This is a genomic window from Streptacidiphilus jiangxiensis, assembly GCF_900109465.1.
Classification (GTDB): domain Bacteria; phylum Actinomycetota; class Actinomycetes; order Streptomycetales; family Streptomycetaceae; genus Streptacidiphilus; species Streptacidiphilus jiangxiensis.
The window spans coordinates 161247-217600 of record NZ_FOAZ01000013.1; the positions used below are offsets into that span (position 1 = coordinate 161247).

Here is a 56354-nt window from a genome sequence, read left to right on the forward strand (position 1 = left end):
AGCCCCTCGGGTACCACGGTGACGTTCGATCGTGACAACACGTTGACGGCCGCAGGACTCGAGCACTCACCGCTCGCCGGTCCCGGCCAAGGTTGCCCCGCAGGAGGGAGCGGTCGTTGGGTCTTCCTGGTCAGCGGAGGCCCGAACACTCTGGTGGACTCCCCGACGGGAGCAGATGGGCACTATCTCTCCGTACAAATCGGCCAGGACCCCATGGGCCCCTGCGGGAACGAGAGCGTGATCGTGCAGCGCGATGCTGCCGCCTTCACCCTCTGTCTGACGCCAGATCTGGACGAAGGTTGCGATTCAAGCCATCTGCTCAGGCTGCAGCGGGCCAAGTGAGGTACTCGCGGCCTCCACGCACTGCACTGAAGCCCACGGCGGTCGAACGAGCTCAGGGTCTCATCCACAAGTCTTGACTATTGCTCCTCGGGATCCGTTGTCCCGTTCGAAGAACGCGGTAGCGTCCTCGCCATGCTGGAAGGCCCTGACGTGTCGGAAGCGCTGCGAGGCGGAGTGCGTACGCGTGCTCAGGCCTGGGACTTCGCGCGCTGGTTCGCTGACACGTGGATGGGGCGACCGTTGGAACCGGAAGACGGTCATGGCGAGGACGAGCTGGCGGCTGCGGAAGCTGATCTGGGCTTCGAGCTCCCGGCTGCACTCCGTGAGGGGTACGCCCTCTTGGGGCGTCGGGACGACCTGACCCGGCAGCAGGACCCTCTGGTTCCGCCGGCAGGGCTCTACGTTGACAACGCTCTGGGCGGCGTCCTGGCCTTCCGCCATGAGAATCAGGGCTGTGCAACCTGGGCAATCCCTCTGGCGGAGATCGAACAGGACGATCCACCCGTGGTGGTGGAGTCCAGCGAGGGTTGGATCCCCTTCCTCGATCGCATGTCCCTGGCCTGGGTCGAACTCGTTCTGGGCGAATCGTTGTTCGGGGCGGACCGCCTCAGCCTCTATGACGCGTGCGAGCTGCCGGACACGCTACTGCCGAACCTCCGAACCGGATATGCCCGGGTCGATCTGCCTGACCATCCCATGTGGGCCAGCAAGGATGACTCGCCAGTGCGCTGGTATGCGGCACCCGGTCGCCTGGTGCGACGAGACGGCGTCCAGGACCAGTCCTGGATCCACGCCCACGGTCGCACGCTTGCCGATCTCGACTCCATCCGCGAAGAGCTTCCCGGACCGTGGGTCGGCTGAGCCGTGCAGGCCTTGGTGGCACTTGTGCTGTCAAGGCCTGAGTATCGGCGAACCTTCCTCGGCATTGGTCTCAGCTGCAGCGGTCAACGTGTGCTCGGGCACTGGCTGTCCCTCACAACCGGCACTGAGATACGGTCCGGGGTCGACGGCGACCGCGTTGCCCCAACGAGTCGTCAGGCGTGCTGCCAGGTTCTCGAGTCAAGCCTGCAGGTCAGCTTCGGGCCCGGCGCGCCGTGCAGTGCCTCGCGGGTGACGGCGCGGGCGAAGGGCAGGCCGGCGGCGTACCGGGCGAGTTCGTCGATCGCGGCGTTGCCCAGGCGGGCGGCTCGCCACCGAAGGAGCCCGCGACCTGCGGGGCGAGGTAGACGCCCGACGGGATCGGGCTCGACGTGACGGCCCTGGTCGCCGGCAGCAGCCACCATGCTGAACAGCCGCGAGTCGACGGGCCGCAACGCAGCCGTCCTGGAGGCGGTCACCCGCTGGTCCCACCACCCGGCAACGGGGCCAGGGGCGGTATTGACATGGACGTGCTGTTTCAGAATCCTCTGTCGCACTGTCAGATCATCTGACTCTCACACCAGTCCGCGACAGAGGGAGCATCCGTGCGCCGTACCGTCACCGTCCTGGCCGCCGTCGCCGCACTCGCGCCGATCGCCGCCGCTCTCAGCGCGCCCGCCGCGGCGGCGTCCCCGCGCCTGGACCACCGGATCGTCCGGCACGCCGGCGGGAACGACAACTGGGGTGGCTACGCGGTCACCGGCGGCACCTTCCACTCCGTCACCGGGAACTGGATCGTCCCGGCCCTGAACTGCACGCCCACCACCGGCGACATATCCTTCTGGTCCGGCCTCGACGGATGGACCAGCTCGAGCGTCGAGCAGATCGGCCTCGACGCGGTCTGCACCCGCAACCACACCGTCCAGTACAACCCGTGGGTCGAGATGTACCCGGCCAACTCGATCTACTTCACCGAGACGGTCGCCGCAGGCGACACGATGACCTCGTCCGTCACGACGGACGGCAGCGGCACCTTCACCCTCACCCTCGCCGACCCGACCCAGGGCTGGACGAAGACCTACACCAAGACGGCCACCGGCGTGGCCCTCAACTCCGCCGAGGTGATCGTCGAGGCGATCGGGTCGAAGACCATCCCGAACTGCCCCGACTTCGGCCAGGTCCAGTTCACCGACGTCACCGCGAACGGCCAGGCCTTCGCCACCGCCGGCACGGTCAGCACCACCAACCTGGAGCGCAGCGGTGTCCAGCTCACCCAGGACGGCCCCCTCTCCGGCACCGGCTTCCCGGTGAGCTGGCTGCACGCCTGACGTCCCGCTCGGCCCGGGCCCATGCCCAGCTGGATCGGCCGGAGCAGGCATGTGCGGGGGCGTCAGTCCGTGGACGGCGCGAGGTGGAGGCCGCCGAGGAGGGTGGCCAGATAGCGGTGCGCAGTGTCGAGTCGGTCGGCGGGTGTGGCGCCGTGGACGTCGACGGCGTGGGCGATGCCGCACATGAGAGGGACGAGGTCGTCGGCGGAAAGGCTGGGGCGGACCACGCCGGCATGGTGGGCCCGCTCCAGGAGGGTGGTTCCCGTCGTGGTGAGCGACCGTCTGAGTTCCGTGGTGCGGGCCAGGGCATCGGTGGGTGCGGCGGCGACCTGGGAGAGGGAGGCGTCCGTGATCTGGGCTTCGAGGGTGCGGGTGAGGAAGGCTTCCAGGGCGCGCCAGGGTTCGGGATCGGCGAGCGCCCGCTCGCCGTGGGCCGCGAGGGCTTCCAGGCAGGGGGTGGCGACGGTCTCCAGGAGGGCTTCCGGGGTGGCGAAGTGCCGGTAGACGGTGCCGACTCCGAGGCCGGCCCGGCGGGCCACGTCGTTGAGCTGGAGCGGGGTGCCCTGGTCGACCAGGTCGCGGGCGACGGAGACGATCCGGTCCCAGTTGCGGGCGGCGTCTTTTCGCAGTTGTGGGGTCACCATGTGGCCAGTCCGTGTCACGTGTCGGTGCGTGCGTCCGGTGTTCGATCATACGCATGACGCCCGGCCAGGAGGCCGGGCGGTAGCAGGCGACCGGTCCGGCGCAGACCGCGCCTACCGGGTCACGAGGGGTGCGTGGGCTTCGCTGAGCCGACGCACGGCAGCGGCGATCCGAGGGTCGGCCGCCGCCCGGGGCGGCGGGACCGGGCGGGCTCGGGGTCCGACGACGATACCGGTCCGGCCGGTGAGCGTCGCGTCGGTGGCGGCAGTGATCGACGGCCTGGCGGCGACGGAAGCCGGTCCCGAGGTCGAGCGGGCGAACCTGCGGCGCACCAGCGGCCACAGCAGTCGCAGGGCGGGCGAGACGATCTTCGGGTCGGTCAGAGTGCCGTTGGTCATGTCGGTCGCCGCGCCGCCGGGGTCGGCGGCGAAGACCGAGACCCCCGTGCCGTCCAGGCGGGTGGCGAGGTCGAGGGTGTAGGCCAGGTTGGCGAGCTTGGCGCGGCCGTACCAGTGGAATCCGTAGTAGCCGCCGGGGGGCTCTACGGCGTCGAACACGCGCTTGGCGAGTCCGACCGCCCCCGAGGTGACGTTGACGATCCTGCTCGGCGCGCCGGCCCGAAGGGTCGGCAGCAGCAGTTCCGTCAGCAGGTAGGGCGAGAGGTGGTTGACGACGAACGACGCCTCGACGCCGCCTGCCCGCCGGGGTTCGGGGAACATCGCGCCGACGTTGTTCACCAGGATCGACAGGGGCTCGCCCGAGGCGGCCTGCTCGCCGGCGATCCGTGCGGCGAGCGTGCGCACCTGGTCGAGCGAGGAGAGATCCGCGGCCAGGAAACGTCCGCGGTGCGTCGGGCTGGTGGCGTTGATCCGCTCCACCGCTGCGGTGCCCCGGTCGGGGTCGCGGCCGACCACCGTCACCGCGAGACCCGCGGCGGCGAGCCCCAGGGCCGTCTCCAGGCCTATACCGCCCGTCCCGGCTGTGACCACAGCTGTTCTCACGTGTCCCCTCCATCCAAACCGACAAAGCGGATAGGTCATCCGCTTGCCCCGCCGAGGCTAGCAGAAAAACGGATGACCTATCCGGATATCCCTCCGAGCTTCGCTCAGCCCGTGCCGGTGGCCGCCTTGACGAGCGTGGCTGTCGGGTCGTCGGATTCGAGGGAGTACAACATGACGCCCGCGAGGCCCTTGTCGCTGATGTACTGACGCTTGAACGCCAGCGACTGCGGCGTCTCGACGCTCCAGAAGTTGGTTCCGTCATAGATCCACGCGCTGTCCGTGGTCTGGTCGAAGAACGTGTGGGCGGTGGTGAGCTTGCCTGCCGCCTTCAGTTCCTTGTAGTCCGCCACCCCTGGCTGGGCGGAGTACTTGAACGCCGCCGTGGGCCCGGTCACGCTCCGGTACAGCCCGTGGGTCGTGCCGCCGGGCACCCCCGTCCAGCCCCGGCCGTACAGCGGCACTCCGAGGATCATCTTGCTTGCGGGGAATCCGTTCTGCAGCAGGGTGTTGACGGAGGCGTCCACGGTGAACCCCGTTCCCGCGGCCGGGCTGACCGGTGAGTCGTACAGGGGCGCCTGGGCGTTCGTCGGACCGTGGGTGTCGAACGCGCCGTGGTAGTCGTAGGCCTCGACGGTGCCGAAGTCGAGGTACTGGCTCATGGCCGCGGGCTGCAGTTGTGCGATGTCGGCAGGGCCGGCGGGCAGGACGGCCGTGGTCAGGTAGTGCCTGCCGCCGCCCACGGCGTTCAACTGGGTGCGGAACTCCTTGAGCAGGGAGACGTAGTCGGCGCCGTCCTGCGGGGAGTGAAAGTTGCCGACGTGCCCGAGGTCGGTGCCGGGGAACTCCCAGTCCAGGTCGAAGCCGTCGAAGATGCCCGCGGCCGCACCCGTGCCGCCGGCCGGGTCGGGGGCGAGCTTGGGCAGGTTGCCCTTGATGTACAGGTTGATGCACGAGCTGACGAACTTCTGCCGGGACGCCGCCGTCGCCGCGACCTTGGAGAAGTACTTCGAGTAGGTCCAGCCACCGAGCGAGACCAGGATCTTCAGCTTCGGGTACTTGGCCTTCAGCTCCCTGAGTTGCTGGAAGTTGCCGCGCAGGGGCTGGCTGTAGGTGTCCGCCTTGCCGTTGACGCTGGTGACGGCGGAGTACTCCTTCTGGTAATCGGCGTACGCGTCGGAGGATCCGTCGTTCCCGGAGACGCTGTTCGGGTCGCTCACCGACGGCTTGTTGGCGGCGAAGCAGGTCAGCTTGACCGGGTCGATGTTCTCGAACGCGTAGTTCAGCACCGTCAGCCGGCCGGCGATACCCTCGGTGGCCAGGTTCTTCGGGTAGAAGGCGTTGGCGTACGTCGACCAGCTCGTGTAGTAGGCGATCCGCTGGGCGGGCGTGCCGGGGTTCGGCGGTCGCACCGTCAGGTTCTCGAAGGTGTCTCCCCCGACACCCGAGTCGTCGGGCCCGTCCTGGTCGGCGGTGGGTGCGCCGTCGGGGTCGAACGGAGTGTAGAACCAGGCCTGGTTGGGCTGGGAGTTGCAGGTGTAGACGTCCAGGTGGCCCAGGTCCGGGTTCTGGGGGTTGCCCGCGATGTCCAGACAGAGGGTGTGGTCGAGGGCGCTGACGAACTCGGTCGTGCCGTTGTCCTGCGGTTCGGGTTCCCAACGCTGGCTCTGCTGCCCCGTGCAGTTGTAGATCACCAACTCCCGTCCGCTGACGGCCGAGGTGCTGTTGTGGATGTCCAGGCACCTGCCGCTGCCCACGCCCCGGAAGGACACCGACTCATCGGTGTTGGGCACGACGTTCCAGCCCTGGTTGGCCAGGAGGTCACGGTGGTAGGAGATCACGGCCGAGTCGTTCGCCGTCGCGCCTCCCGACACGTCAATGATCCCGCCGTCGCTGATGGCCTCCAGGGCGATCGGGTCGCTGGGCGGGGTCTGGACCGGGACGTTCGAGGTCGCCCGGGTGTAGGTCGGGGTGAAGACGAACCGCTCGTTCGGTGTGTTGTCACACGGGTAGAGGATCGCGGTCGTCTTGTTGTTCGAGTCGGTCTGGCCGCCGCTGAGGTTCATGCACAGGTCGGGCAGGAAGACGCTCTGGAACTCGTACTCGCTGTTGCCCAGGTAGAGCGGGACCCAGCGTTGGCTCGGCTGGCCGGTGCAGTCGTAGAGCGAGAGCGTCGTGCCGGACCCGGCATTGCGAGCGCTGTTGGTGATGTCGATGCAGCGGCCGCTCTGCGTCCCCTGGAAGGTGATCTCCTGCTTGGGGGTGTCGGTGTAGAAGTTCACGTTCCAGCTCTGGTTGGCACCGCCGTTGCGGTCGTAGCTGACGATCGGAGTCAGGTTCGCGGTGCCCTGCTTGTCGACGTCCAGCACTCCACCGGCCTGCATGTTCTCGATCGCCTCCGGTACCGGGTCCCCGGACGGCGAGGTGAACAGCTGCGTCGGCTCGGCCGCCGCGCGGATGGGCCCGAACCCGACCGCGTAGTGGTCGGCCGAGGCGCCTGCGAGCCGCTCGGTCACGGCCGGGGCTGCGCCGGTGGTGTAGACGGCGTAGTCGAGTTCGCCGCCGGACTGCTGGGTCGGCAGACCGGTGGCGGCGCGCGCCGCCCCTGCGGGAGGTGCCAGGGTGCCGGGGTCCCGGTTGAAGTCGCCGATGGCGGCCCAGGCCTCGCCCAGGTTCCGCCCGTTCACGAACGTGCGGATCGCGTTGATCAAGGCGGGCGCATCGCTGCCGTGGGTACCGGCCCGGGCGTGGATGTCGAAGTACCAGGTGGTGCCGAACAGCAGACCCAGCGTCGCCCGGCCGCCGGCCGGATTGGGAATCGCCGCAACGGCTGCGGCCGCCTGGTGCGTGACGACGGCCAGGTTGTTCCGGCCGCCCCGGTAGGTCTGCTGCCCGGTGGCGCCGTTGGTGTTGGGGTCGGTCTGGAGGAAGTAGACGTCCAGGTTGGCCAGGCCGCTGCGCCACTGCGTGTGCGTCACCTGGTTCGCGACCCCGATGTTCGGGAGGTTCCCGGCGTTCGCGTTGGCCAGTTGTGCCGCCGGGATGACCATCGGTGCCGTGCCGGGGGCCGACGGCGGTGGCGCGGCCCCCGCCTCCTGGAGCACGACGATGTCGGCCCGCCTGGCGTAGCCGGCGACCACCGTGGTCCATTTGCTGTCGTTGCCGGAGGTGGCGCCCTGCAGGTTGTACGTGATGACCGGGCGATCACCCAGCGTCGCGGCGGCCGGCACGGCGGTCAGCACGCCGACGGCGCCCGCCAGGCACATGGCCAGCAGCACAGCCACCAGGGACCGCCGCCGCGTGCCCATTCTCGATCCGAACATCGGATTCCCGTCTCCTTGTCCCCTGCGAGGCGAGACACCTCGGGACCGTCGCCGAGTGACGGTCCGAGGGTGTAGTGCCGCCTCGACGCCAGGCGTTACAGCACCACCCCGGGTCCGTGTCCGAAACCGTCCCGGGCAGGCGCTGTAACGGATCGGCACAGAGAGCGCACTGAGACAGCGTCATCGATCCACGAAGTCATCGGAGGCTTCCCCTTGAACGCCAAGAACGCGCTCGCCTGCGCCGTCGTCACCGTCTGCGCCGTCGGCGTGATCGCCGCCGCCGCGCCCGCCCAGGCCGCCGTCACGCAGGCCGCCACGCAGGCGGCCTCGCACGGGACGCGCACCACCACGGTCTACACCGAGACCAACGCCGTCACCGGCAACGCGGTCCTCGCCTACCGTGCCGACGGGACGCTCGTCGGCAGCTTCGCGACCGGTGGCGCCGGCAACGGCGGCGGCCTCGGGTCGCAGGGCGCGGTCACGGTCGCCGATCACGGCCGCACCCTGTACGCGGTCAACGTCGGCTCCGACACCGTCTCGCAGTTCTCGACAGACCGTCACGGCTCGCTCCACCTGGACGGCACCGCGCCGACCGGTGCCGGGCCCGTCAGCGTCGCGGCCCGCGGCGACCGGGTCTACGTCCTGGGCCGGAGCACGGTGTCCGCCTACCGGCGTCTCGGCGGCCACCTGGTTCCGCTCGGCCGGCAGTCCCTGTCCGCCGGGGCCGCCGGGGCGGCGGAGGTCGCCGTCGTGCCGGACGGCAGGGCGCTGCTGGTCACCGAGAAGGGCTCCAGCACCGTCGACGTGCTGCCGCTGGACTCCCTCGGCGCGCCCGGCCCGGCGTCGTCGGTGCCCTCGGCCGGGCAGACCCCGTTCGGGTTCGCCTTCGGGCGCGGCGGTGCGGCCGTGGTCTCGAACGTCGGTGCCGGCGCGGGCGCCAGCTCGGCCAGTGCGTACCGGTACCACGCGGACGGCACCCTGAGCACCACCGCGACCGCCGTCCCCGACGGGCAGACGGCCGCGTGCTGGGTCGCCGTGGGCCCCGACGGCCGCACCGCCTACGTCGAGAACGCCGGCTCGGGCACCGTCTCCACCTACGCGGTCGGAGCCGACGGCTCGCTGCGCCTGCTCGACGCGACCGCCGCCACACCGGGCGGTCACGTCGGCGACGCCACGGTCTCCGGCGGTGCGCTGTGGATCCTGGACAACAAGGACGGCCGCATCGACGGCGTGCCGCTGGCCGCCGACGGCACGCCCGGCTCGCCGGTGATCACCGTCGCCGGGCTCCCGGCGAGCTCCGCCGGCCTGGCGGCCGTGACGCGTTAGCCCGCACCGTCCACCGTGCCGGACACTCCGAACCCGAGTGCCCGGCACGGTGTCTGACTTCTTACCGAAGCCTTCCGCGGTCACGGGGGCACGGACGGGATGGGTATCGTGCGGTGAGCACTCATGTTCCCCGACCACGAGGAGCCTTCGTGGCACGCGATGTCCCCCTTCCGCCCGACGACGAGCTGGTCGAGCGTCTCCGCGGCGGGGACGAGGCGGCCTTCGGGCTCGTCCTGGACCGCTGGTCGCCGTCCATGCTGCGGCTGGCCCGGTCGTTCGTCTCCACGAACGCCACGGCCGAGGAGGTCGTGCAGGACGCCTGGCTCGCCGTCATCCAGGGCATAGCCCGCTTCGAGGGGCGCGCCTCGCTCAAGACCTGGGTGTTCCGCATCCTGGTCAACACGGCGAAGGCCCGGGGCACCAAGGAGAGCCGCGCCCTGCCGTTCAGCAGCCTGCTCCCCGAGGACGAGTGGCCGGCTGTCGACCCGTCACGTTTCCAGCGCGCAGGCGATCCCCACCCCGGCCACTGGAACCCCGGACAGCAACCGCAACCCTGGATGCTGCCGGAGACCGCCGCACTGAACACCGAGGTCCGCGCCGTCCTCGTCGAAGCCCTGACCGCGCTGCCGGACCGCCACCGCATCGTCGTGACGCTGCGGGACGTCGAGGGCTACAGCTCGGACGAGGTCTGCGACATGCTGAACATCTCACCCGGCAACCAGCGGGTCATCCTGCACCGGGCCCGGGCGGCGGTACGCACCAGGCTCGAGTCCTACTTCACGTCGGCCGCCGCGCAGCACCAGGACGCGCCATGACCTGCTTCGAACTCGCCGAGCTCGTCACCGCGTACCTCGACGGCGCGTTGGACGAGAGATCCGAGACGCTCCTCGTCGTCCACCTGGACGGCTGCCCGGCCTGTCGGACTCTGCTGGACCAGCACCGGCAGACCATCCGCCTCCTCGGGCCGGCAGCACCGACGGCCGCCTCGACCACGACGTTGGCGCCGGCCTACCGGGAGGCCCTGCTGACCGCGTTCCGGGACGCGCCTCGCTGAGAGGACAGGCCCTACCCGCGCCGGAATCCGCGGAAGGCGGCCAGCAGCTGGTCCTTGGCCTGCTCCGACAGGCTGTCGGCGGGGAGCACGCCGAGAGTGTCGATGGTCCGCCGGAACTGCTCCAGATACGCCTCGCATCCGTCGCAGGCGGCGAGGTGCTCGACGAAACGCGCTTCGTCGGCCCCGGGCAGGGCACCGTCGAGGAAGTCCGTGACCAGCTCGACGAACTCGTCGCAGTCCACGCGTTCCCATCCCTTCACTCCGCACGCCCGTGCCACGAGGGTACCCGTCCCCGGCCCGTGCGCCATGTCCGGCGTCGGCTTCGGCCAGGGTGAGGAGCTGGGTGATCACCACTCCTGCGGGACCAATGGCCGAAGCGTCGCGTGGGGCCCGGTCGGCGGATCAGGTTCTCCAAGGTCCATGCCGGGGCGTCGATCTCACCACGCCGGGACGCGTGGAACATCCCCCGACGCGCGCGACCTGGATCTCGTCGACTCCATGCACGAGGCCGTGACGCGCTCGATCCTCACCGATGCGCCGGCCATGACGGAGAACAGCGCCATCACCTCGGCCGTAGCCTTCCGCACCATCATCCCCAGGCTGCCGCAGCTCACGGACGCCGAACGCGGCCTGCTCGACGAATGGTTGGCACGAGCCACCGGCGGATGACGGCCATGGCCCGGACCGACAGCCTTCAGGTGTTGGCCTCGACATGGGGCCAAGGCTGGCGTACCGCCCGGTAGCAGGGCGATGATGTCGCCGTGGACGCTGCCGAATACGCCTTGCAACAGCTCACGACGTGGCCCGACCTGAGCCCCGGGCCGCCGAGCTGCGACGTCGGCCGGGCACTTGTCGCAGGGAGCAACGAGATCGTCCACATCCACTCCGCACGGAGCGCCGACGTACACCTGACCGCGACCGTGATCCGGCGGATGCGTGGGGAACTTGAGCGCTCCCACGAACTTCGCCTACAGGGCGACTCGCCGTGGGTGACCATCCGGATCGAGTCCCCGTCCGGTGCCCGACTGCTGTTCACCCTGACCAGCCTCGCCCTCCATGCCCACGCCCGGCGTGAAGGCGATCCGGTTCCCGCCGCGCCGTGCAGCGCCGCGGCGGGGAGCCCTCCCGCCGCCATGTAGCCCTGTGCCTCAGCCTTCCGCCGAGGGTCCCTGCTCCCGCACCCCCTCGCCAACCGCGGGTGAGGAGCAGGAGCCGGCGGCCATGGTCAACACCTTCGTCCCGGACCTCTGCGTGCCGTGCGGGGCCGCCGGCCGGGCCATGACGCGCTACGCCACCACCGTCGCCGAGGACCGCGCCCGAGGCCGGGAGCTCAAGCCCCGCCCGCCGATGCGCGGCTCTCCCCCGCGGACCGGCCGGCCGTTTCCACGCCTGCCCCCGCGGCCGCGAATGCGTCGAGCCCGGCGCCGATGACGCGGGCCGCTCGCCGGACGTCGGCGCTGACGGCGTCGAGCAGTTCCTCGGGCGTCGGTGCGTGGTCCAAGTGCCTGCGCAGCGCCTGGAACTGGATGGGCCAGAGCCCCAGCAGTGCGGTCGCGGCGATCTGCGGTTCGGGGTCGTCCGGGCTCATCCCGGCGCGGCGGGCCAGGATCCCGGCAGCCGCGGCGGCCTGCCGGTCCATCATGTCGCGCTGATAGGCCCGCAGGGACGGGGTGGATCCGATCAGCATGCCGAAGCGCAGGAACGCCGCCTTGGCCTCGACCGGGTCGTCCTGCGCGCCCAGCCAGGTCGTGATGTCGGCCAGCTCGCGGGAGAGGATCGTCAACGCGGCTTCGACCGGCGACAGCTCCGGGCCGGCCAGGACTGTCTGCAGGGAGTCCAACGTGACCTCGCCCAGGTCGAGGACGAGGGACTCCTTTGTCGGGAAGTAGTTGAACACGGTCTTCTCCGACACCCCGCATGCCGCCGCGATCTCCGCGACCCGAACGGCGTCGAAACCCCGCTCCATGAACATCTCCGTGGCCACGTCGGAGAGCTGGCGCCGCAGAAGCCGCTTCTTGCGCTCCCGCAGCCCCTCGGCCGCGGGAGCCTGGTCGCGCGGATGCAGAGCCGTCCAGTCCACGGTGCGCTTGGTCATCACTGGAGCATAGTCCAGCAGCAGCATTTTTTCTGTTGCTGAATCTTTTTAGTGACTGTAGATTTGTGGAGCGGTAGCACCCCGCGAGCCCGAGGAGCCCTCCATGAGCGCCATCCACATCGTCCGCGACTACCCGCACACTCCGCAGAAGGTCTGGCGCGCGGTCACCGATCCGGAGCTGATCCCGCTGTGGACGGCCACCGGAGCCGGCGCCCGGCCGGAGGGCTTCACCGTCGACGTCGGCACCAGGTTCCGGTTCGTGGCGAAGCCGAAGCCCGGTTGGAGCGGCGTCGTGGTGTGCGAGGTGCTGGAGACGCACGCGCCGTCCCTGCTGCGCTACTCGTGGCAGGACGAGGGCGGCGGCGAGGTCACCGAGGTCGCCTACCGGCTCGAACCACACGGCGGCGGAACGCGGTTCACCTACGACCACACCGGCTTCACCGGCGCCGGGGGCTACGTCATGACCAGAATCCTCGGCGCCGTCCGCACCAGGATGCTCACCAAGGGGCTGCCCGCCGTCCTGGACGACCTCGACGACCAGGGCGTGCTGCGCCCGGAATCCAGCCTGGCCCCCAAGCGGCTCTAGCCCGTGCGCGGCGGCCTCAGCGGCCGAGGGTCCGCGTGGCGTGCGTGCGGAAGGCCGCCAGCAGGCGGTTGCGGTCGCCGACGCGGGTCGCCAGCACGACATGGCTGGCTTCGACTCCCTCGAGGCGGACGGTGGTGAGGTCGGGGCGCAGGGTGTGGCTGGAAACGGAGATGCTCACCGCCTGGCCGCCGGCGACGAGTTCGAACTGGTCCGCGGCGGCGTCGATCAGCGGCCCGTCCGGGGCCGGGCGGCCGTCGGGGCGGGGGTCGATGCGCCAGAACGCGCTGGCCGGCGGGTCGGCGCCGCGCACCCTGGGCACGGGCTCGTCGGCGATGTCGGCCAGGGTGACCGACTCCCGTCCGGCCAGCCGGTGGCCGCGCGGCACCACCAGCACCCGGGGCTCGTCGTAGAGGGCCGTCACCTCAAAACCCTCGGTGGAGAAGGGCAGGCGGGCGATCACCGCGTCCACGCGATGATCCAGCAGGGCCGCCCGCGCCTCGTCCGACGCCAACTGCCGGACGCGCACCTCCGCGTTCGGGTGCGCAGCCCGCAGTTCGCGCACGGCGGGAGTGACGATGATGCCAGGGGTGTGACCGACCGTGATCCGGCCGGGCCGGGCGGCGGACCTCGCGTCGGCGGCGGCTCGGTCGGCGGCGCGCAGCAGCGCGGTGGCCGCCTGCAAGAAGTCCTCGCCGGCCTCGGTGAGGTGGTTGCCCTGGGAGGTGCGCTCCACCAGTCGGACACCGAGCTGCTGCTCCAGGCGCCGGATCCGTCGGCTGAGCGAGGGCTGGGTGGTGTGCAGCGCCTCGGCGGCCCGGCCGAAGTGCCGGTACTCGGCCACGACCGTGAAGCAGTGCGCCAACTGGAGATCGAAGGTGGGAGGTGGGAGCGGCGACGAGTCGGGCACGCCCCCAGCCTAACCCTCGCGACACTGCGGGAGGCTCACCGAGCGACCGCTCGACGACCTCCCGACGGCCGCCCCCGTCAGGCGTGATACGCGGGACGTATCGCCCGCTGCGGAACAATCATTGGACCGGCCGGGGCGCCGGGGAGCAGGCTGGGATCACCGGCCGGGGCGCGGCAGCAAGCCCCTCGAGCCGGTCCTCACCCACGTCCAGCCAAGGAGTGCATCGCCATGCGCGTTTTCGTCACCGGTGCGACCGGCTTCATCGGTTCCGCCGTCACCGCCGGGCTCGTCGACGCCGGACATCAGGTCCTCGGGCTGGCCCGCTCCGACTCCTCGGCCGCCGCCCTGGATGCTGCCGGAACCGAGATCGTGCGCGGCACGATCGAGGACCTCGACGTCCTGCGGACCGCCGCCTCGGCGTCCGACGGCGTCGTCCACCTCGCCTTCCACCACGATCTCGGGCAGCACGAGGAGGCGGCGCGCGCCGAGTTGGCCGCCGTCGAAACCGTCGGGGACGCCCTGGCGGGCACCGGCCGGCCCCTGGTGATCGCATCCGGGGGGCCGGTCGGGACCGAGCAGGACACGCTGCCCGCCTCCGGCAGCCCGCGGGTCGCCGCCGCCCAGGCGGCGCTCGGGCTGGCCGCTCGCGGTGTGCGCTCCTCCGTCGTCCGGCTCGCCCCGACCGTCCATGACGAGGAGACCTGCGGCATGGTCCAGCAGCTGATCGGCGCCGCCCGCCGGACGGGCTTCTCCGGCTACCTCGGCAACGGGGCCAACTGCTGGCCCTCGGTCCACCGGCTCGACGCCGCACGGCTGTTCCGCCTCGCGCTGGAGCAGGCCCCGGCGGGGTCGGTGCTGCACGGCGTCGGCGAGGAGGGTGTCCCGCTGCTGGCGATCGCGGAGGCCGTGGGGCGCCACCTGGACGTCCCCACGAAGGCGGTCGCGCCCGAGGACGCCGTCGCCCACTTCGGCTTCCTGGCCCGCATCCTCGGCAACGACATGACGGCCTCGAACACGTTCACCCGTGAGCTGCTGGGCTGGCAGCCCGTCCACCGCGGCCTGCTGGAGGACCTGGACCAGGGCTGCTACTTCGCCTGAGCGCCACAACACCCGTCACCGCACGACCGGCTGCCCGCCCATCAGTCAGAGTCAGTCCTTCGCGCCACCTGCCGCACCGACGCTGTCGATGTTCTCCTCGACCCAGGCCCGCAGCAGGTTCAGCGGCACGGCGGCGCTCTTGCCCAGCACGGTGAGCGCGTACTCGACGTGCAGCGGCACGGCCGGGTAGACCGTGCGGTCGACCAGGCCGAAGTCCTCCAGTCGGCGCAGCGTCTGGGTCAGCACCTTCGGACTGACCCCCTGCAGCCTGCGCTGCAGCGCGCCGAAGCGTTGCGGGCCCTCCTCCAGCGCGCCCACGGCCAGGGCCGACCACTTGTTGGCCAGCAGGTCGAGCAGGGCCCGGCACGGGCACTGGGCGGCGTAGACGTCGTGGTGCGCGTGCTGGCCGGTCGGGCAGCTGGTCGTCATGGCTGAGCTCCTCGCCTGGATGCTTCCCAACGGGAAGTAGTTCCCCTTGCGGGTAACTACGCCCGCGGACCTAGCGTCATTCCCGTCAGCGCGGAGGCCGCCAACCGAAGTCCTCCGCACTCTGCGATGTCGAGGAATGAGCCATGTCCACTGGGAGTGGGAAGTCGATGCGCGCGGTGGTCCAGGACGCGTTCGGGGGCCCCGAGGTGCTGCACCTCTTGGAGGTGCCCCGGCCGGAGCCGCTGCCGACGGAGGTGCTGGTGCGCGTGCACGCCGCCGGGGTGAACCCCGTGGACTGGAAGACCCGGGCCGGTACCGGCATGGCCGGGGTGCTCGGGCAGCCGCCCTTCGTGCTCGGCTGGGACGTCTCCGGCGTGGTGGAGGCCGTCGGCTTCGGCGTCACCACGCTGAAGGTCGGCGACGAGGTCTACGGGATGCCGTGGTTCCCGCGCGCCGCGGGCGGCTACGCCGAGTACGTCACCGCACCCGCGCGGCAGTTCGCCCGCAAGCCGGCCACCGTCGACCATGTGCACGCCGCCGCCGTGCCGCTGGCGGCGCTGACGGCCTGGCAGGCCGTGGTCGACACCGCCCACGTGCAGCCGGGCCAGCGCGTCCTGGTCACCGCCGCCGCAGGCGGAGTGGGCCACTTCGCCGTCCAGTTCGCCCGCCACCTGGGCGCGCACGTCATCGCGACCGCAAGCGCCGCCCGCCACCCCTGGCTCAAGGAGCTCGGCGCCGACGAGACCGTCGACTACACCACCACCCGCTTCGAGGAGGTCACCTCGGACGTCGACGTCGTCATCGACCTGGTCGGCGACGACCACGACCGCACCAGTACCCGGTCACTGAAGGTCCTGCGCCCCGGCGGCCTGCTCGTCGCGATCCCCGCAGGCGTCTCCCCCGAACTGGCCGAGGCCGCCGAGACGGCCGGCGTCCGGGTCACCCCGTTCCTGGTGGAACCGGACGGTGCCGCGCTGACCACCATCGCGGCACTGATCGACGCCGGCGCGGTGACCGTCGAGGTGGAGGAGGTCTTCCCGCTGGAGCGCGCCGGCACGGCGCACGCCCGCGGCGAGGCCGGCCGCACTCGCGGCAAGCTCGTCCTGACCACCGCCAACTGACCTTCATCTGCCGCTGTTTGGAGAACCGCCATGCGGTGACGCAGCAGCGCGGCCCCGGCCGGGAAAGCCTCCCCGCCGGGCCGCGGCATCCACGTCGATCGCGCCTCAGGCGTCGCCACGCACCGCCCCGAGGCACTGGTCGTACAGCTCGGCCAGGTCGAGCCGCCCTCCGCTCTGGGCCCACAGCTCCGTCGCCGCGTCCACGCAGGCGAAGACTGTGGCGACGATCGCCTTCGCGCGCGGATCGGGCGTCGCGCCGACGCCGCCGCCCAGCCGGACCTGGACGACCGGCACGAGGTCGGCCTGCCAGCGCAACCGCTTCTCGATGTAGCGGGCGTGCAGCGAGGGAGTCGCGAAGATCAGGCGGGAGAGCTCCAGGACCCGTTCCGGCGTGTGGTTGGCGGTCAGGACGAGCTCGAAGCCGGCGCGCAGGGCGTCCCAGGGTGACAGCTCGGCCGGTTGCTGCTCGACGGTCCGCTTCAGCAGTGCGCCCAGCGCCTCCTGGTCCCCGCAGACCAGGTCCTCCTTGGTCCCGAAGTAGCGGAACAGGGAGCGCTGGGAGATCCCCGCCTCCCGCGCGATCTGCGCGATCGTCGTCTGCTCGTACCCCTGCTCGACGAAGAGCCGCACCGCCGTGTCCAGGATCTGCTCGACGGCGACCTGTCGCGATCGGTCCCACAAGGTCGTCATGGAAAGCCACCCTACCTCCCCTCTGGACAGTCGCCGCCTACTTGGCATTAACTGCCAGAAAAGCAGTGACTGCACTCACCCATGGAGCAGGGAGCGTCATGACAGCCGTCGACTACCGCGGACAGACCACACTGATCACCGGCGCCAGCGCGGGGCTGGGGGCCGAGTTCGCCCGTCGGCTCGCCGCCCGCGGCTCGGATCTGGTCCTGGTCGCCCGCCGTCGGGAACGCCTGGAGGAACTGGCCGCCGAGCTGCGCGCGCGCCACCGCGTCCGGGTGCACGTGGTGCCGATGGACCTGTCCGCCGCGAACCCGGGGCAGGCGCTGGCCGAGCGACTGGACGCGTTGGGTCTGCACGTCACGAGCGTGGTCAACAACGCGGGCTTCGCCAGCTTCGGCCCCTTCCACCAGGCGGATCCGGACCGGATGCGCCGTGAGATCGCCGTGGACGTGACCGCCGTGGCCGACATCAGCCGGGCCTTCATCGGACAGTTGCGTACCGCGGGTCGCGGCGTACTGGTCAACGTCGCGAGCCTGGCGGCCTACCAGCCCAATCCGCGCATGGCCCTCTACGGCGCGACCAAGGCGTTCGTGCTGAGTCTCACCGAGGCCCTGTGGGAGGAGTCGCGCGGCACCGGCCTGCGCGTGCTCGCGTTGTCACCGGGTGCGACCCGGACCGAGTTCTTCGACGTCGTCGGCACCGACCAGGCCGCCGGTGGCACCCGGCTCGCCTCTCCCGACGACGTGGTGCGCACGGCCCTGGCCGCCCTGGACCGCAGGAACCCGCCGCCCAGCGTCATCGCCGGGCGGGCGAACCGCGTGATGGCCACGCTCTCCCGTCTGGCCCCGCGACGGCAGGTCATCCGGGCCATCGGCCGGCTCACCGCCGAGGGGGTGTGACGACGGGTGCGACCGCGGTGGTCCGGGGCGGGGCGGCGCGGTCGGCATCGGCTCGACAGCGCCGGCGCCCACAGCGCCGTCCCCTGCGGTGACGTGCCTCAGGGGCGGTGGCGGAAGCCGTCCATCAGGAGGTCGAGCAGCCGGGCCATCCGGGCCCGGTGCTCCGGGGTGGTGGCGGCCAGGGAGAGGCCGCTCAGGCTGAACAGCACGTCCTCGGGCTCCAGGTCGGGGCGGATCACGTCCGCGGCGATCCCGGCCCACAGCAGGTCGCCGATCGCGGCGGTCAGCATCGCCCGGCTGTGCGAGAAGGGATCTCCCCCGGAGGCGACGAGCGCGCGGAGCGCGTCGGACATCCCGCGCTTGGTCGACATGTAGGCGACAAAGCCGTCCATCCAGGCACGCAACGCGGCGTCAGGCGCCATGCGGTCCAGCAGCTCCGCGGCGGAGTCGCAGAGTTTCGCGAGCTCGCTGCGGTAGGCCGCATCCACGAGCTCCTCTCGGGTGGCGAAGTGGCGGTACAGGGTGCCGATCCCGACCCCGGCCTCCTTGGCGACGGCCTCCAAGGTCACCTCAGGCCCATCCTGGCCGAAGGCCCGCGCGGCGACCTCGATCAGTCGCTCGCGGTTGCGGCGCGCGTCGGCGCGCAGCGGGCGGGGCTGGGAAGTGGTCACGTCGGCTCTCCTGGGTTGCAAGCGGAGGCTCCTCCGTTTAGTCTCGAGCTATACGGAGGGTCCTCCGGTTCACTCTACCGGGCCACACCCGCGCCGCGACCCCGCCGCACCCGCACACCCCCGCCCCCAGGCACCCCTGCCCGAAGGGCACGCAGCCAGACGGGAACCAGCATGAACGGCACCACTCCCCCTGCCCGCCTCACCACCCCCTTCGGCGCCGAGTCGACCGCCGCCGAGGTCGTCGCCGGCGTCGACCTGACCGGTCGCCGCGTCGTCGTCACCGGTGGCGCCTCCGGTATCGGCGTCGAGACCGCCCGCGCGCTGGCCTCCGCCGGAGCGGAGCTCACCCTCGCAGTCCGCGACCTCGCCGCGGGGGCGCGCACCGCGGCCGACATCACCGCGACGACGGGCGCCAAGCAGGTGCACGTCGCGCACCTGGACCTGGCGGACCAGTCCTCCGTCGCGGACTTCGTCACCGCCTGGGACGGACCGCTCGACATCCTGGTCAACAACGCCGGGGTCATGGCCTCGCCCGAGCTGCGCACCCCCGAGGGCTGGGAGCTCCAGTTCGCCACCAACCACCTCGGCCACTTCGCGCTGACCACCGGCCTGCACGAGGCGCTGGCACGGAGCGGCGCCGCCCGCGTCGTGGCGGTCAGCTCCAGCGCCCACCACCGCTCGCCGGTCGTCTTCGAGGACATCCACTTCCGCGAGCGCCCCTACGAGCCCTGGTCCGCCTACGGTCAGTCCAAGACCGCCAACGTCCTGTTCGCCGTGGAGGCGGCCGAGCGCTGGGCGCGGGACGGCATCTCCGTCAACGCGCTGATGCCCGGCGGGATCCGCACCAACCTCCAGCGCTACGTCTCCGACGAGGAGCTGGCCCGGCTGCGCGCGCAGGCCGCGGGGGGCACGGAGCTTCGGTGGAAGTCGCCGGAGGAGGGCGCGGCGACCTCGGTACTGCTGGCCGCGTCACCGCTGGTGGCGGGCGTCAGCGGCCGCTACTTCGAGGACTGCAACGAGGCTGTCAGGGGCGTGCTCGGCGCACGCACGGGCGTGGCCGAGTACGCTCTCGATCCGGAGGCCGCCGCAAGGCTCTGGCAGGTGTCCGAGGACACCCTGGCGACGCGGGACTGATCCCGACAACGTGGGATCGACGCGGCAGTCGATCAACGGGAGCCGGCCCAGCGAGACCACGCCGAGCAGCAACAGTACTGCCGCCAGGACCATCGCCGGCGTCACCGTGGTGTGCTGTGCGAACTGGCCCCACCACAGCGAGCCGAGCGCGCTGCCGCCCTGGAAGACCAGCAGGTAGAAGCCGACGGCCCGCGCGCACCCGGCCCGGCAAAGGGCGGTGGCCTCCCCTCGGGGAGGCCACCGCCCTTTGGCGTGGGACGCGGTTCAGCCCCGGTAGGTCTCCAGGAGGCGCAGCCAAACCTCGCTGATGGTCGGAAAGGCAGGGGCGGCGTGCCACGTCTAGCGCTGCAGCCAGCCCGAGGCCCACAGGTGGTCCGGGGACATCTCCGCACGGAAGACCGGGGCCGAGCGGTGGGCGAACTCTGCGAAGGTGGTGGGCCGGAGGCCGAAGCGGTCGAAGGCCGCGGTGTCGACGTCGGACTCGGGTCCGCCCTCGCGCCGGACGCGGAACAGGTCGTCGAGGTCGTCGGCGGAGCGTCGCGGGATTCCGGCGGCGAGGAGCCTGCGGTGCTTCTCCTCGGGCGCCAGGTCGACGTAGCGGATCGGTCGCCCGATGACCTCGGAGAGGATCGCGCAGACCTCGGTCATCGACAGCGCCTCGGGTCCCGTGAACGGGAGGAGGTCGGCCTCGCCGTCCACGGACTCGGGCACGGTCGCAGTCGCAGTCGCAGTCGCAGTCGCCGCGGCGAAAGCGATCCGGGCGACGTCCTCGGTGTCCACCGGCGCCATCCGCGTGTCGCCCAGCGGCTGGGCGAAGCTGCCGTCGGCCAGCAGGGTGGGCACCTCGCGGTAGTAGACCTGCATGAACTGGCTCGGCCGCAGCACGGTCGCGCGCACCCGCGCCGCCAGCAGGTGCTGCTCCACCTGCGCGTGGTAGCGCCCGAACCGGAACGCGGAGTCCGGATCAGCGCCGAGGCCGGAGACTTTGACGATGTGTCGCACGCCCGCCGCGACGGCCGCGTCGATCAGGTTGCCCTGGGCCTCGACCATCGCGTCGTCCCCGCTGGAGATCAGCACGACCGTCTCGACGCCGTCCAGCGCGGGGGCGAGGGTCGCGGGAACGAGCAGGTCCGCGCGGACGGTGTCGACGCCCGCCGCGTCGCGTTCGGCGCGGCGCTTGTCCGGGTCACGGACCAGCGCGCGGGCGGGTCGGGCCTGGCGGCCGAACTCGCGCACCACGGCCGAGCCCGTCAGGCCGGTCGCTCCGGTGATGAGGATCATCTCTTGCTCCCTGGTGGTTGCCACTGCGGACCGCTCGGTGCGGTCCTACGTACGGTGCAGACGAAGCAGGGGCGCGGAACTGACCGCTTCGGGCGGAAATACCTCGCGGACGGTCGCGGTTGTCGCTCAGGTGAGGTCCACCACCCAGGCGACATCCGCAGATGTTGTGACCACCCTCGGCCAGGGGACGCCCGCCGCCCAGGGAACGCAGTCAGTCGGGCTCGGGGTCCCGGCCGGGGGCTGGGACGCGCTCCACGCCCGCCACCAGCATGAGCTGCTCGGCTACTGCTACCGCATGCTCGGTTCCCCCTTCGACGCCGAGGAGGCCGTGCAGGAGACGTGGCTGCGCGCCTGGCGGGGCCGTGGGGAGTTCGCCGGGCGCGCCTCGGTGCGGGTGTGGCTGTTCAGGATCGCCACCAACGTCTGCCTGGACCTGCTACGGCAGCGGCCACGGCGCGAGCGGCCCGTCGACGTCACCGCGGCCGGGGACCCGCTGTCCCCGCGCGGCGCCGCCGAGGAGGAGCGCTGGCTGCTGCCCGCGCCCGACCGGTGGCTGCTGCCCGCCGACCCGGACCCCGCCCACGCCGCCGTCCTGCGCGAGTCGGTCCGGCTCGCCTTCGTCGCCGCCCTGCACCGGCTCCCCCCGACGCAGCGCGCCACGCTGCTGGCCCGCGACATCCTGCGCCTGTCCGCCCAGGAGACCGCAGCGCTGCTGGAGGTGACCGTCCCCGCCGCCAACGGCCTGCTGCGCCGCGCCCGTCACAGCCTGGCCGCCACCGCCCCGACCGACGCCGAAGGCAACAGCGACGGTGACGGCGACGGGGGTCCCCGGCGGGACGAGCTCAGCGAACTGAGCAAGCGTCAGCGAGCCCTGTTGGACCGCTACATCACCGCCTTCGAGCGCCACGACATCCCCGCCCTCCTGGCGTTGCTCCACGACGACGCGACGCTCTCCATGCCGCCGCACGCGCTGTGGCTTGCCGGGCGCGCCGACATCGGGCGGTGGTTCCTCCGCGACCCCAACCCCTGCCTCGGCTCCCGGGCCCTGCCGATCCGGGCCAACGGCACGCCCGGCCTCGCCATCCTTCACCACGACGGCCAGGGCCCGGCGGGGTGGCGGCCTTTCGCCGTGCAGCTCCTCACCGTGCGCGAGGACCGGATCGCCGCGCTCGACACCTTCCTGGACCCGCGCCTGGTCGCACTGCTCACCTCGGAGGCCGGGGCGCCGGACAGACTGCCCTGGTAGCGCGGCTCGGCGGCCGCCGCACCACCCCCGGACACAACACCACGCACAACCCGAGTTCCACCACGCGGAGTTGCCGCAGCGTCCCCACCTTCCCGCGAAGGTGGGGACGCGGGCGGCGGGCGTCCCTTCAGCCTTTCAGAGTGGGGATGATGTGCCGGCCGTAGGCGTCGATGGTCGACTCGACGGCGTCGTGCATGGCGTAGATGGCGAACTGGTCCACGCCCAGGGAGCGCAGGTGTTCCAACTTCTCCCGGTGGGCGGAGACTGGGCCGATCAGGCAGAAGCGGTCGACGATCTCGTCCGGGACGAAGGCGGTGTCCGGGTTGCCGGCGCGGCCGTGGTGGGAGTAGTCGTAGCCTTGGCGCTCCTTGATGTAGTCGGTCAGCGTGTCCGGGACCAGGCCGCTGTGTTCGCCGTAGCGGGAGACGAGGTCGGCGACGTGGTTGCCGACCATGCCGCCGAACCAGCGGCACTGCTCCCGCGCGTGGGCCAGCTGCTCGTCGCTGCCGTCCGTCACGTAGGCGGGCGCGGCGATGCAGACCGTGACGGACGCCGGGTCGCGGCCCGCCTCCTCCGCCGCGCGGCGGACGGCCTTGACCATCCACTCCGTCAGGAACGGGTCGGCGAGCTGGAGGATGAAGCCGTCGGCCTGGCGGCCGGTCAGCTCCAGGGCCTTCGGCCCGTAGGCGCCCATCCAGATCGGCAGCTTCGGCTCACCCGTGATCCACGGGATGCGCATCGCCGTGCCGTCGACCTCGGCCTCCCGCCCCTCCGCCAGCTCCTTGATGACGTGCATCGCGTGCGAGAGCCGCTCCAACGTCGCCGGCTTGCGGCCCGCGACGCGCTGCGCGCTGTCGCCGCGACCGATGCCGCACACCGTGCGGGCGCCGAACATGTCGTTCAGCGTCGCGAAGAGGGAGGCGGTGACCTCCCAGGTACGGGTGACCGGGTTGGTGACCATCGGGCCCACGGTCAACCGCTCGGTCTGCGCGAGGATCTGGCTGTAGATCACGAACGGCTCCTGCCACAGCACGCAGGAGTCGAACGTCCAGCCGTGGGTGAACCCGGCCTGCTCGGCGCGGATCATCCGCTCCACCAGCAGCTTCGCGGGCGGATCGGTCTGGAGGACGAGGCCGATATCCATCACAGGCGCCTTTCGGACGTGCGGAGTCTTGGTGGGGTCCGGCTCGGAGCACGCGAGGCTCCGAGCCGGTAAGGCTCAGATCAGATACTGGCTCGTGGCACGCGGCACGAAGGTGCCGTGGCCGGCGTGGCCGAGGTACTCGCCGCGGTCGACGACCACGGCGCCGCGCGAGAGCACCGTCCGCGCCCGGCCGGAGACCTGGCGGCCCTCGTAGGCGGAGTAGTCGACGTTCATGTGGTGCGTCCGGGCCGACATCGTGTAGCGGTCGTGCGGGTCGTAGACGACGACGTCCGCGTCCGCGCCGGGCGCGATCGTGCCCTTGCGCGGGTACAGCCCGAACATCCGCGCCGGAGTCGCGCACGCCAGCTCGATCCACCGCCGCCGCGAGATGTGCCCGTCCAGGACCGCCTGGTGCAGCAGATCCATCCGGTTCTCCACGCCCGGCAGGCCGTTCGGGATCTTCGAGAAGTCCCCGCGCCCCAGCTCCTTCTGCCCGACGAAGCAGAACGGACAGTGGTCCGTCGAGACCACCGACAGGTCGTTGGTCCGCAGCCCCCGCCACAGCGCCGCCTGGTGCTCCTTCGGCCGCAACGGCGTCGAGCACACGTACTTCGCACCCTCGAAGTCCGGCTCCGCGAGGTTGTCCGTCGACAGGAACAGGTACTGCGGGCACGTCTCCCCGAACACGTTCAGCCCGAGGTCGCGCGCCTGCGCGATCTCCGCGACGGCCTGCTCCGCCGACACGTGGACGACGTACAGCGGCGCACCCGCCACCCGCGCGAGCTGGATCGCCCGGTGCGTCGCCTCCGCCTCCAGCAGCTCACGGCGTACCTCACCGTGATAGCGCGGATCGGTGTGCCCGGCCGCCAACGCCTGCTCGACCAGCACGTCGATCGCGATGCCGTTCTCCGCGTGCATCATGATCAGCCCGCCGTTGCCGGCCGAGCGCTGCATCGCCCGCAGGATGCGGCCGTCGTCGCTGTAGAAGACGCCCGGGTAGGCCATGAACAGCTTGAAAATGATCTCTCTGCGCCCTCTCCAGTCACATTGGACTCACCGTCACCAGCCGTGCGGGGCAGGCTGCTCAGGCGGGGGTCGAAGCTGGCGGTGATGTGGAGATCCGGCAGCAGGTACGTTGGCGGCACCGGGGTGCCGTCATAGGGGCCGAGCGCACGGACCGCCTGCTCCCACGCCCCGGACTTCAGCTGCATCAGAGCGCGCTGATACACCGTGTGATGGCGGTGTCCCCCCGTGACGGTGCCAGGCAGGTCCTTCCACGCCAAGCCGGTGCGCGCCTTGTACAGCGAGGCCTCGAATGCCATGCGCGGAGGCACGATCTTCGGCCCCGCCCGCAGGACCGGGAAGAGCCCCGCGACCCGCTCCCACTCCCCGTCAGTCAGCGCGGGCGGAACCAGCTCCCCGTGGTCTTCGAACCACATCTCAAACAGGCAACCGTCCCGGCGCAACGACCCCGGGACATCGCTGGTCACCTCCACTTCGACGTCGAGGAGGCCCAGGAGGTCCTGCCGCTTCTCGACCGGCATGTCCGCGAGGCGTTCCTCCGTGTGCAGGGCAAGCTCCAGCACCTCCTGCGCGCGCTCCTCCTGCGCCTCGGCCTCAGCCAGCCACTCCACGGTCTCCTCGCGCATCCGCCGCAGTCGGGCCTCCTTGTCCTTCAGCTCCGCCTTGAGCTCCTCTATCGCCTCCTGGATCTCGATTTCGGTGTCCGTGTCGTCGTTCCCGCCGCCGGACATGGCGGCGGCGAGGGCCACCAGCTTGGTCTTGCGCATCCGACGGTGCTGCTCAAGCTGCGCATCCAGTTCCGCGATTCGCTCCCGGTAGGCGCGGGCGCGCTCGGGGACGTCTCCGATCCACTCCTGCGCCAGAGCCCGGAGCTTTTCGCGATCCCCGAGGACCTTGACCATTTCGCCCCACACCACGGCTTCCAGCGGCTCGGCCAGGATCTCCTGGCAGTCACAGGCCGGCTGGGCCCGGTGGCCGCTGCACCGGTAGGTGGTGCGGTCGCGCGTCGAGCGGTGGGTGCCGATGTAGTGGTGGCCGCACCGCGCCTTCAACCGCCCCGACAGCAGGTAGCCTCGCTCCGCCGGCTTCACGAACGAGCGCCGGGCCAGCGCCTGACGTACCGCCGCTACCCTGTCCGCCGGAAGCGGTGTGGGAACAGGGATCCGAACCGTCTCCCCATACAAGGGGAGCCCGTCGTCGCCCTTGCGGACCGAAGCCCCGCGGGGATGCTCGGTGTTGCGGTAGACGATGTAGCCGTCCAAAGCTGTCTGCTGGAACGTCCGGATCAGATTCGCGCCCGTCCACGGCAAGCCCCGCGTGGTCCTATAGCCGAGCAGATTCAGGCGTCGGGCGGCATCCTCTGCGTGCCGGCGCTCGTCCGCCATCAGGCCCGCCGCAGCTTCGAGCAGCCTGACCCCGGCCTCCCGCAAGATGGGCGGGTCGTTGGAGCCTTTGCCCGGGAGCTGCAGCCAGAACGGGGCCACTCCCCCTGGCCAGCCGCCCGCCGTCAGCTTCTTCTCCCGCCCGCCCATGGTCCGGTCCAAGATCATGGCGTGCTCGAGTTCGGCCATGTACGCGAGCAGGCTCAGCAGGATCCCGAACATGTCGTCGTCGCTGTCGATACGCCCATCAGCCGTAGCGACGCGAACACCGAGATCGGTCGTGTCGTACACCCACCGGTGGATGTCCTTCATCGTGCGACCAATACGGTCCAGCTTCCCGAACACCACCAGGTCGAAGCGCCGCTCTCGGATCGCGGTGTTCAATGCATCCAGATCCGGGCGTTGCGCGAGCTTCCCCGATACCCCGCCATCCGTGAACACCTCATAGGCATACCTGCCCTGGCCCAGCCGGTAGTCCAGCCAGGCCAGACTCTCCTCCAGCTGGACCTGCAACCCGTAGCCCTTGAGCTGCTTCACCGTCGAGACACGCAGATAGACCGCCACCCGGGCCGAGCCAGCAGCATCACGCACCAGGCTTCGGGACTGTGCTCGCCGACGCACCCCATCCTCCCTTCCCGCAGGCTGGGCCAGGTCGCCGCACGCGACCCGCGAAGATCAACTCTGCGACCGCACACTACCCAGCACGCCGGAGCAAGTCACTACACGAACCACCGGCGGATCCCGAACTCTCCCCACCCACACCTCCGAAGAGAATCGCCGCAAGCCGACGACGCTCCTGGTCCGTGAAGACACGCGGCCTCCACTCCAGGAGGACCAGCGACCGCACCGCACCCACATCCGACGGGCACTCCCCGAGTTCCCGGTGCATGGAGCCTCCCTCGTGAGCGCGAGGACGATCTGACGCCCACTCTCGATGAAAGAGGCGTCCAGGTCGGCTCTTTCATCCTGCTTCGTCATGATGGAGTGTGAACCGTTCCGGGTTGTCCGGAGCCTCCATTCGAACCGGTGCGGTTCACTACGCCGCTTGTGTGACGGCGGAGGGGATACGTGACGTCGGGTTAGGGAGTCGCCAGAGCCGGTCCTGGCTTCTCGCCGCTGACCTGCGTGGCGAAGGAACTCTTGCTCCGGCTCCGATTGGAGACAACCAAGGTCACCCTCGCCCGCTACTGCCTCCTCGCCCCGGCGCCGCCGAAGCCCTCGGCTCACTGCGGGAACGCACGCGCCCGAATAGGCGGCCCCTGTCGGGCCGCTCTACTCTCGCCAGGGACCTGGGCCGACCGGCGGTGTGCTCAACTGCCGGGGCGCCGACGCAGCGACGCGTCCTGCAGGGCGGGCGGCACGTAGCCGGTGTCGCGTGCGGAGAGAGTGGTGCCCGGTGGGACGATCTTGTCGATCGCGTCCAGGACATCCGGCGGGAGCGGGGTGGACGCGGCGCCGAGCTGCTGCTCCAGCTGAGCCAGGGTGCGCGGGCCGATGATCGGCGACGTGACGGCCGGATGGGCCAACACGAAGCCGAGAGCCAGCTCGATCAGAGTCAGCCCCGCCTCCTCGGCCAGGAGCGCGAGGGCTTCGACCGCTGCCAGCTTGTCCGCGTTGTCGGCGCTGTCCACGTCGAAGCGCCCCGGCTGGCGGTCGGCACGGCTTGACTGCGGCTGAGGTCCTCCGAACCGGTATCGTCCCGTCAGCCAGCCGCCGGCCAGGGGGCTCCAGGGGATGACCGCGAGCCCGTACCGCTGCGCCACGGGGAGCACCTCGGCCTCGATCCCGCGGGCCAGGATCGAGTAGGGCGGCTGCTCGGCCACGACCCGCTCGCGGTTCCGCTTCTCCGCGATCCACTGCCCCTCGACGATGCGGGAGGCCGGGAAGGTGGAGGTGCCGATGTAGCGGATCTTGCCCTGGTGGGCGAGGTCGGACAGCGCGCCCAGGGTCTCGTCGAAGTCGGTGTCCTCCTCCGGGCGGTGGACCTGGTAGAGGTCGATGTGGTCGGTCCTCAGCCGTGTCAGGCTGGCCTCGACCGCGCGGGCGATCCACCGGCGCGAGTTGCCGAACCGGTTGACGTCGTCGCCCATGCGGCCGTGGAACTTGGTGGCCACGAAGACGTCGTCGCGGCGGCCCACCAGGGCCTTCCCGACGATCACCTCGGACTCGCCCTGGGAGTACACGTCCGCCGTGTCGACGATGTTGATACCCGCGTCGAGCGCGCGGTGGACGATGCCCACGCCGTCCTCGTGGCTGGGGTTGCCGGGGCTGCCGAGGTTCATGGCGCCGAGCGCGAGGGCGCTCACCTGGACGCCGGTGCGGCCGAACGGCCGGTACGGGATGGTCATGCGCTTCCTTCCATGGGTGTGGCTCGCCTTCCAGAGGCCCGGGTCGCCCCGGATTCGGCGAGTTCGTCGACGCCGGCGTCGCCCGCGGTGCGGTACGCGTCCCACAGGCGCCGGTACGGGCCGTGCGCCGCCAGCAGTTCTTCGTGGGGGCCCGCTTCGACGACCCTGCCCCCGCTCAGGACGACCACACGGTCGGCTCGGGCGGCGGTGGTGAGCCGGTGCGCGACGACGAGGGTGGTGCGCCGCCGGGTGAGCGCGGCCGTCGCGGCTGTCACCCGGCGTTCGCCGGCCAGGTCGAGCGAGGCGGTCGCCTCGTCGAGCAGCAGGATGTCCGGGTCGACCAGCTCGGCTCTTGCGAGTGCGAGCAGTTGGCGCTGGCCGGCGGACAGGCCGCGACCGCGCTCACCGACCTCGGTCAGGTAGCCGCGAGGCAGGCCGGCCACCATCTCGTGCGCGCCGACCGCGCGTGCCGCCGCTTCCACCTCCGCGTCGGTGGCGTCCGGGCGGCCGTAGGCGATCGCGTCGCGGACCGTGGCCCCGAGCAGGTGCGGATCCTGGGGGACGACGCCCAGGCGGTGCCGGTACGCGGCCGGATCCAGTTCGCGCAGGTCGGTGCCGTCGATGCGGACGGCGCCGGTGGTCGGGTCGTAGAAGCGGGCCACGAGCTTGACGATCGTCGACTTGCCCGCGCCCGTGGTGCCGACGAGCGCCACCGTCTGACCCGGGGCGACGCGCAGGCTCACCTCGTCGAGCACCGCGTGCTCGCCATCGCGGTAGGCGAACGAGACGCGGTCGAACTCGATCTCGCCACACAGTTCACCCACGGGCAGCGGTCGTGCGGCGGTCGGGGTGCCGATCGTTTCTCGCATGAGGGCCCGCAGGCGGCCAAGGCCCACGACGGCCTGCTGGTAGCCGTCGAAGACCTGCGCCAGTTGCTGGATCGGCGAGAAGAACAGGTCGACGTAGAGGAGGAACGCGATGAGGGTTCCGGCGCTCAGTGCTCCGTCGCGGACCTGTCCGGCGCCGACGACCAGGACCGCGGCGGTCGTGGCCGTGCTGAGGAACTCCACGAACGGGAAGAAGGTCGCCATCAGCCGCTGGGCCCGCAGTCTGGCATCGCGGAACGCCCACGCGAGGCGGGCGAAGTCCCGCTGGTTTCGGGCTTCGCGACCGAAGGCCTGGGTGACCCGGACCAGCGCCACGTTCTCCTGGAAGTACGCGTTGACGGCGCTGACGCGCTCGCGCGCCTCCAGATAGGCGGGAACCGACCGGGAGCGGAACAGCGCCGCGGCGCCGACCAGGACCGGCAGCGCGACCAGAACAACGGCGGCGAGTCGGGCGTCGATCGCCAGTAGGGCGACGAGCACTCCGGCGATCGTCAGCAGCGAGACCACGAGGGTCACCAGGCCGGTCTGCAGGAACCCCGACAGCGCGTCCACGTCGGTGGTCATCCGGGTCATGATGCGGCCGCCGAGCTCGCGCTCGTAGTAGTCCAGGCCGAGCCGCTGCAGCTGGGCGTAGGTGCGCACGCGCAGGGTGTAGAGGAGACGCTCGCCGGTGCGGCCGGTCACCCGCACCTGGACGACGTTGACCAGCCAGTCGAGCAGGACGACCCCGGCCGCGGCCGCGGCGATCAGCAGCAGGGTGCCCTGTGCGTGCCGGACGACACCGGTGTCGACGCCGCGCCGGATCAGGACCGGGACGGCGATCTGGGCGAGCGCGTCCGCGCCGACGAGCGCCAGTCCGGCGAGCAGGGGGCCGCGGAAGGGCCGCACCAGTGACCGGAGCCCGAAGCCCGGATCCGCAGCACGCGCCTGCTCGGGCCGCACGTCCGGGTCGGCCTGCGCTGCCGGGAGTGCGGCCAGCCGGGCCAGGAGCTCCGGACTGGGCGGGGCGCCGCCGAGCAGGCCGGCGCCGTGCCCCAGGCCGCCGGGCCCGGCCCCCGCCGCGGCCTGCGCGTAGCCTGCGGCGACCCGTGCGCCGACGTCCCCGGCGCTCCTGGCCTCGTCGGCGTTCGACGCCCGTTCGCTCCAGAGCCGTTCGGTGATCCCGCGCGGGCGGGGAGCTTCGGCGGCCGCGGCCTCGTCCACGCCGATCTCGCCGGGCTGTTCGTCCGGGGAGAGCAGCGAGCGGTACAGCGGGCTGCGGGCCTGGAGCTCCGCCGTCGTGCCGACGTCGACAACCCAGCCGCCGTCGAGCACGGCGACCCGGTCGGCGAGTTCCAGCGTCGAGGCGCGGTGGGCGATGATCAGCGTCGTCCGTTGCCGGGCCACCTGGTGCAGCCCGGCGTGGATGTCCGCCTCGACCTGGGCGTCGATCGCGGAGGTGGCGTCGTCGAGGACCAGCACGTCGGGGTCGCGCAGGATGGCGCGGGCGAGCGCGATGCGTTGGCGCTGACCGCCGGAGAGTGTCAGGCCCTGTTCGCCAACCATCGTGGCGTAGCCGTCCGGCAGCGCGGTGACGAACCCATCCGCCTGCGCCACCCGCGCGGCCCGTCGGATCTCCTCGATCGACGCGTCGGGGCGGCCGTACGCGATGTTGGCCGCGATCGTGTCGGAGAGCAGGTGCGGCTCCTCGAAGACGAAGCCGATCGCGGCCCGCAGGTCTGCGGGCCGTATCCGGCGCACGTCGACGCCGCCGACCCGGACCGTCCCGGCGCGCGGGTCGTAGAAGCGCGGCAGCAGGGAGGCTGCCGTGGACTTGCCTGATCCGGCCGCGCCGACCAGGGCGAGGGTCTCCCCCGGCTCGACCCGCAGCGTGAACCCGTCCAGCAGCGGCGCGGCCGCCGGGTCGTGGCCGAAGACCACGCCGTCCCACTCCAGGGCCGGGGGGCCGTCCGGCAGTCGGTCCGCCACCAGCGGGTCCGTGACGCCCGCCGGCGCGTCGATGATGTCGAGCACCCGCTCGGCACCGGCGCGGGCCTGCTGCCACACCGTCAGCAGGGTGGCCACCTGGCGCACCGGGGCCACGAAGGAGCCGAGGTAGGTGCTGAAGGCGAGGAAGGTGCCGAGCGAGATCTCGCCGTGCAGGGCCAGCCAGCCGCCCAGGGCGAGCACGGCGACCTGGCCGAGCGCCGGGACGGCCTGGAGGGCGGGGTTGTACCGGCTGGTGAGCCGGGCGACGCGGACCCGGGAGGCGAACAGGCCGCGGGCCCGCTGTTCCAGCGCGGCCAGCTCGCGCTGCTCCTGCCCGAAGCCCTTGACGACCCGCACCCCCGCGACGGCGGCCTCCACCACGGAGGCGACCTCGGCCGCCTCCTGCTGTGCGTGCCAGTTGGCGGGGAACAGGTCCTGGCGGGAGCGGACAGCGATCAGCCACAGCGCCGGCCCGACGACCAGGGCCACCAGCGTCAGGGGCAGCGACAACGTCGCCATCAGCACCACCGACACCACGAACATCAACGCGTTGCCGCACATGTTCGGCAGGAACTGCAACAGCATCTGGATGAGCGTCACGTCAGAGATGGCCCGGCTGACGACCTGCCCGGTGGGCAGCTCGTCCTGTCCTGGTCCGTCCAGGCGCAGCAGCGCGGCAAGGACGTCGTTGCGCAGGTCGTACTGCACGCCGAGCGACACCCGTCCGGAGCAGTACCGGCGCAGGAACCCGCCCGCGAAGCGCACCGCGCCGAGTCCGAGAAGCAGCAGCACCCACGGCGTCAGGTGCGCGGTCGGCACGTCCACGCGGTCCACGACGTCACGCAGGACCATGGGCAGCGCGGCGGTCGCCACGGCCGCGACCAGGGCGGCGCCGTAGGTCCACGCCAGGTCGGCCCGGTGGCGCAGGCAGTATCCGGCCAGCCGGCGCGCCCACCCGGGTGTCCGTGACCCGGCCGTCTCCGGTGCCGGGTCGGCCGTCGGACCGGACGTCCTACAGGAAGGCTGGGTCACGCGGACACACCGACGGTCGACGTGGTGGCGTACTGGTTCACGGGACGCGGCAAGCCGTAGTGCTCGCGCAGAGTGGTGCCCTCGTAGTCGGTGCGGAACAGGCCGCGCTCGCGCAGGATCGGCAGCACCTTCGCGACGAACACCTCCAGCCCGGACGGCAGCACCGCGGGCATGACGTTGAACCCGTCGGCCGCGCCGTTCTCGAACCAGTGCTGGATCGTGTCGGCCACCTGGACGGGCGTGCCGGTGAAGGTGCGGTGGCCGCGGCCTCCGCCGAGGCGCCCGATGAGCTGCCGCACCGTCAGGTTCTCGCGCCGGGCGAGCTCGACGATCAGGGTGTAGCGGCTCTTGGAGCCCTCGACCTCGTCCTCGGTGGGGAGGTCCGCAGGCAGCTGCTCGTCGAAACGCAGCCGTTCCGGTTCCACCTTCAGCAGCGTGGCGAGCTGTTCGCGGGCGTACTCGGGCCGGATCAGCCGGTCCAGTTCGGCTTCGAGCTCCCGGGCTTCGGCCTCGGTGTCGCCGATCACCGGGACGATGCCGGGAAGGATCTTGACGTGCTCGGGGTCGCGTCCGGCGGCGACGGCGCGGCGCTTGACGTCGGCGTAGAAGGCCTGGCCCTCGGCGAGGGTCGGCTGGGCGGTGAAGACCGCCTCCGCCCAGCGGGCGGCGAAGTCCTTGCCGCTCTCGGACGAGCCGGCCTGGACCAGCAGCGGGTAGCCCTGCGGGGAGCGGCGCACGTTCAGCGCCCCCTCGACGCTGAAGAACCGGCCCCGGTGCTCGGCCGGGCGCACGCGCTCCGCGAGAGCGTGCACGCCGGTGTCCTTGTCCGCCACCAGAGCCTCGTCGGCCCAGCTGTCCCAGAGCTTGGTGGACACCTCCAGGAACTCCGCAGCCCGCTCGTAGCGGGTGCGGTGCAGCGGCTGGCCCTCCAGGCCGAAGTTGCGCGCCGCGGCGTCACCGGCGGTGGTGACGATGTTCCAGCCCGCGCGGCCGCCCGAGAGGTGGTCGAGCGACGCGAAGCGGCGGGCCAGGTTGTAGGGCTCGTTGTAGCTGGTCGAGGCGGTGGCGATGAGGCCGATGCGGGTGGTGCCGGCGGCGAGGGCCGCGAGCAGCACCGTCGGCTCCAGCTTGCCGGACGGGCGCCGGCCCGGGTCGCCCCAGAGCGAGGGGCTGTCGGCCAGGAAGACCGAGTCGAACTTCGCGTCCTCGGCGATGCGGGCGAGCCGCTGGTGGAAGCCCAGGTCCAGGTCGGCGGTCGGGTCTGACTCCGGCAGCCGCCAGGAGGCCTCGTGGTGCCCGGTGTCGTGGATGAACAGGTTGAAGTGGAGCTGCTTGGGCATGCGGGGTCCCTCTGGGGTGTCGTGGGCGTCGTACGCGTCCCGGGGTGGTCAGGGCGTGGGGCGCGTGGCGGCGGGGTCGAGCGATCGGAAGGTGCTCGCGTGGAAGACGAGGGGGTCAACGGCCGGGTCGGCGCGCAGGTCGTGGACTCGGAGCACGAGGATGTCGTGGTCCCCGGCCCGCACCTCCTGCTCGACCGAGCAGTCGAACCAGGCACTCGCGCCGTCCAGCAGCACGGCGCCGTCCGGGGTCGCCCGCCACGCGACGCCGGTGAACCGGTCCTCGGCGGGACCGGCGAGGCGCCGGCACAGGGGCCCGTGGTCGGAGGCGAGCACGCTGATGCCCAGACGTTCGGCCCGGCGCAGGGCGGGCCAGGTGCTGGAGCTGTGTGCCATGCACACCGACACCAGCGGCGGTGTGAGGGACACGGTCGTGAAGGAGCTGGCGGCCATGCCGACCGGCCGTCCCCCGACGACGGCGGCGACGGCCGTGACGCCCGTGGGGAACGCGCCGTAGACGGCGCGCAGGGATGTGGTGTCGTGCAGGAGCGCCGTCATGCGGGAACCTCCATGGGCGTGGTCGAGCGGCTGGAGGTCGGGGCGTTCTGTCTCAGCAGGGGGAGCAGCTGGTCGCCGACGCGGGCGATCTCCTGCTTGTAGGGCGTGTCGGACAGCACGAAGTGCGAGACCCCGAGCGCGCGATAGCGGTCCAGGGCGTCGGCGACGTCCTGCGCGGAGCCGACCAGCCAGGTGGTGCCGGCTCCCCCGCCCCCGTACCGGCCCGGCGCGGTGTAGAGGCAGCTGTCCAGCACCTCACCGCGTGCGGCCAGATCGAGCAGGCGGCGCTGGCCGACCGCCGTCCGGCGCTGGGGTGCCTCCGGGTCGTGAGCGCCCTGCTGCGCCATCGCGGCGATCTTCTCCTCGGCGGCGCGCCACGCCTCCTCGGTCGTGTCCCGCACCAGGGTGGTCACCCGGAGCCCGAACTCCAGGGGTGCGTGGCGGCGTTCGACGCTTTCGCTGAGCGAACGCAGCCGCTCGATCCGCTCGGCGACGCCGTCGAGTGGCTCCCCCCAGAACAGTTGGACGTCGGCCTCCCGCGCGGCGACCTGCTCGGCGGCCGCGCTCGCACCGCCGAAGTACAGCCGCGGATGCAGCCCCTCCTCGGTTCCCCACGGCCGGGGCCGGACGGTGGAGTCGTCCAGCCGGTAGTGCTCGCCGTGGAAGGTCACCTGCTCCTCGCTCCACAGGCGCCGCACCAGGCGCAGGAACTCCAGGGTCCGGTCGTAGCGGCGGGACTGGTCGAACTCGCCGTCGCCGTAGGAGGCGGGGTTGTCCAGTCCGCTGACGACGTTGACCAGGACCCGGCCCCGGCTGAGCTGGTCGAGCGTGGCGGCGGCCGAGGCGAAGTTGGCCGGGTGCCAGTAGCCGGGCCGGATCGCGATCAGCGGCTTGAAGGACGTGGTGCGGGCCGCGAGGGCCGCCGCGACGGTGAAGGTGTCGGGTCGGCCCCAGCCGGTGCCCAACAACGCTCCGGACCAGCCGTGGTCCTCGACCGCCTGGGCGAGTTCGGTCGAGTGGTCGAGGGTTCCCCAGCCGTCGTGCGTGTCGTCGCCGCGGTGCCCGGGTTCGACGGTGTTCGGGATGTACCAGAGGTACTCGCCCACCTCAGTCCTCCCCTCGGTGCCCCGTGGCCCCGGCCGGCACGGCGGCCGTCGGCTCACCGTCGGGGCGCACCCCGAGCGCGGCCAGCAATCGCTCGCGGTACTCGCCGAGCTGCGGGTCCCGGTAGGACCGGGGGTGGGGCAGGTCGATGGTCAGGTCGACGGCGATCCTGCCGTGTTCGAGCACGAGGACGCGGTCCGCGAGCGCGGCGGCCTCGTCGACGTCGTGGGTGACCAGGAGCACGGACGGGTGGTGGCGCTGCCACAGTTCGCGCAGCAGGGTGTGCATGCGGATCCGGGTCAGCGCGTCCAGCGCCCCGAACGGTTCGTCGGCGAGCAGGAGTTCGGGTTCGCGGACCAGGGAGCGGGCCAGCGCCGCGCGCTGCTGTTCGCCTCCGGAGAGCTGACCGGGCCAGGCGGTCTCGCGTCCGGCGAGGCCGACCTCGGCGAGCGCGGCCCGGCCCCGCTCGGCCGCGTCACGACCGTCGGCGTCCCGCTTGCCGACGCCGAGCAGGACGTTGTCCAGCACGCGGCGCCAGGGCAGCAGCCGGGAGTCCTGGAAGACCACCGACACCCGTTCCGGGGTGGACAGTTCGCCACTTCCAGCGGTGTCGTGGTCCAGGCCGGCGATGGCCCGCAACAGGGTGCTCTTGCCCGAACCCGAGTGGCCAAGGAGGGCAACGAACTGGCCGGGCGGGATGTCGAGGTCGACGCCGTCCAGCACGGTGCGCGGGCCGAACGAGCGGGTCAGACCGGTGAGTCGGACGGCGGGCTGAGTCAGCTGCTGAGCGATCGGCGCCATGCCAGGACCCTCCTTTCCAGGAGACGGACGGCGGAGTCGGAGGCGAAGCCGAAGACTCCGTAGATGAGCAGTCCGAGGACGATGACGTCGGTCTGGCCGTAGTTCTGGGCCTGGAACATCATGTAGCCGAGGCCATTGGTGGCGTTGATCTGCTCCAGGACCACCAGGGAGAGCCAGGAGCCGGTGACGGCCAGGCGCAGTCCGACGAAGAAGCCGGGCAGCGCGCCGGGGATGACGACCTGCCGGACGAACTGCCAGCGGCTGAGCCGGAGCACCTCCGCCAGTTCGACGTAGCGGGAGTCGATGCCCGCCAGTGCAGCGTGCAGGTTCAGGTAGACGGGGATGTAGACGACGATCGCGATGATGACGACCTTGAAGGTCTCGCCGATGCCCAGCCAGAGGATGAACAGCGGGATCAGGCCAAGGGTCGGCACGGCGCGGTTGACCTGCACGGTGCCGTCGATCAGCGCCTCACCGATCCGGCTCAGCCCGGCGGCCAGCGCCAGCAGCACACCGGCCACCAGGCCGATGGCGAAGCCCTGCGTGGCACGCCACAGCGAGGTACCGAGGTCGGTGCGCAGCGTGCCGGCGGTCCACAGATGCCACCCGGTGTGCAACACCGTCCAGGGTGCGGGCAGGATCCGTGGGTCCAGCAGCCCGGCCGCGCTGGCCCCGGCCCAGACGGCCAGCAGGAGCAGCGGGCCGAGCAGCCGGGCGTAAGGGCGGCGGCGGCCCGGCGCCAGCCTGCGGACGCGGGGGCGGCCGGTCGTCGTCACCCGCGGGACCGGCACCGGGCTGGTCGCCACGGGCCGCTCGGGCGCTGTCACCAGGACGGTGGATACATGGTCGGCCATGGTCAGCTCCGGTACTGGGCGGGAACGGCGGCCGCCGCGAGGTGCTCGAAGCGGCGGTCGAACAGGGTCTCGGCCTTGAAGGACTTCACGAAACCGCCCTCGGCGAGCAGGTCGATCGTCTGCTGCTCCCAGGCGATCGCCTCGTCCCAACTCGAAGGAAGCAAAGGCTTGTTGCTGAGCGCGGTCACCTGCTGGGCCTGGGTGAGGCTGATGTTCTGGGTCTTGACGTAGAACTCCTGGTCCCAGACGGCCGGGTTCTCGTAGACCCAGACCAGGCCCTTGGCCCAGATCGGGATGAACGCCGCGATCGCCGCCGCCTTGTCGGCATCGGCCAGCACGTCGGCCGGAGCCCACAGCAGGTTGAGGAGGTCCACGACGTCGGTGGTGATGGTGTGCGCGCCGTCGGCGGCGTACTTGTTGAGGTAGGCGGGCGCCTGCGAGATGGCGAGCGGCGCGATGTCCACCTGGCCGGCCTCCAGCGCGGTGAGGAACTGGTTGCTGGTCAGCGGCACGAGCTGCACGTCCGAGTCCTTCAGCCCGGCCTCGTGCAGCGCACGCAGCAGGACGACGCCCTGCGCCTGCCCCTGGGAGAACGCCAGCTTCTTGCCGGCGAACTGCGCGACCGACGAGATGTCACTGTGGGGCTTGGTGGCGAACAGGTAGGACGGCTTGCGGGTCAGGTCGAGTGCCACGATCCGGGCGTCGTAGCCCTGGAAGTGGGCCTGGATCGGCGGGATGCCCGCGTTGTTGGCCAGGTCGAGGGAGTTGGCACGGAAGGCGTTGATCACGTCCGGGCCCGCGCCGATGTTCGGCCAGGACGAGACCGTGAACGGGATCTGCTTGATCAGGCCGGAGAGCTGGAGTTGGAGCTGCTGGGCGCCGAGCGAGGAGGCGATGCTCAGGCTGGTGCCGGAGGGCACCTTCGTGGGCAGCGCGGCGCTGCTCGACAGAGCGGGCCCGCTGGCGGCGGCGCTGGTGCAGGCGCTGAGGCCGAGCGCTGCACCGGCGCCGAGCATGGTCTGCAGGAACAGTCTTCGGTTCGGGGCGGAGAGGCCCTGGGGTGCGGACACGGATGTGCTCTTCCTTCCGGTCGGTTGCGCGGTGCGGTGTCGGTGGGCGTGGGAGCCCGGTGCCGGCCGGGTCGGTCGGCACGGCACCGGGGTGGAATCGGCCGTGCGGCTGCGTCAGGACGCGACGGCGACGCGGTGGTCGGCGGTGAAGGGGCGCCCGGCGAGCAGCTCGGACTCGCGTCCGTCCGGGCCGAGGGGGACCTCGCCGATCAGGGTGACCCGGTGCAGGCGGCGCTCGACGTCGAGGTGCTCCAGATCGCGCGGGGCCAGGTGGGCGGTGGCGCGGTTGTCCCAGAAGGCGACGTGTCCGGCCTCCCAGCGGAAGCGCACCGTGTACTCGGGCCGGGTGATCTCGGCGTAGAGCAGGTCCAGGATGCGCTTGCTCTCGGCCGCCGTGACGTCGACGATGTGGCTGGTGAAGACAGGGTTCACGAACAGCGCGCGCTCCCCTGTCTCGGGGTGGACCCGCACCACGGGGTGGACGGCCACCAGCAGGTTGTCGTTGATCCGGCGGGCGTAGTCGCTGTCCCCCTCCGGCTGGCGACCGCCGCCGTAGCGGTGCTCGGCGCGCAGGGTGTCCACGAAGGCGCGGACCGGCGCGGACAGGCCCTCGTAGGCGGCGACGAGGTTGGTCCACTGGGTGTCGCCGCCGACCTCGGGGACGATCTCGGCCCGCAGGATGGACCCGGAGGGCGGATTCACGGCGGCGGTGACGTCGGTGTGCCAGCCGTCGGTGTAGCTGTACTGGCGCTTGCGGTACTCGTCGCGGAAGTCCTTGCCGTAGCGCTCCTCGAAGCGGCGCGGGTCGACGGTGAAGATCTCCGGGTGGTCCGCAGGCGGCGCGTCGTCGTGCGGGTGGGCGTAGGTGAGCTCGCCGAACTGGCGGGCGAAGGCGATCTGGGCGGCGTGGTCAAGGGTCTGGCCGCGGAAGAAGACCACCTTGTGCCGGTGGAGCGCCTGCTTGACGGTGTCGACGGCCTCGGCGGACAACGACTGGGCGAGGTCGACGCCGTCGATGTCGGCACCGATGTGACCGGCGACCGGACGGACGGTGGGCGTGCTCATGGGGAGGTCCCTTCGGTGATGGACGGTGTGCGGGGTCGGCGGCCCGGTGCCGTGGCATGGCACGGCATGGCATGGCACGGCACGCCGGTGCAGTGGCACGGTGGAGCGCACTGGCACGGCAGCCCCACGGGACACGGCAGTGCCGGGGCACAGCGAAGAGGTGCCGTGGCGCTACTCCGGGGCAGACAGGCCCGGCGTACGCGGGGCTCGCACAGGTGGCAGACGCCACCCCGGCGTCACTGCGGTGAGGACGGGAGCGGACGCGCGGCTGTCAGCGCCGCGCGCGGCGCAGGCGGGAGGGCGTCCGTGACAGGCCGGTCAGCAGACGCGACAGCGCAGGCCGGCGAAGTGGTGCGCGCGGAAGGCGTTCACGGTGAGCCGCTGTGCGGCGTCCCGGATCGTGGCCTTGTGCTGCGCTTCCATGCCCGCAGTCTGTCGCTCGGAAGGCCGCCGGGACAACGGTTTCTGGCGGCGTGGAAGAAACTCCGCGCGGATGTGCCTCACCGGGCTGCTCCGGCCGTGCGCAGCCCCAGCGGGTCCCGGTAGACCGCCGCGAGCACTGGCACGGCGGCGGCCACAGCGAGCGTGTCCGTGCCGAAGGACCCGCCCCGGACCACGCCGTCGGCGCCGCCGAGCTCCCGACTCAGTTCGGGGAGCAGCGCCGGGAGCCGAAGCGTGACGGCCTCCGTCACCACCACGGCGTCAGGACTGATCACGTCGAGCATCGGCCGGACCGCTCGGGCGACCATCCGCAGTCTGGACCGGCACAGCTCCAGGGCGCCCGGATCGCCCTCCGCCGCGGCCCGCAGCAGCAGGAGCAGGTCGGCATGTGGGGTGATGCCGTCGGCCGCGGCGCGCTCGGCGACGGCGTTGTCGGACACCGTCACCTGAAGGCAGCCGGTGCGACCGCAGGGGCACGCCTGCGCCGACCCGGGAACGGGCAGGTGAGCGATGCCGCCCGCACCGTGCCGACGGCCCCGCAGCAGGACACCGCCGGTGGCGATGGCCGCGTCCACGGCGTTGCCCACGAACAGGTGGACCAGAACGTTCTCCTCGGCCTGGCGTGCCTGGCCGAACAGCAACTCGGCATGGGCGAGGGCCCGGGCATGACCCTCGACGTGTACGGGTAGGCGGACCGTCTGCTCCAGGGCGCGTCGCAACCACACGTCGCGCCAGCCGAGCGCGGCGTTCTCGACGAGCACACCCGCGTCCGGATCCACCCAGCCGCCGGTGACCACACCCAGCCCGAGCACGGAGCGCCCGTGTGCGTGCCGGCGCAGAAAGCCCGGCAGCCGAGCCGCGACCTCCGCGAGGACCGCGTCCGGGCGCCGCGCCCTCGGCGCGTGTTCGGTCGCGACCACGCGCCCGCGCAGATCGGTGAGCGAAAAGGTCAACCGCGGCACCGCGATGTGCACGCCCGCCGCGACGTGGTACGAGGTGTCGATGTCGAGCGGGATGCGGGGACGGCCGGGACGGGGCGGCTCGACGGGTTCCGGCGGCTGCCACACCAGTCCCATCGCGAGCAGGTCGGCCGCGTGGCGCGACACGGCGGCCGCGCTCTGTCGGGTCCGCCGGACGATCGCTGTGCGGGCGAGGGGCCCTTGGTCCAGGACAGCCCGCAGGACGGCGGCGGCTCCGTCCGTCTGCTCAGCAGCGGAGTGGGTACCGGGCGTCGCGACGAGTGCTGGCAGCATGATGATCCTCTGTCCGGGGTCGGCCACGTGGCAAGGTGGTAACCCGGGTGCTGAGGTGCGCAGATCCTGGGTCTACCGGATGCGGCGACAGTTCGACGACGTCATGTGCCGCATGCTCGCAAGCCCGGTGAGGACCGGTCAATGGACCACGGTTACGGGCTCGTGGCGGTTCTGCGAAGCGGCCACCACGACGTCCCCGACCGGCCATGGTCCGTGGCTCACCATCAGGTCGGCAGACCGCGACCCGCCCGGACCGGTGAGGGAGGGGCGGCCGCTGCCCGTGCGATGCGTGTCCGTCCTTGAGGATCACCGACCCGGCAGGGCCGAGTGACGCAACTGCGGTGGGAGCAACAGTACTTCCAGGGCACGGGCGCAGGAGCGAGCGTGGGCCAGGAACCACGGCAGGCGGTCGTCGGTGAGCACGTCGGGCGTGCTGCGCAGCGCGAGCGCCGCGTGCACATGACCTGTGGCCTCCAGCACCGGGACCGCGAGGGTCCGCACACCGTGCACGGACTCACCGTCGTTGAGGGCGTACCCGCGTTCGCGGACCCGCCCCAACTCCTCTTCCAGCGCCACCGGGTCCGTGATGGTGCGGTCCGTCAGGGCCGGCATCGGCAGTGACCGCAGGTCTCCCTCGCCGGGACGGGCCCAGGCCAGCAGTACCTTGCCGAGTGCGGTGGAGTGCAGCGGTCGGCGCAGGCCCAGGCCGGTCGCCGGGTTGACCGAACCGCCGACCAGGATGACGGCGTGGTCGCCGCCACGGATGGCGAGGTCCGCCGTGGCGCCGGTGCTGCGGGACAGGTCGGCGAGTTCCGGGGCGGCCCGGTGCATGCCGCGTTGGTGGAGCGAGAGTTGGCCCAGTTCCGCCACGAGCGGACCGATCCGGTAGCGGGCGGTCTGCTCGTCCTGTTCCAGAACGTCCGCCGCGACCAGGGTACGGGCGAGGCGGTGGGTGGTGGAGACCGACAGACCCATGCGGCGGGCCAGCTCCGACACGCTCAACGCGCCCGCGTTGTCGTGGAAGCACTGCAGCAGTCCCAGAGCCCGGGTGACCGCCTGGGCTCCGGCCGGAGCGCTGGTGGATGTCATGACCCAAGCATGGTCAGCGATTCCATCATCTGGCAACTATTGCGTCGATGTGAACCCCTGTGACCTGCTGCGAAGCATCTGTCAGCCGACAGATCCCACGATATGGAAAGACTTGCTGGGGGCCCCGGACGCGTGCCAGCCTCCTTCCACCACCACTCGACAGCCAGGACCGGAAGGGAGCAGATCGCGATGACGACGACTCGTGTGCTGTGCCCGGTCGCCTCGCCGTCCACGTGCGGGTGTTCGCACGGGTGCTGTTGTCGCACCGCCTCTTGCCGCTGACCGCGCGCTGTTCTCTCCCGCGTCCTCCAGCGCCGCTTCCCGCTTTCCATGTGGTGAGGCGCCGCGCCCACGCACCCACACTTCTCCTTCCGTTCCTGGAGCTCCCGTGTCCACTCTGGACGAGATCTGGTTCACCCGCTGCCCCGTCCCCACCGCGACCGGCATCGCGGCCGATCGCGGCACCCTGGCGGCCGAGTTCGCTCCGGACGGCATCGCCGTCCGTTCCCTGCAGGAGCTGCACGAAGCGGCGGAGAACAGCGACCTGGCCCGCGCCCACTACACCCACGAACTGACCGGGCTCTTCCGCGAGGGCGGCAACGTCCCGGCCCTGTGGGCCCGTTCGCGGGGCGAGGCCACCCGGGTCGTCGCGCTCACCTGGATCGAGGAACGCCAGGCGATCCTGGTCCGCGAGGACAGCGACCTGCACCATCCCCGGCAACTACGCGGCGCCCGGCTGGCCGTGCCCCGCCACGCGATCGACATCGACTTCTGGCGGGCCATGGCCCTGCACGGCCACGCGGGCGCGCTCGCCCTGGCCGGGCTCACGCTGGACGACGCCGAGGTGGTCGACGTCGACGGGGTGCGCCGCGGACAGTGGGAGGGCGAGCTCTCGGCGCTGCGCGACGGACGCGTGGACGCCGTCTACGTCAAGGGCGCCGTCGCCGTCGAGACCGCCCGTCGCTACGGCGCCCGCGTCGCGATCGACCTCGACGCCGCCCCCGACCGACGGCACCGGGTCAACAACGGGACGCCCCGGCCGATCACCGTGCACCAGCGACTGCTGGACGAACACCCCACCGTCGTGGCCCGGTTCCTGGCCGTACTCCTGGAGTCGGCCGACTGGGCCGCGGGCAACGGCACCGACCTGGCCCGGATCCTGAGCCTTGAGACCGGCGCCGGGGCGGAGGGCGTGGCCGGGGCCTACGGCCCTGGCACCGCGGGCAGCCTCCAGCTCTCCCTGTCCGAGGAACGCCTCGACCTGCTCGCCCAGCAGGAGCGCTTCCTGCGGGCGCAGGGCTTCCTGTCCGCCCGCGTGGACATCCGGACCTGGGCCGCCCATGAGCCCTTGCGCGAGGCACTGCGCCTCCGCGCAGCCAGTTCGACAGCGCCCTCCGCGTCGTCACCCGTCTGAGCGCGCCGCCGTCCCGACCCCCGGCACCCCCCACCCGGACCCAGCCGCTCCCCCTCGCGCATCCCCGTCCGAACTCCGCCCGCCCCCTCTTGGAGCCCGCCGTGAAAACCCGTCCCGTCCTCCTCTCTGCCACCGCCCTCCTCGCCGGGCTCGGGCTGGCCGCCTGCTCTTCCGGCGCCACTGTCACGAGCAGCGGCCAGCCCGGAGCGGATGCCACGAACATCACCGTGCGCATCCCCGACCAGGGGAACTCCGGCATCCTCGCCCTGGGACGCAAGGACGGCTCGCTGGCCAGAGCGCTGGCCAAGGTGCACGCCAAGGTCGTCTGGACCGGCACCGCAGGCGCCTTCGCCCCGGCCGCCCAGGAACTGGACGCCAACGCCCTGGACGTCGCCGAGGGTTCGATCACCTCCGCGACCGCGGCGTTGGCACAGAGCCCCGGCTTCAAGCTCTTCGCCGCCGTCGCACCGGACCGGCTGGGCGAGGGCATCCTGGTCAAGAACAACTCCGGCATCACCTCCGTCAAGGACCTGGTCGGGAAGAAGGTCGCCGTCTGGCACGGCGGCACCAGCGAGTACCTGCTGCTCAAGGCGCTTCAGCAGAACGGCGTACCGGTCGGCTCCGTCACCCGGGTCTACCTTCAGCCCAACCAGATCGGCCCGGTGTTCAACTCCGGCCAGGTGGACGCCTGGTCCACCTGGGCCAGCTTCTCCGTGCCGCAGATCGCCGACCACGACTCGCACTTCCTGGTCACCGGCGACCAGGTCGGATCGTTGAACTACGCCGTCTGGGCGGTGCGCACCGGCTTCGCCGACCAGCACCCCGCGGTGGTCAAGGCGCTCTACGCCTACCTCCACGACGCCGGGCTCAAGCAGCAGCAGAACCCCGCCGCCTACCTGAACGTGAACACCACCAGCGGCCCGGAGGCCGTCAGCGCCGCCCAGCAGGCCGTGGAGCTCCCGATCGACAAGGCGCTGGGCACCGCGCAGCCGATCGACGCGACGGCACTGAACGACTTCCACACGGTGGCCCAGTTCTTCGCCGACCAGAAGATCACCAAGGGCTTCTTCGACGTCAAGCCCTCCGTCATCGACGTGACCTCCCTCCCTGCGAGCGCCGGATGAGCGCCGTGAGCGCCGCTGCGGGAACAACAGAAACCCCCGCGACGGTGAACGCCGGCCTGGTCGCCCCACGCCCGCGTGCCGTCCGGCCTCGTCGCCCGGGTGTCGGCGTCGCGCTACGCCTCGCCGGCCCACTGGTGCTGCTGGTGGCCTGGTGGGCCGCCTCGGCGAGCGGGGCGTTGAACCCGGCCCTGCTCGCCTCACCGGGCCAGGTGCTCGCCGCGGTCCGCGAACTGTGGACCGGCGGGCAGCTCGGCGACGCGCTCGCGGTCTCGCTCACCCGGGCCGGACTCGGCCTCGCCATCGGCGCGACCATCGGTCTCGTCCTCGGCGTCATCACCGGATTCTCCCGGGTGGGCGAGGAACTACTCGACTCCTCGGTGCAGTTGCTGCGCACGATTCCCTTCCTCTCGCTCGTGCCGCTGTTCATGGTGTGGTTCGGTATCGGCGAGACCGCCCGTGTCGTCCTGATCGCGGTGGCGACGAGCTTCCCGATGTACGTCTCCGCCTCCGGTGGCGTCCGCTCCACCGACCGAAAGCTGGTCGAGGCGATGCGCAGCTTCGGGCTCGGCCGGCTCGCGCTCGTGCGCGAGATCGTGCTGCCCGGCGCGCTGCCCGCGCTGCTCTCCGGCCTGCGCCTGTCGATGACACTGAGCGTCATCGCCCTGATCGCGGCCGAGGAGATCAACGCGACCGCCGGGATCGGCTACCTGATGTCCACCGCGCAGGAGTACTCCCGCACCGACATCCTCACCGTCTGCATTCTCATCTACGCGCTGATCGGCCTGCTCGCGGACGGCACCGCCCGGCTGCTGGAACGGCTGCTGATGCCGTGGCGCGCCCAGGGAGCCCGCCGATGAACCAGACCATATCCCCAGCCACCGACAACGTGACGACAACCCAGGCCCAGAACACGCCTTCGAGTGGCCCGGCCGTGCACATCCGCGGCCTGCGCCGCACCTTCACCGCACCGGACGGCACCCCGCGCCACGTACTGGACGGCCTGGACCTCGACATCGCCCGCGGCGAGTTCGTGGCCCTGCTCGGTGCCAGCGGCACCGGCAAGACGACACTCCTGCGGATCCTCGGCGCGCTGGACGGCCACGACGAGGGCACGGTCCTCGTGCCGCCGTCACGGACCGTCGTGTTCCAAGAGCCGCGGCTAGTCCCCTGGAAGCGCGTGCTGGCGAACGTCGTCGTCGGCCTGCCGCGCGGTGCGCAGGTGCGCGAGACCGGGCGGCAGGCGCTGGCGGAGGTCGGCCTGGGTCGGCACGCAAAGGCCTGGCCCGCGACGCTGTCGGGCGGCGAGGCCCAGCGGGTCGCGCTCGCGCGGGCGCTGGTACGCGAGCCCGAACTGCTGCTGCTGGACGAGCCCTTCGCCGCGCTGGACGCGCTGACCCGGCTGCGGATGCAGGACTTCGTCGGCGAGCTGTGCCGGGTGCACCGGCCCGCGGTGCTGCTCGTCACCCACGACGTGGACGAGGCCATCCGCCTGGCGGACCGGGTCGCGGTGCTGCGCGACGGTCGCCTGGTCACCGACGAACGCATCGGCCTCGACCATCCGCGCGACGCCGGCCACCCCCGCTTCGCCTCCCTCCGCTCCCGCCTCCTCGCCGACCTCGGCGTCCAAGCCCCGGCCGCCAGCCCGAAGTCGCACCCCGCTGACCAGGAGAAGCCCGCATGACCGTCAACATCGGCGTCCACGACGCCAACCCGTCCCTGTACCACCTCTCCCGACTCGGCCTGCTCGAACAGCTGCTGGAACCGCTCGGCGAGACCGTGGCCTGGCACCAGATCGGCGGACTGGCCACCGCCCGGGCCCTCGCCGACGGCACCATCGACTTCGGCGGCACCGGCTCCACCCCGCCGCTGTCCGCGCAGGCCGCCGGGCTGGACCTGGTCTACGCCGCCGTCTCCGCGCCCCGCCCAGGCCACGGCGCCCTGCTGGTCCGCGCCGACAGCGACATCGAGAGCCTGGCCGACCTCAAGGGGCGGACCGTCCATCTGGCCGTCGGGTCCTGGCAGACCCACTTCCTCGGCGAGTCCTTGGCTGCGCACGGTCTCTCCTACGGCCGCGACATCACCGCCGCACGCTCCACCGCCGACTCCTACCGGCGTCTGCTGGACTGCTCGGTGGACGCCTGGGTCGCCCAGGGTGCCGAACTGTTCGCCGCACGCCGCGCAGGACGGGTCCGCACGCTCGTCGAGGCCGGGGACGTGATCGCGGACCGCTCGGTCTTCTTCACCCGCCGCGACGTGGCAGACACCCGCGCCGAGCTCGTCGGGCTCATCGTGCGCGCGCTGCAGCACGCCGACGACTGGGCCGCCGCGCACCTCGACGAGGCCGCCGACATCGCCGCAGCCGACCAGGGCGGCACCGCCGCCGACTGGCGCGAGGCCCTGGCCACCCTGCCCTGGCGCCTGGAGCCCGTCTCCGACGCATTCCTCGCGGAGCAGCAGGAGGCGGCCGACATCCTCGCCGAGGCCGGCTTCCTGCCCCGGCCCGTCACCGTCGCCGACGCCCGCCACGCCGCCCTCGACCAGGCCGCCACCTCCGCACTCGCGACCGGGCAGGAGAACTGACCGTGTCCACGACCCGCACCCCCGAGGTCCTGTGGTACCTCATCCCGCGCGAAGGCGCCTACCCCTGGGAGCCGACCGGACGCCGCCCCGTCGACCTCGCCTACCTGCAGCAACTCGGCATCGCCGTGGACCGGCTGGGCTTCGACGGCGCGCTCTTCGCCACCGACCTCTACGACGTGTGGCCGCTCGCCAGCGCCGTCGCCTCGGTCACCCGGCCCTCGTTCAAGCCGCTGCTCGCCGTCCACCCCGGGCTGATCTCGCCCACCCAGCTCGCCAAGATGGCGCTCAGCTTCGCCCACCTCTTCGGCCCGGACCGGCTCCGGTTCAACGTCGTCAACGGCTCCACCGAACAACTGCGGCAGGCGGGGATGCAGTTGGAGCACGACGAGCGCTACCTGCTCAGCGGCGAGTACTGGTCCCTGGTCAAGCGCCTCACCGCGGGCGAGGTCTTCGACCACAAGGGCCGCTTCTACGAGCTCACCGGCGCCGGCGCCAGCCTGCGCGAACTCACCGCGATCCAGGGCGGCACCCACACCCCGCTGTGGTTCGGCGGCTCCTCCGCCCCCGGCATCGAGATGGCCGCCGAGCACGTCGACGTCTACCTCACCTGGGGCGAGCCCCCGCACCTGCTCAAGGAGAAGCTGGAGCACGTCCGCGAACGGGCCGCCGCCCACGGGCGGGAGCTACGACTCGGCCTGCGGCTTCACCTGATCGTCCGGGACACCGAGGACGAGGCGTGGGCCGCCGCCGACCGGCTGCTCGACGTCACCAGCCAGGCCACCTACACCCGCATGCTCGGCGACCCCGACACCCGGGACGGCGAGGGCTGGCAGCGCCAGTTCCGCCAGCACGGCGGCAAGGTGCCCGCGCACGCGCGCGAGCTGGAGAAGCACCCCAACCTCTGGCCCGGCATGAGCCTGTTCCGCCCCGGCCCCGGCACCGCCGTCGTCGGCAGCACCGCGCAGGTGCTGGAGCGGCTCGCTGAGTTCCAGGAGCTGGGCGTGGACACCTTCATCCTCTCCGGCAACCCGCTGCTGGAGGAGTCCTACCGGATCGCCGAGACCATCCTGCCCGCGCTGCGCGGCGGCCTCGCATGACCCTGGTCGAGGACGCCCGCGCACTCGGCCTGGCCGCACTGCGCCGCACCCTGCACGCCTCGCCCGAGGTCGGGCTGCAGCTGCCCCGCACCCAGCGGCTCGTTCTGGACGCGCTCGACGGACTGGGCCTCGACCTGCGCACCGGCACGGCGCTCACCTCCGTGGTGGGCGTCGTGCGCGGCGCGCATCCCGGCCCCACGGTGCTGCTCCGCGCCGACCTGGACGCCCTGCCCTTCCCCGGCGGACCCCGCCACGCCTGCGGCCACGACCAGCACGCCGCCATGCTCGTCGGCGCGGCCCGACTGCTGGCCGCCCGCCGCGACCGGTTGCACGGCGACGTGCTGCTGATGTTCCAGCCTGGCGAGGAGGGTCACGACGGCGCCCGGCTGATGCTCGCCGAGGGCCTGCTGGAGACCACCGGCTCCCGGCCGGTCGCCGCCTACGCCCTGCACTCGGCCGCGGCGGCCCCGCTCGGGCAGTTCGGGAACATCCCCGGCCCCGCCCTGGCCGCGTCCGCGACGCTGGCTGTCACCCTGCACGGCGCCGGCGGCCACGGCGCCTGGCCGCACCGCGCCCGCGACCCCATCCCGGCCACCGGCGAACTCCTGCTGGCGCTACAGACCCTGGTGCCCCGCCAGTTCGACGTCTTCGAACCGGCGATTCTCAGCGTCGGCAGCGTCCACGCCGGCTCCGGTGCGAACATCATCCCCGCCGAGGCCCGCATCGAGGCCACCCTGCGGTCCCTGGACGACGCCGTCCTCTCGCGGCTCGCGCGGGCTGCCGAGCGCGCCGCCCACGGCGTCGCCTCCGCCCACGGCCTGCGCGCAGAGGTCGTGCACACGCCGGGCTACCCGGCCACGGTCAACGACCCCACGCAGGCCGCCGTCGTGGCCGACACCGTCGCCGAACTCTTCGGCCCCGAGCGGTTCGCGCCCGCCCGGCACCCGGGACTGGTCGCCGACGACATCGGCCGGGTGCTGGCCGAGGTCCCGGGCGTCATGACCTCCGTCGGAGCCTGCCCGCCGGACCGCGACCCCGCCACCGCCCCCGGCAACCACGCTCCGGACGCCGTCTTCGACGACGCCGTCCTCCCGGACGGAGCCGCCCTGCTGGCACAGCTGGCGCTCGCGCACCTGAGGCCACCAGGGACGACCCACGCCGGGTGATCCTCGCGCCCCGGCAGACGGCCCGGCCCGCACCGGGCCGGGTCCTGGACGTCCACGGGTCCGGTTGCCGCCGCTCGGTCAGGTCGCTCGTGGCACTGCCGCCGCGGTGACGAGGTGCTCGTCACCGGCGCTCCAGCGGCCGACGAGGGTCCGGAACGGCGGCCTCGGCACCAGAAGTTCGGCGAGGAACGACCCGTCCGGGCGGAGCGTGACCCGTGCCTGCTCGAACTCCAGGCGGCGCGCGGTGAGCGGGAACCAGACCTTGTAGACGGCTTCCTTGGTACTGAACAACAGACGGTCCCATGGGATTTCCGCGTGTGCTCGGCCCAGCGCCCGCAGCCACTCGCGCTCCTCGGGCAGCGAGATCGCCTCCAGCACCCCGGCCGGGAGCGGAAGCCGGGGTTCGGCGTCCACGCCGACGGACTGCCAGCGCCCGGCCGGCGCCACCGCCGCCGCGCGGTATCCGCGGCAATGCGTCATGCTGCCGACCACGCCTTGCGGCCAGACCGGTGCTCCGGCGGCGTCCGGAACCAGCGGCACCGGCGGGCAGCCGAGGCGTCGCAGCGCCTTGCGCGCACACACCCGAACGGAGGTGAACTCGCGCCGCCGCTCGGCGACGGCGTCCGCGACGACGGCGGCCTCCTGCGGGAAGAGCACGGCGACCGAGTCGCCGTGCAGTTCCTCGACCTCGACGCCTTCGGGCAGGATCGAACGCAGCACGTCGGTCTCACCCGACCAGGGCCGGCACCGCGACCCGGTACGGGAGCCGGGGCTGGGTGGCGCGCGCCTGCCACTCGCGCGGATAGCCGAGCGAGACCTCCTGGAACGGCACGCCGTCGTGCCAGGTGGTGCGCGGGATGTGGAGATGGCCGTAGACGACCGCCGCGACGGGGAAGCGTCGGTGCCAGTCGGCCGTGGCGGTGGTGCCGCACCACTGGGCGAACTCGGGATGGCGCAGGACCCGGGTCGGTTCGCGCACCAGCGGGTAGTGGTTGACCAGCACGAGCGGCGGGCCGGCCGGCACGGCGGCCAGGCGGGCCTCGGTGGCCCGTACCCGGGCCCGGCACCATGCCTCCCGGCTCGGGTAGGGGTCGGGGTGCAGCAGGTACTCGTCGCTGCAGACGATGCCGCTACGGCGGGCGTGGGCCAGGCCCTCGTGGGTGCTGCGCGCCCCGGGCGGGCGGAAGGTGTAGTCGTAGAGCAGGAACAGGGGCGCGATCCGCAAGGGGCCGCTCTCGCCGTCGAACACCGGGTAGGGGTCCTCCGGGGTGAGCACACCCAGGTCGCGGCAGAGCCGGACCAGGCCCTGGTAGCGGGCGACCCCACGGGCTGCGCCCGGGTCGGCGTCGTGGGTCCACAGGTCGTGGTTGCCGGGCGCCCACACGACCTTCGCGAAGCGGGCGGCGAGCAGTCCGAGGGCCCAGCGGATGTCCTCCTGCCGCTCGGAGACGTCCCCGGCGACCAGCAGCCAGTCGTCCGGCGTCGTGGGCCGCAGGGATTCGACGACCTTGCGGTTGCGGTCGAAGCCGATGTGCAGGTCGCTGACTGCGAGCAGGCGCCCGGCGCTCACCGGGCTCCTCCCCCGGACCGGGCGGCCAGCAGCTCCTTGGCGTAGGGGTGGGTGGGAGCGGTGAAGACCTCCTCGGCGGCGCCGGCCTCGACGACGCGCCCGCCCTGCATGACCACCACCCGGTCACTGATGTGCCGGATGACGCCCAGGTCGTGGGAGATGAACAGCAGGGCCGTACCGAGCTCGCGCTGCAGGTCGGCGAGCAGGTCGAGGATCTGTGCCTGCACCGAGGCGTCGAGCGCGGAGACGGGCTCGTCGGCGACTATGAGGTCGGGCTCGGGTGCGAGCGCGCGGGCGATGGCGACGCGCTGCCGCTGTCCGCCGGACAGCTCGATCGGCCGACGTCGCATCAGCTCGGGGGCCAGCCCGACGCGGTGCAGCAGCTCGCCGACCTGTTCGCGGCGGGCCCGGCCCCGGGGCGCGCCGGTGCGGGCGAGGGGTTCGCCGATGAGCCGCTCCACGTCCCAGCGGGGGTCGAAGGAGCCGAGCGGGTCCTGTTGGACTGCCTGGACGCGCAGTCGGCGGGGGCGGCGCTGCCGCTCGCTCAGGCCGCTCCACCGGTCACCGCCGAAGCGGACGGAGCCGCTGTCCGGCTCGACCAGACCGAGCGCGATCCGTGCGACGGTGGTCTTGCCGGACCCGGACTCACCGACCACACCCAGCGTCTCGCCGGGCGCGACCTGGAACGACACGTCGTGAACGGCGTGGTGGTCGGCTCCGTCGGCGCGGCGGTAGCGCTTGCCGACGGAGACGACCTCCAGCAGCGGCGCCGCGGTCGGCGGTGGAGCGGGGTCGGTCGCGACGGTGACGGCAACGGGGCGCGCGTAGGTGGCCGCGGCGGCCTGGCTGAGCGGATGGTGGCACAGCGAGCCGAGCGCGTCGCGGGACGGCAGGAAGGTGCGGCAGTCGTCGTCGGCCCGGGGGCAGGAGGCGGCGTAGGAGCAACCGTCCGGGCCCGGGGGCAGGCCCGTGCCCGGGGGCGCGGACAGGCGCGCTCCCTTGGCGTGGGCGCCGGGGACGGCGTCGAGGAGGCTGCGGGTGTAGGGGTGGCGGGGCCGGTTCAGCACCTGTTCGGCCGGGCCGGTCTCGACCAGCCGCCCGGCGTGCATGACGGCGACGTGGTCGGCGAGGCGGGCGACGACGGAGAGGTCGTGGCTGATCAGGACCAGGGCGGTGCCCGCGTCGCGCAGGCCGGCGAACAGGTCCAGGATCTGTGCCTGCACGGTCACGTCGAGGGCGGTGGTGGGTTCGTCGGCGATCAGCAGCTCGGGCCTGGCGGCCAGCGCCGAGGCGATCAGTGCCCGCTGGCGCAGCCCGCCGGACAGCTGGTGCGGGAACTGGCTGGCACGCCAGGCCGGTTCGGGCACGCCCGCGTCGGCGAGCAGCTCCTGCACGCGCTGCGGCACCAGCGGCCTCGGCACGGTGCCGTGGACCCGCAGTGGTTCGGCGACCTCGGCGCCCACGGTGCGCAACGGGTCGAGGGAGACCAGGGCGTCCTGGAGGACTAGGCCGATGCGGCGGCCGCGCAGGCCGCGCCACTCGCGTTCGCGCAGTGCGGTCAGGTCACGCCCGGCGAACTCCAGCCGGCGGGCGGCCACGTGTGCGCCGTGGCCGGCGAGGCCGACCAGGGTGCGGGCGGTGACGCTCTTGCCCGACCCGGACTCCCCCACCACGGCCAGGCACTGGCCTGCGTCGAGGGTGAACGACAGGTCGCGGACGACGCGTTGCGGGCCGAAGGAGACGGTCAGCCCCTCGACGGTGAGCAGGCTCATCGGGCGGTCCTCCGGGTGAAGCGGGCCTGCGCGCGGCGCCCCACGGCACCGACCGCGAGGACGGTCACGGTGATCGCGACGCCCGGGAAGACGGCCGTCCACCAGGCGTTGGCGAGATTGTTACGGCCCTCGGACAGCATCGTCCCCCACTCGGGTGCGGGCGGCTGCGGCCCGAGGCCGAGGAAGCTCAGCCCCGACGCGGTGATCAGTGCCGAGCCGAAGCCGACGGTGGCGAGCACCAGCACGGGCCCGAGGGCGTTGGGCAGCACGTGACGGACCACCAGGAGCGGCCTGGGCAGACCGAGACCCACAGCGGCCTCGACGTAGCCGGACCGGCGCACCACCAGCGTCTCGCCGCGGACGAGCCGGGCATAGCCGGGGGCGAAGGCGACGGCGATCGCGAGCATCACGTTCGAGGTGCCGGAGCCCAGCACCGCCACGGTGAGCAGAGCGAGCAGGATCGGTGGGAGCGCGAACAGCACGTCCGCGAGCCGCATCAGGGCCTGGTCGGCCCACCGGCCCCCGATACCGGCCAGCAGGCCGAGCACGGACCCGGCGGCGACGGACAGCACGGTGGAGCCTGCGCCGAGCAGCAGCGAGAGCCTGGCCCCGTACAGGACGCGGGCGAGGATGTCGCGGCCGAGCTGGTCGGTGCCGAAGGGGTGCGCGGTGCTGGGCGCCAGGAAGGCGTGAACGGGGTCGCTGATGTCAGGCTGTGCGGAGGTGAACAGTCCCGGCCATGCGGCTACCAGCACGAGCAGCAGCAGGACGGCGAACGCGAGCAGGCCCCCCGGCCCGCCCGCGCGGCGCGCGAGCGCGCGCAGCGCGGCGCCGGCCCCTGACGCCGAAGCGGCCACGGCTGGTAGGGCGGTCCCGGTCAGCGGCGCAGGGTCGACAGCAGCCCCTGCCGTCGAAGGGGCCTCGGGTTCAGGCCCGGACTCGGATGCCGGACAGGTCCCGGGCGCCGAACCGGACCCGGCCGGGAGCGCGGCGTCGGCGGCGGCCGCAGCCAGCGGCGCTGGGCCGGTGGTGGCGCGGACCTCGCGGTCGACGGGTGACATCGCCTCATCCCCTCCTCAGGCGCGGGTCGATCAGCAGGTAGAGCAGGTCCACGAGGGTCGAGATGACGACGAAGACCGAGGCGGACAGCAGCACCACCCCGACCACCAGCGGCATGTCCTTGTTCGTGGTCGCCTGCAGGGTCAGCGCCCCGATGCCGGGCCGGGCGAAGACCGCCTCGACCAACACCGCGCCGCCCAGCAGGGAGCCGGTGAGCCACCCGGTCAGGGTGACCAGCGCGGTGGTGGCGTGCCGCAGCGCGTGGCGCAGCCGCACCGCCGTGTCGCTGAGCCCCCGGGCGCGGGCAGTGACGGCGAAGGGCTGGCCGAGCGCCGTCTCCAGCCCCTCGCGCAGGACCTGACCGAGCACGCCGGCCAGCGGCAGTGCCAGTGTCAGCGCGGGCAGCACCAGTGCGGCGAAGCCGTCCGCGCCCGCGACCGGGAAGAGCCGCCAGTGGAACGAGAACAGGGTAAGCAGCACGATCCCGATCCAGTACGGCGGGCTGGAGACGCTCAGCAGCTCCGCGAGCTGCACGGCGGCCCGCGCCGCGCGTCGCCGTCCGGCGGTCGTGACGGCGGCGGTCAGGGCCAGCACCAGCGCGAACCCCATTGCGAGCACAGCCAGTTGCACCGTCGGCCACAGCTGCCCGGCGATCACGTGGGCGACGGGCTGCTGCAGCTGGTAGGACTCGCCCAGGTCTCCGTGGAGCAGTCGGCCCAGGTAGTGCAGGTACTGCTGGGCGACGGGGTGGTCCAGGCCGTACTCGGCCCTGATCCGGGCCCGCAGCTGCGGTGTCGCGGGGTTGCCGGGGCCGAGCATGACGGTCACCGGGTCGCCCGGGATCAGCTGCAGGGCGACGAAGGCCACGGTGGCCGCGCCGAGCAGCACCGCCGCGGCGCCGAGCAGGCGCTGCGCGACCGCGCCGAGCACCGCGCGGCTCCGGGAAGCGAGGAGGGGCCGGTGGCGGGCGTCGGCGCGGGCCCGGGTCAGGGTCGGGGCTGTCATGTCAGTTGCCCAGCCAGGCGTCGTAGAAGTCGGCCCAGGTGTTGGGGTCCAGGTGGAACCCGTGCAGCTTGCTGGTGGCGCCGATGGTGACGTTGTCGACGTAGACCGGGACGATCAGCGACAGGTCCACGGTGGCGCGGCGCTGGGTCTGCTGGTAGACCGAGGAGCGGGTGGCCGGGTCGAGGGTGGCCTCACCCTGGTCGGTCCACTGGTCCAGCTGGGCGTCCTTGTAGAAGGTGGCGTTCTGGCCGCCCTTGGCGGGCTCGCTGGCGCTGTTGAAGTACAGCCGCAGCACGTCCGGGTCGAAGCGGGCCCAGCTGTAGTCGGCGATGCCCTCCTTGCCGCCGTAGACCTTGGCGATGTAGGTGCCGATGTCGAGGCGAGGTCGGGTGATCTCGACGCCGATCTTCTTCAGGTCGCCCTGGATGGCCTGCCCGAGGACGTCGCGCTGCTCGCGGATGTACTGCTGCGGCATGAGCGGCCACTCGACGGTGAGCCGCTTGCCGTTCTTGGTGCGGTAACCGGCCGAGTCGCGGCCGGTCCACCCCGCCTGGTCGAGCAGCTGGTTGGCGAGGGCCGGGTCGAACTTCCAGGCGCCTTCCAGAGAGGCGTCGTAGTCGGGGGTGCTCGGGGACAGCGGACTCCAGGCGCGCTGGTTCACGCCGAAGTAGACGCTCTTGACGTCGGTGTCGAGGTCGATGCCACGCTGGATCGCCTCGCGGACCCGCTGGTCGTCGAGCGGGGCGACGGTGGTGTTGAGCACCAGGCTGTAGACGGCGCCGGGCGCCTTGCCGGCGTAGGCCTTCAGCTGCGGGTTCGCGGTGACCTGCTGCACCTGGACCGGCGGCACGGCGGCAGCCACCTGGATCTGACCGCTGGTCAGCGCGCCGACGCGGACGGAGTCCTCGGGCAGGAAGCGGACGGTGATCTGGTTCAGGTAGGCGGCGCCCTGGTGGGCGGCCGTGGCCGGACCCCAGTGGTAGTTCGGGTTGCGGGTCAGCACGGCGCTCTGGCCCTTGGTGTAGCCGGCGAAGACGTAGGGGCCGGTGCCGACGTCGTCCGGGCCGCCTGCCGCGAGGCCCGCCCCGTACTTCTTGATCGCCGCCGGGGAGTAGAAGCCCAGGTAGGGGGTGGAGGCGGCCTGGAGGAACGGCGCGAAGGACTGCGAGAAGGAGACCTTGACGGTGTAGGGGTCGACGACCTGGGTGCCGGTGTAGGGGCCGAGCAGGCTCGCCGCGTACTGGGACTTGGTGCTGGGGGCGACGATGTGGTCGAAGTTGGCCTTGACCGCGTCGGCGTCGAACTTGGTGCCGTCGGTGAAGGTGACGTCGTGGCGCAGGTGGAAGGTGTAGGTCTTGTAGTCGGACGACACCTCCCAGGAGGTGGCCAGCCACGGGTGGAAGCTGCCGTCGGCGCTCTGGGAGACCAGCGAGTCGAAGACGTTGCGCTGGATGGCGCCGGTGATGTCCTGCGGGCTGGCGTGGATGTCGAAGGAGACCGGCTCGGTGTCGACGGCGAAGACGATCGACCCGCCCTGGACGGGCTTGCCCGCGGCGTCGCCGCCGGGCGATGCCGCCGTGGTGCCGGAGCTGCAGGCGGAGGTCAGCGCGAGCGCGGTGGCCGCGGCGGCGAGCAGCGGCAGACGGACGAGTCTGGAGCGGGGCCGGCGTGCGCGGATGTTCAGGGCGTGCGGGCGGGCGGACATGAGCGGGTCTCCTCGAAACGGTGCGACGGCGTTGCGTCGATCTGCCTCGAACCTAGGAACCGGGCCCTGCCCGCGCAGACCCCTAACACACCCCTAGCGGACCCCTGTCCTGGCACGCCGAAGGGGTGCGGGGACGCCGCGAACGGCCGTTCCCCGCACCCCCGGTGACGCGTGGCGCGGACTACCCGAAGACGGGGAAGTGCGGGATCGAGCGGCGCAGCGCGATGCGCCAGCCGTCGGCGGTGGTGACCAGCACGTCGCGGTACTCACCGTTGTGGACGCCGCCGTCCGGCAGCAGGGCGAGGTAGCGGCTGCGGGCGTGGACCGTGCCGTCGTCCTGGGGCAGCAACAGGGTGTCCACGGTGTGGTGGTCGGGCGCGCCGGCCCCGAGGTCGCGGTGGAAGGCGCGGATCTCCGCGAGCCCGCGGTAGGTGCGGCCGCTGCCGGTCAGTTCGATGACGGCGTCGTCGCTGAAGAC

Annotated in this window: 51 protein-coding genes and 2 pseudogenes (1 of these 53 only partly in view); 20 read left to right on the plus strand and 33 right to left on the minus strand. The window is 72.1% G+C overall.

The window, feature by feature from the left end:
• Positions 1-474: 474 nt before the first annotated feature.
• A complete protein-coding gene (locus BMY61_RS24455; protein ID WP_042444244.1) occupies positions 475-1203 on the plus strand; it encodes a hypothetical protein in 729 nt (242 codons plus the stop codon).
• Positions 1204-1376: 173 nt separating this feature from the next.
• On the opposite strand, the gene BMY61_RS48820 is transcribed toward BMY61_RS24455, so the two are convergent.
• Positions 1377-1679, minus strand: coding sequence for a hypothetical protein (locus BMY61_RS48820; protein ID WP_143094498.1), 303 nt, complete (start codon positions 1677-1679; stop codon positions 1377-1379).
• A 126-nt stretch (positions 1680-1805) separates the two neighbouring features.
• On the opposite strand from BMY61_RS48820, the gene BMY61_RS24465 reads away from it, so the two are divergent.
• A complete protein-coding gene (locus tag BMY61_RS24465; RefSeq protein ID WP_052438460.1) occupies positions 1806-2528 on the plus strand; it encodes a G1 family glutamic endopeptidase in 723 nt (240 codons plus the stop codon).
• Positions 2529-2590: 62 nt separating this feature from the next.
• Here BMY61_RS24465 and BMY61_RS24470 read toward each other — a convergent pair whose 3' ends face one another.
• From BMY61_RS24470 to BMY61_RS24480, 3 genes are all read right to left on the minus strand, one after another.
• Positions 2591-3172, minus strand: coding sequence for a TetR/AcrR family transcriptional regulator (locus BMY61_RS24470; protein ID WP_042444248.1), 582 nt, complete (start codon positions 3170-3172; stop codon positions 2591-2593).
• Positions 3173-3283: 111 nt separating this feature from the next.
• Positions 3284-4210 (minus strand): SDR family NAD(P)-dependent oxidoreductase, encoded by a 927-nt coding sequence (locus tag BMY61_RS24475; RefSeq protein WP_082014834.1) that lies wholly within the window; start codon positions 4208-4210, stop codon positions 3284-3286.
• A 65-nt stretch (positions 4211-4275) separates the two neighbouring features.
• On the minus strand, positions 4276-7491 hold the full coding sequence (locus tag BMY61_RS24480; protein ID WP_082014835.1) for a glycosyl hydrolase family 18 protein: 3216 nt from the start codon (positions 7489-7491) through the stop codon (positions 4276-4278).
• Between the two features lie 213 nt (positions 7492-7704).
• Here BMY61_RS24480 and BMY61_RS24485 point away from each other — a divergent pair, with 213 nt between their 5' ends.
• The 3 genes from BMY61_RS24485 (at position 7705) to BMY61_RS24495 (ending at position 9871) form a co-directional block, all read left to right on the plus strand.
• Positions 7705-8817, plus strand: coding sequence for a beta-propeller fold lactonase family protein (locus BMY61_RS24485; RefSeq protein WP_052438462.1), 1113 nt, complete (start codon positions 7705-7707; stop codon positions 8815-8817).
• 149 nt (positions 8818-8966) lie between these two features.
• Complete coding sequence (locus BMY61_RS24490; RefSeq protein WP_082014837.1) at positions 8967-9632, plus strand: RNA polymerase sigma factor; 666 nt, start codon at positions 8967-8969, stop codon at positions 9630-9632.
• Positions 9629-9871, plus strand: coding sequence for an anti-sigma factor family protein (locus BMY61_RS24495; protein WP_042444253.1), 243 nt, complete (start codon positions 9629-9631; stop codon positions 9869-9871). The genes BMY61_RS24490 and BMY61_RS24495 overlap by 4 nt, the downstream gene beginning before the upstream one ends.
• A gap of 11 nt (positions 9872-9882) precedes the next feature.
• Here BMY61_RS24495 and BMY61_RS24500 read toward each other — a convergent pair whose 3' ends face one another.
• Complete coding sequence (locus tag BMY61_RS24500; protein WP_042444254.1) at positions 9883-10113, minus strand: anti-sigma factor family protein; 231 nt, start codon at positions 10111-10113, stop codon at positions 9883-9885.
• 256 nt (positions 10114-10369) lie between these two features.
• Here BMY61_RS24500 and BMY61_RS45195 point away from each other — a divergent pair, with 256 nt between their 5' ends.
• Entirely contained in the window at positions 10370-10540 is a 171-nt protein-coding gene (locus BMY61_RS45195; RefSeq protein ID WP_143094499.1) for a questin oxidase family protein, read from the plus strand.
• A gap of 92 nt (positions 10541-10632) precedes the next feature.
• Complete coding sequence (locus BMY61_RS24505) at positions 10633-11010, plus strand: luciferase domain-containing protein (RefSeq protein WP_042444260.1); 378 nt, start codon at positions 10633-10635, stop codon at positions 11008-11010.
• Positions 11011-11201: 191 nt separating this feature from the next.
• Here the strand turns inward: BMY61_RS24505 and BMY61_RS24510 are convergent, their stop codons facing one another.
• Positions 11202-11966, minus strand: a complete 765-nt coding sequence (locus BMY61_RS24510) for a TetR family transcriptional regulator (protein WP_042444262.1) — start codon at positions 11964-11966, stop codon at positions 11202-11204.
• Positions 11967-12069: 103 nt separating this feature from the next.
• On the opposite strand from BMY61_RS24510, the gene BMY61_RS24515 reads away from it, so the two are divergent.
• Entirely contained in the window at positions 12070-12552 is a 483-nt protein-coding gene (locus BMY61_RS24515; RefSeq protein WP_042444263.1) for an SRPBCC family protein, read from the plus strand.
• 16 nt (positions 12553-12568) lie between these two features.
• On the opposite strand, the gene BMY61_RS24520 is transcribed toward BMY61_RS24515, so the two are convergent.
• Entirely contained in the window at positions 12569-13459 is an 891-nt protein-coding gene (locus BMY61_RS24520) for a LysR family transcriptional regulator (protein ID WP_042444265.1), read from the minus strand.
• Between the two features lie 228 nt (positions 13460-13687).
• Here BMY61_RS24520 and BMY61_RS24525 point away from each other — a divergent pair, with 228 nt between their 5' ends.
• Positions 13688-14557 carry an SDR family oxidoreductase gene (locus BMY61_RS24525; protein WP_042444267.1) on the plus strand — a complete coding sequence of 290 codons (870 nt, stop codon included), beginning with the start codon at positions 13688-13690 and terminating at the stop codon, positions 14555-14557.
• A gap of 51 nt (positions 14558-14608) precedes the next feature.
• Here BMY61_RS24525 and BMY61_RS24530 read toward each other — a convergent pair whose 3' ends face one another.
• A complete protein-coding gene (locus tag BMY61_RS24530) occupies positions 14609-14986 on the minus strand; it encodes a winged helix-turn-helix transcriptional regulator (RefSeq protein WP_042444270.1) in 378 nt (125 codons plus the stop codon).
• Between the two features lie 143 nt (positions 14987-15129).
• On the opposite strand from BMY61_RS24530, the gene BMY61_RS24535 reads away from it, so the two are divergent.
• On the plus strand, positions 15130-16107 hold the full coding sequence (locus tag BMY61_RS24535; RefSeq protein ID WP_236655913.1) for an NADP-dependent oxidoreductase: 978 nt from the start codon (positions 15130-15132) through the stop codon (positions 16105-16107).
• A 105-nt stretch (positions 16108-16212) separates the two neighbouring features.
• On the opposite strand, the gene BMY61_RS24540 is transcribed toward BMY61_RS24535, so the two are convergent.
• The gene (locus BMY61_RS24540) at positions 16213-16797 is read right to left on the minus strand and encodes a TetR/AcrR family transcriptional regulator (protein ID WP_042444275.1); all 585 of its coding nucleotides are present in this window, start codon (positions 16795-16797) and stop codon (positions 16213-16215) included.
• A 98-nt stretch (positions 16798-16895) separates the two neighbouring features.
• Here BMY61_RS24540 and BMY61_RS24545 point away from each other — a divergent pair, with 98 nt between their 5' ends.
• The gene (locus BMY61_RS24545) at positions 16896-17696 is read left to right on the plus strand and encodes an SDR family NAD(P)-dependent oxidoreductase (RefSeq protein ID WP_042444277.1); all 801 of its coding nucleotides are present in this window, start codon (positions 16896-16898) and stop codon (positions 17694-17696) included.
• Between the two features lie 98 nt (positions 17697-17794).
• On the opposite strand, the gene BMY61_RS24550 is transcribed toward BMY61_RS24545, so the two are convergent.
• On the minus strand, positions 17795-18367 hold the full coding sequence (locus BMY61_RS24550; protein WP_042444279.1) for a TetR/AcrR family transcriptional regulator: 573 nt from the start codon (positions 18365-18367) through the stop codon (positions 17795-17797).
• A 171-nt stretch (positions 18368-18538) separates the two neighbouring features.
• Here BMY61_RS24550 and BMY61_RS24555 point away from each other — a divergent pair, with 171 nt between their 5' ends.
• Positions 18539-19501, plus strand: a complete 963-nt coding sequence (locus BMY61_RS24555; protein ID WP_042444281.1) for an SDR family NAD(P)-dependent oxidoreductase — start codon at positions 18539-18541, stop codon at positions 19499-19501.
• A 42-nt stretch (positions 19502-19543) separates the two neighbouring features.
• On the opposite strand, the pseudogene BMY61_RS48825 reads toward BMY61_RS24555, so the two are convergent.
• Positions 19544-19684, minus strand: a pseudogene (locus tag BMY61_RS48825) (MFS transporter); the annotation flags it as partial.
• A 156-nt stretch (positions 19685-19840) separates the two neighbouring features.
• Entirely contained in the window at positions 19841-20782 is a 942-nt protein-coding gene (locus BMY61_RS24565; protein WP_042444283.1) for an NmrA family NAD(P)-binding protein, read from the minus strand.
• A 166-nt stretch (positions 20783-20948) separates the two neighbouring features.
• Between BMY61_RS24565 and BMY61_RS24570 the strand changes: the two genes are divergently transcribed.
• Positions 20949-22028: an RNA polymerase subunit sigma-70 gene (locus BMY61_RS24570; RefSeq protein WP_052438463.1), complete on the plus strand. Its 1080-nt coding sequence runs from the start codon at positions 20949-20951 to the stop codon at positions 22026-22028.
• A 127-nt stretch (positions 22029-22155) separates the two neighbouring features.
• Here BMY61_RS24570 and BMY61_RS24575 read toward each other — a convergent pair whose 3' ends face one another.
• From BMY61_RS24575 to BMY61_RS24640, 14 genes and pseudogenes are all read right to left on the minus strand, one after another.
• Positions 22156-23172: a TIGR03842 family LLM class F420-dependent oxidoreductase gene (locus tag BMY61_RS24575; RefSeq protein ID WP_042444286.1), complete on the minus strand. Its 1017-nt coding sequence runs from the start codon at positions 23170-23172 to the stop codon at positions 22156-22158.
• 75 nt (positions 23173-23247) lie between these two features.
• Positions 23248-24189: pseudogene (locus BMY61_RS24580) on the minus strand (amidohydrolase family protein); the annotation flags it as partial.
• A complete protein-coding gene (locus BMY61_RS24585; RefSeq protein WP_082014839.1) occupies positions 24096-26198 on the minus strand; it encodes a recombinase family protein in 2103 nt (700 codons plus the stop codon). The pseudogene BMY61_RS24580 and the gene BMY61_RS24585, both read right to left, overlap by 94 nt.
• Positions 26199-26887: 689 nt before the next feature.
• Positions 26888-27925: an aldo/keto reductase gene (locus tag BMY61_RS24590; RefSeq protein WP_042444290.1), complete on the minus strand. Its 1038-nt coding sequence runs from the start codon at positions 27923-27925 to the stop codon at positions 26888-26890.
• Positions 27922-31812: an ABC transporter ATP-binding protein gene (locus tag BMY61_RS24595; protein WP_075004047.1), complete on the minus strand. Its 3891-nt coding sequence runs from the start codon at positions 31810-31812 to the stop codon at positions 27922-27924. Before BMY61_RS24595 ends, BMY61_RS24590 begins: the two co-directional genes overlap by 4 nt.
• Positions 31809-33152: an LLM class flavin-dependent oxidoreductase gene (locus tag BMY61_RS24600; RefSeq protein ID WP_042444292.1), complete on the minus strand. Its 1344-nt coding sequence runs from the start codon at positions 33150-33152 to the stop codon at positions 31809-31811. Before BMY61_RS24600 ends, BMY61_RS24595 begins: the two co-directional genes overlap by 4 nt.
• A gap of 48 nt (positions 33153-33200) precedes the next feature.
• Positions 33201-33707 carry a flavin reductase family protein gene (locus tag BMY61_RS24605; RefSeq protein ID WP_042444294.1) on the minus strand — a complete coding sequence of 169 codons (507 nt, stop codon included), beginning with the start codon at positions 33705-33707 and terminating at the stop codon, positions 33201-33203.
• Positions 33704-34813, minus strand: coding sequence for an LLM class flavin-dependent oxidoreductase (locus tag BMY61_RS24610; RefSeq protein ID WP_042444295.1), 1110 nt, complete (start codon positions 34811-34813; stop codon positions 33704-33706). Before BMY61_RS24610 ends, BMY61_RS24605 begins: the two co-directional genes overlap by 4 nt.
• Before the next feature lies 1 nt (position 34814).
• Positions 34815-35612 (minus strand): ABC transporter ATP-binding protein, encoded by a 798-nt coding sequence (locus BMY61_RS24615; protein WP_042444297.1) that lies wholly within the window; start codon positions 35610-35612, stop codon positions 34815-34817.
• Positions 35588-36466, minus strand: a complete 879-nt coding sequence (locus BMY61_RS24620; RefSeq protein WP_042444299.1) for an ABC transporter permease — start codon at positions 36464-36466, stop codon at positions 35588-35590. Before BMY61_RS24620 ends, BMY61_RS24615 begins: the two co-directional genes overlap by 25 nt.
• A gap of 2 nt (positions 36467-36468) precedes the next feature.
• Positions 36469-37482 carry an ABC transporter substrate-binding protein gene (locus tag BMY61_RS24625; protein WP_042444437.1) on the minus strand — a complete coding sequence of 338 codons (1014 nt, stop codon included), beginning with the start codon at positions 37480-37482 and terminating at the stop codon, positions 36469-36471.
• 168 nt (positions 37483-37650) lie between these two features.
• A complete protein-coding gene (locus tag BMY61_RS24630) occupies positions 37651-38601 on the minus strand; it encodes a TauD/TfdA dioxygenase family protein (RefSeq protein WP_042444301.1) in 951 nt (316 codons plus the stop codon).
• A 500-nt stretch (positions 38602-39101) separates the two neighbouring features.
• Positions 39102-40295, minus strand: coding sequence for an ROK family transcriptional regulator (locus BMY61_RS24635; protein WP_042444303.1), 1194 nt, complete (start codon positions 40293-40295; stop codon positions 39102-39104).
• Between the two features lie 306 nt (positions 40296-40601).
• The gene (locus BMY61_RS24640; RefSeq protein WP_042444305.1) at positions 40602-41384 is read right to left on the minus strand and encodes an IclR family transcriptional regulator; all 783 of its coding nucleotides are present in this window, start codon (positions 41382-41384) and stop codon (positions 40602-40604) included.
• A 388-nt stretch (positions 41385-41772) separates the two neighbouring features.
• Between BMY61_RS24640 and BMY61_RS24645 the strand changes: the two genes are divergently transcribed.
• From BMY61_RS24645 to BMY61_RS24675, 7 genes are all read left to right on the plus strand, one after another.
• Positions 41773-42798 (plus strand): ABC transporter substrate-binding protein, encoded by a 1026-nt coding sequence (locus tag BMY61_RS24645; RefSeq protein ID WP_042444307.1) that lies wholly within the window; start codon positions 41773-41775, stop codon positions 42796-42798.
• A gap of 101 nt (positions 42799-42899) precedes the next feature.
• Positions 42900-43922 carry an NrtA/SsuA/CpmA family ABC transporter substrate-binding protein gene (locus tag BMY61_RS24650; protein ID WP_236655914.1) on the plus strand — a complete coding sequence of 341 codons (1023 nt, stop codon included), beginning with the start codon at positions 42900-42902 and terminating at the stop codon, positions 43920-43922.
• Positions 43919-44779: an ABC transporter permease gene (locus BMY61_RS24655; protein ID WP_042444311.1), complete on the plus strand. Its 861-nt coding sequence runs from the start codon at positions 43919-43921 to the stop codon at positions 44777-44779. Before BMY61_RS24650 ends, BMY61_RS24655 begins: the two co-directional genes overlap by 4 nt.
• Positions 44776-45603: an ABC transporter ATP-binding protein gene (locus tag BMY61_RS24660; RefSeq protein WP_082014840.1), complete on the plus strand. Its 828-nt coding sequence runs from the start codon at positions 44776-44778 to the stop codon at positions 45601-45603. Before BMY61_RS24655 ends, BMY61_RS24660 begins: the two co-directional genes overlap by 4 nt.
• Positions 45600-46502 (plus strand): ABC transporter substrate-binding protein, encoded by a 903-nt coding sequence (locus BMY61_RS24665; RefSeq protein ID WP_042444313.1) that lies wholly within the window; start codon positions 45600-45602, stop codon positions 46500-46502. The genes BMY61_RS24660 and BMY61_RS24665 overlap by 4 nt, the downstream gene beginning before the upstream one ends.
• Before the next feature lie 2 nt (positions 46503-46504).
• A complete protein-coding gene (locus BMY61_RS24670; protein ID WP_042444315.1) occupies positions 46505-47599 on the plus strand; it encodes an LLM class flavin-dependent oxidoreductase in 1095 nt (364 codons plus the stop codon).
• Positions 47596-48765, plus strand: coding sequence for a M20 metallopeptidase family protein (locus BMY61_RS24675; RefSeq protein ID WP_042444316.1), 1170 nt, complete (start codon positions 47596-47598; stop codon positions 48763-48765). Before BMY61_RS24670 ends, BMY61_RS24675 begins: the two co-directional genes overlap by 4 nt.
• Positions 48766-48843: 78 nt before the next feature.
• On the opposite strand, the gene BMY61_RS24680 is transcribed toward BMY61_RS24675, so the two are convergent.
• The 7 genes from BMY61_RS24680 to BMY61_RS24710 form a co-directional block, all read right to left on the minus strand.
• Positions 48844-49485 (minus strand): 4'-phosphopantetheinyl transferase family protein, encoded by a 642-nt coding sequence (locus BMY61_RS24680; RefSeq protein WP_042444317.1) that lies wholly within the window; start codon positions 49483-49485, stop codon positions 48844-48846.
• Between the two features lie 7 nt (positions 49486-49492).
• Positions 49493-50335: a metallophosphoesterase family protein gene (locus BMY61_RS24685; protein WP_042444319.1), complete on the minus strand. Its 843-nt coding sequence runs from the start codon at positions 50333-50335 to the stop codon at positions 49493-49495.
• The gene (locus BMY61_RS24690; RefSeq protein WP_042444320.1) at positions 50332-52107 is read right to left on the minus strand and encodes a dipeptide ABC transporter ATP-binding protein; all 1776 of its coding nucleotides are present in this window, start codon (positions 52105-52107) and stop codon (positions 50332-50334) included. Before BMY61_RS24690 ends, BMY61_RS24685 begins: the two co-directional genes overlap by 4 nt.
• Positions 52104-53168 (minus strand): ABC transporter permease, encoded by a 1065-nt coding sequence (locus tag BMY61_RS24695; RefSeq protein ID WP_082014841.1) that lies wholly within the window; start codon positions 53166-53168, stop codon positions 52104-52106. Before BMY61_RS24695 ends, BMY61_RS24690 begins: the two co-directional genes overlap by 4 nt.
• A 4-nt stretch (positions 53169-53172) precedes the next feature.
• Positions 53173-54171 (minus strand): ABC transporter permease, encoded by a 999-nt coding sequence (locus BMY61_RS24700; protein ID WP_042444322.1) that lies wholly within the window; start codon positions 54169-54171, stop codon positions 53173-53175.
• A 1-nt stretch (position 54172) separates the two neighbouring features.
• Positions 54173-55876 carry an ABC transporter substrate-binding protein gene (locus tag BMY61_RS24705; RefSeq protein ID WP_082014842.1) on the minus strand — a complete coding sequence of 568 codons (1704 nt, stop codon included), beginning with the start codon at positions 55874-55876 and terminating at the stop codon, positions 54173-54175.
• A gap of 181 nt (positions 55877-56057) precedes the next feature.
• Positions 56058-56354 carry the 3' portion of a nuclear transport factor 2 family protein gene (locus BMY61_RS24710; protein ID WP_042444324.1) on the minus strand. It continues 102 nt past the right edge of the window, so the window shows 297 of its 399 coding nt (coding positions 103-399); its start codon lies beyond the right edge, outside the window — the gene reads right to left on this strand; the stop codon is at positions 56058-56060.

Excerpts from the sequence above, each read along its gene's own strand:
- BMY61_RS24455 (WP_042444244.1), top strand. The coding sequence starts at position 475 with ATGCTGGAAGGCCCTGACGTGTCGGAAGCGCTGCGAGGCGGAGTGCGT.
- BMY61_RS24470 (WP_042444248.1), bottom strand. The coding sequence starts at position 3,172 with ATGGTGACCCCACAACTGCGAAAAGACGCCGCCCGCAACTGGGACCGG.
- BMY61_RS24475 (WP_082014834.1), bottom strand. The coding sequence starts at position 4,210 with ATGACCTATCCGCTTTGTCGGTTTGGATGGAGGGGACACGTGAGAACA.
- BMY61_RS24480 (WP_082014835.1), bottom strand. The coding sequence starts at position 7,491 with ATGTTCGGATCGAGAATGGGCACGCGGCGGCGGTCCCTGGTGGCTGTG.
- BMY61_RS24495 (WP_042444253.1), top strand. The coding sequence starts at position 9,629 with ATGACCTGCTTCGAACTCGCCGAGCTCGTCACCGCGTACCTCGACGGC.
- BMY61_RS45195 (WP_143094499.1), top strand. The coding sequence starts at position 10,370 with ATGCACGAGGCCGTGACGCGCTCGATCCTCACCGATGCGCCGGCCATG.
- BMY61_RS24510 (WP_042444262.1), bottom strand. The coding sequence starts at position 11,966 with ATGACCAAGCGCACCGTGGACTGGACGGCTCTGCATCCGCGCGACCAG.
- BMY61_RS24515 (WP_042444263.1), top strand. The coding sequence starts at position 12,070 with ATGAGCGCCATCCACATCGTCCGCGACTACCCGCACACTCCGCAGAAG.
- BMY61_RS24525 (WP_042444267.1), top strand. The coding sequence starts at position 13,688 with ATGCGCGTTTTCGTCACCGGTGCGACCGGCTTCATCGGTTCCGCCGTC.
- BMY61_RS24530 (WP_042444270.1), bottom strand. The coding sequence starts at position 14,986 with ATGACGACCAGCTGCCCGACCGGCCAGCACGCGCACCACGACGTCTAC.
- BMY61_RS24535 (WP_236655913.1), top strand. The coding sequence starts at position 15,130 with ATGTCCACTGGGAGTGGGAAGTCGATGCGCGCGGTGGTCCAGGACGCG.
- BMY61_RS24540 (WP_042444275.1), bottom strand. The coding sequence starts at position 16,797 with ATGACGACCTTGTGGGACCGATCGCGACAGGTCGCCGTCGAGCAGATC.
- BMY61_RS24545 (WP_042444277.1), top strand. The coding sequence starts at position 16,896 with ATGACAGCCGTCGACTACCGCGGACAGACCACACTGATCACCGGCGCC.
- BMY61_RS24555 (WP_042444281.1), top strand. The coding sequence starts at position 18,539 with ATGAACGGCACCACTCCCCCTGCCCGCCTCACCACCCCCTTCGGCGCC.
- BMY61_RS24565 (WP_042444283.1), bottom strand. The coding sequence starts at position 20,782 with ATGATCCTCATCACCGGAGCGACCGGCCTGACGGGCTCGGCCGTGGTG.
- BMY61_RS24575 (WP_042444286.1), bottom strand. The coding sequence starts at position 23,172 with ATGGATATCGGCCTCGTCCTCCAGACCGATCCGCCCGCGAAGCTGCTG.
- BMY61_RS24590 (WP_042444290.1), bottom strand. The coding sequence starts at position 27,925 with ATGACCATCCCGTACCGGCCGTTCGGCCGCACCGGCGTCCAGGTGAGC.
- BMY61_RS24600 (WP_042444292.1), bottom strand. The coding sequence starts at position 33,152 with ATGCCCAAGCAGCTCCACTTCAACCTGTTCATCCACGACACCGGGCAC.
- BMY61_RS24605 (WP_042444294.1), bottom strand. The coding sequence starts at position 33,707 with ATGACGGCGCTCCTGCACGACACCACATCCCTGCGCGCCGTCTACGGC.
- BMY61_RS24615 (WP_042444297.1), bottom strand. The coding sequence starts at position 35,612 with ATGGCGCCGATCGCTCAGCAGCTGACTCAGCCCGCCGTCCGACTCACC.
- BMY61_RS24620 (WP_042444299.1), bottom strand. The coding sequence starts at position 36,466 with ATGGCCGACCATGTATCCACCGTCCTGGTGACAGCGCCCGAGCGGCCC.
- BMY61_RS24625 (WP_042444437.1), bottom strand. The coding sequence starts at position 37,482 with ATGCTCGGCGCCGGTGCAGCGCTCGGCCTCAGCGCCTGCACCAGCGCC.
- BMY61_RS24630 (WP_042444301.1), bottom strand. The coding sequence starts at position 38,601 with ATGAGCACGCCCACCGTCCGTCCGGTCGCCGGTCACATCGGTGCCGAC.
- BMY61_RS24635 (WP_042444303.1), bottom strand. The coding sequence starts at position 40,295 with ATGCTGCCAGCACTCGTCGCGACGCCCGGTACCCACTCCGCTGCTGAG.
- BMY61_RS24640 (WP_042444305.1), bottom strand. The coding sequence starts at position 41,384 with ATGACATCCACCAGCGCTCCGGCCGGAGCCCAGGCGGTCACCCGGGCT.
- BMY61_RS24655 (WP_042444311.1), top strand. The coding sequence starts at position 43,919 with ATGAGCGCCGTGAGCGCCGCTGCGGGAACAACAGAAACCCCCGCGACG.
- BMY61_RS24660 (WP_082014840.1), top strand. The coding sequence starts at position 44,776 with ATGAACCAGACCATATCCCCAGCCACCGACAACGTGACGACAACCCAG.
- BMY61_RS24665 (WP_042444313.1), top strand. The coding sequence starts at position 45,600 with ATGACCGTCAACATCGGCGTCCACGACGCCAACCCGTCCCTGTACCAC.
- BMY61_RS24675 (WP_042444316.1), top strand. The coding sequence starts at position 47,596 with ATGACCCTGGTCGAGGACGCCCGCGCACTCGGCCTGGCCGCACTGCGC.
- BMY61_RS24690 (WP_042444320.1), bottom strand. The coding sequence starts at position 52,107 with ATGAGCCTGCTCACCGTCGAGGGGCTGACCGTCTCCTTCGGCCCGCAA.
- BMY61_RS24695 (WP_082014841.1), bottom strand. The coding sequence starts at position 53,168 with ATGTCACCCGTCGACCGCGAGGTCCGCGCCACCACCGGCCCAGCGCCG.
- BMY61_RS24700 (WP_042444322.1), bottom strand. The coding sequence starts at position 54,171 with ATGACAGCCCCGACCCTGACCCGGGCCCGCGCCGACGCCCGCCACCGG.
- BMY61_RS24705 (WP_082014842.1), bottom strand. The coding sequence starts at position 55,876 with ATGTCCGCCCGCCCGCACGCCCTGAACATCCGCGCACGCCGGCCCCGC.